Source organism: Streptococcus mitis (genome assembly GCF_000722705.1).
GTDB lineage: Bacteria > Bacillota > Bacilli > Lactobacillales > Streptococcaceae > Streptococcus > Streptococcus mitis_P.
This window is the reverse complement of the sequence record NZ_JPFW01000007.1, coordinates 57,202-114,872: the sequence shown is the minus strand read 5'-3', so window position 1 is coordinate 114,872 and position 57,671 is coordinate 57,202. Positions and strand designations below refer to the sequence as shown.

Here is a 57,671-nt window from a genome sequence, read left to right as displayed (position 1 = left end):
ATTTTGTCCAATTTCTACTCTAATTGGGTTTCCATCTTTACCTGGAATTTCCACTACTGTTCCTGGTGGATAAGTTTCTTCACCTGGTTTCTTAGGTGTTACTGTTACATCACCAGTGTTTGGATTTTGTTCCAACTCTACTGTTGGTGTCTTACGTGCTGGTGTTGTCACATTTACAGGTTGTGATGGTTTCTTATTCGGTTCTGTTACTGTTCCAGTTCCAGGTTTAGCATCTTTTGGCAAGCTATCATTTGGAACTGTTCCTGAACCATCATTTCCTATCGTTACTTCGATAGTTGTTCCATCTTCTCCAGGGATTTCAACCTTAGTTCCTGGCGGATATGTTCCTCCTGGTTTCTTAGGTGTTACAATAGCATCTCCATTTTCTTTACGAGTAATTGCAATCTCTGTTGGAGCATCTGTTTCTGGTAAAGTTGGATCAATTCGTTTTGGTGTTTCCACTTTAACATCTTCAGGATCTTTACCATTTTCTGTAATTTTACCTGTTCCTGGTGTTTTATCTTCTGGTAAATTACTGTTTGAAACTTTTCCTTTACCGCCTTCTTCTATAGTTACGACAATAGGTGTTCCATTCTTACCTGGAATTTCCACTGTTGTTCCTGGTGGATATGTTGATCCATCTGGTTTCTTAGGCGTTACAGTAACATCTCCTGTTTTTGGATCTTGTTCTAACTCAATTGTTGATGGTTTACGAGCTGGTGTTGTTACCTCTACAGGTTTAGATGGTGCTTTATTCGGTTCTGTTACTACTCCTGTTCCTGGTTTATCAGTTTTTGGAAGTTTATCGTTTGGAACTGTTCCTGAACCGTCATTTCCAATTGTAACTTCGATTGGAGTATTGTCATTTCCTGGAATTGTTACAGTTGTTCCTGGTGGATATGTTCCTCCACCTGGTTTCGTTGGTGTTACGATTGCATCACCATTTTCTTTACGAGTAATTCCTATACTTGGAGTTTGAGTCGTAGGAACTTTTGGATCTGTTCCGTTTTTCTTCTCTTCCTCATCTGGAATTCCATCGTTATCATCATCTGAATCTTCTTTATCTGGAATTCCATCGCCATCTGTGTCTCGTAGGATAGTTACTGGAACTTCGACCTTAATTTCCTCAGTTTCTTTTCCAGTTTTTCCATCTTTTTCTTTTGTAATTTTAACAGGAATGTTGATTTGACGTTCTTCTTCATCTTTGTCCCAATTATCTACTGTTGGAGTTCCTGTTAACTCACCATTTCCATTAACTGACAATCCATTTACTGGTGGATTTTCTGTTGTAATTGTAGCACCTGGTTTATTTGGTGTTACAACTGTAACTGGTGGAACTTCAGCTTTTTCTCTTACAGGGGCTGGTGGTGTCACAGTTCCTGTAAGTTTATCTGCTAGTTTTGGATTTTTATCTTGATCATCTGGAATACCATCATTATCATCATCTGAATCATCTTTATCTGGTGTTCCATCTCCATCTGTATCTCTTAATACATTGACTACAACATCTTTTTCAACTGGTGTATCACCTTCATGTGTTACAGTTACTTTTATCGTTACAGTACGATTTTCTTCGATTTCTCCCCAGTCTTTAATGTCTGGTGTTCCAGTAACTTTACCATCAGGAGTTACTGTTAATCCATTCTTAGGTGTTGGAGTAATAGTACTATTATCTTTGTTAGGTGTCACCACTTTATCACTTGTATATGCTTTATTTTCAATTACATCTACTGGTGTTCCTACTTCAACTGTTAATGGTTTTCCAGCAGTTTCTGTAGATGATTGACTTGTTAAGTCTGTTGTTTTACTTGTTACTTGCGCAGTAACTGGTGAACCATCTTTTACTTTATCCGCAGGAATAGTAACTTTACCATTTGTATCAACAGCAACTGTTGGATCAGAGCTTGTCCAAGTTCCATCTCCAGCTTTTGTTACTGTTACTGTTTGTGGCGTATTATCTTCACCTGTATATGTGATAGTTGTAGTTCCTTCTCCAGTTAATATCGGTGTAATTTCTACTGTTCCGTTTTCTTTTGGTGTAACTGTTGGAGCTTGTGGTTTCACTTTAACAATTACATCAGTTGTTTCTGTTGAACCATCTTCATAAGTAATTGTCACTGGAATTGTATGTTTAGTATCTGGAGTTACAGTTGGTAATGGTGATGTTTTTTCCACTACACTTGTAATCTTCGCAGCTGTGAAATCTTTCATTTCACTTCCATCTACTACTCCAGTAACCCCTGTTTTTCCTGATAAATCAGAATTTGTTAATGGAGAATCTACTTCTTTAATAACATCAACAGTTGTTACTTTGTGAGGTGTTGTTGTATATGTCGCATCATCAGATTCTACAGCTGAACCACCTGTACCTTTTGTTGCTTTGGCAGTCACACTAGTTCCTACTAATTTTTTAGGAATTTCTAATGAACCATTACGGAATACGACACCTTCTTTTGGTGTTTCAAGTTCCCATCCAGAATCTTTCTTCACTAGTGTTACAGTTCCATCTGTTAATGGAATCGTTACTTTATCTCCATCTGTTGGTGGCGTTACTTTAACATTTCCATTTTGCCATTGTGAAATAGTTGGAGCTGCTGGTTTTTCTTCTTTTACAACTACATGTACAGTTACTTTATTTCCTGCTTTTCCTTGGCTATCAACAGGTTGAAGCGTTACAGTATAAACTCCTGCCGTTGGATTGGCTGGAAGACCAGTAACATTAACAGTACCTGTCCCGAAAGGTTTATCCGTAGTACGATCATCTTCAGTATCAGACACCGTTACTAATTCTTTTAATAAATCTTCTGTAAGTGCTGTTCCAGCAGTATAAACTTTTGGATTTTCTTGTGTTCCTACTGCTGCATCTTTCAACGTTACTACTGGAGCATCATTGGTTACTGTAATAACTTGCCATTTTCCTGCTGGTGTTGCATTTTGTCCAGTTTCAGGTTTGTAATCTACTCGTAATCCTAATCCGCTAGTATAATTATCTGTATTATCTCCAGAAGCAACCTCTTCTTTAATAAGAAGTTTTTTATTATTATCTGTTTCTTTTAGGGTAATGCTTACTTTGTTTTCAGCTTTATTGCCTTCATTAATACTATTTGTAATTCCTTGTACAAAGTTATTTGCATTTGTAACTCCAGCTGGTGTTGCAGGATCTACTTGCCAATCCCCACCATTTTCATTACGAACAAGGACAATACTATTTGGCGTATTATCAGTATCAGTACTGTTATGGAATCGTAACTCGATTCGTTTTGCATCATGTGGCACTGTTACATCAATATGCTTGCTACCAGCAATCGTAGCAGAAGGTGAGTAATCTCCCATTGTAACTACTTTAGGATCACTCGTTTTAGAAACATCTGTATTTCCAACTTTGTTCACTACTGTAATAGCTGATGGTTGAGTTGTTTCTCCGTTTTTGTTTTCACTTTGACGAAGTTTTACATTATCTGGTAATGTTGCTGTCCAAGTATCTCCATTAATAGTTACTTGTCCATTTTTACTTGATAAAACTGTATTATCTTTATCATTTAAGCGTACTTCTACAACTCTATCATTATTATTATCTAATGTAAATCCACCTAATGTACCACTAATCGTACGTGTAGTTGATGAAACTGCATCCTGATTAAACGTTGGTTTTGGAGATGCTACATGGAATGTAACCTCTTTTTCGATGCTAGCAGGTGTATAAACTTTAGCAGTTTTTCCATCGATACTCTTTGTATAGAATCCTGCACCAGATGAGAATTTCACTAATGCTTTATAATCCGTTACTACACCTGGTTTATTAAACTCAGTAGTAGTTGTAATTTCAGCATTATTCTTACTCCATTTGAAGTTCATTCCTGCTGGGTAATATTTATCATCACCATTATTATTTTGACCGTCGACTACTTCCACATAATTATGAGAGTCTTTACCATTATTTGCATTTGCTGCATCAACTAGTTTAGTCCCTAACTCAACTGTTTCTGGACTATTTCTAACTTCAACATCTACTACTTTATATTTATATTTATAAGTACCAGTGTTTCCTGTAGCGTCAGTAACCGTTACTTCTCCAACACGTTCTCCTAAATCAGCTGTAGATGTAGATGTGTTTGTTGCTTCAGTAATCTTAACGTTTGTTCCACTTGTCCAAGGACCAGTTTTCTCAATACTTGTTCCATTTGGAAGTCCTGTTACATTAATCTTATTAATGTTGTTTCTGTCATCTCTTACATTGAATGTTGGGTTAAATGTTGAACCTCTAAACACCACAAAGTTAGCTGTAGTATTTTCATCTTTTGTTAACAACATTCCATCCATTGTTGCACTTGGTTCATTCGCATCTGCTTTTACGACAGGGATTTGAATTTCGTCTCTTGAATGGTCTGGATATTCGATAGTTGCACCAACATAGTGAGAACCATCAGGATTTTGCTTAATAGCTCCGTCTTCCTTCATAGAAATCTTCAAACCAGCAGTTGTATTATCTATTTTTATAGGGCCACGAGTTGAATTAAAGGTAATATTTGATTTCAGTGCATCAAAATCTGACTGACTAATTTTCGCACTTGTAGCATTAACATCCACATTCACTGGTTGAGCTGAAACCTGTGGTTCATATTTTGTTGCTTGAGTTAGAACTTTAAAGACTACATTTGTAGGATGTTCAGACGTATTTCTTATCTCATTTGTTGCAGCATCTCTTGCATACATACCACGAGTATATTCGTCTGTATCAGCCCACGGTGTTGTACCTGATTTGTATTCACTTACTTTTCCTGTTACTAGGATATTTCTTGGAGCATCTACTTCTACATTATCAGTACGAGGTAATCCATTATGAGTTAATCCTGGGAATCCTAATCCGCTAGATGTATTACCATTTATTTCTCTGAATATAGCTTGTACTAATTTCCCAGAATTATCTGTTACAACACCAATATTAAGATCTGTCTCTTCCGTTGGAGTTACATAGACAACTTGTCTACCATTAGCATCAACTACTTTTTCTTTTCCGTCTGGGGCAAATGTAAATACAGGTGGTTCTTTATCTCCCGCTTTAGAATTAGCAGTTGTTGTATCACTATCTACACTGTCTGTTGTCACAGATTTAGCTGTTACTTCAGCTACATCTTTAATAGCACGGTCTTTAATAGTCACAACACCAGTTTCAGGATCAATCGTTACACCGTCTCCAGGTGCACCGCTTGTTAATGACCATCTATTTCCATTTTTAGTAGCTGTCACTGTAATAGTAGAATCATTTGGATGTTTATAAGTAAAGTTTAATGTGTTAACATTTTCTTCACTTACTGGAGTTACTGTTACATCTCCATTTTCTAAAGGAGCAATTGTTGGTGCTGTTGGTTTAACACGGAATGTTTGATCTCTTTCAATTGTAGCAGGTGTGTAAACTTTAACTTCCTTACCATCAATCGTTTTTGTATAGAAACCAGCACCTGATTTAAACTCAACTAGTGGTTTGTACTCCGTTACTATACCTGGTCTAGTTAATCTAGTGTTATTAGCAACTTCAGCTGTTACTTTTTTCCACTTGAATCTCATACCATCTGGATAATATTTTTCTTCTCCATCTGGATTAGTACCATCAACTACTTTTACATAATTATGAGAATCTCCTAATTGTGTATTTAATGAGACTGTTTTTGGTGTTTCTCTAATTGCAACATCTACAACTTTATATTTGAATTTATAAGTTTTCTCATTGTTTAGTGCATCTTTTACAACAATACTTGCTTCATGATCTCCTAATTGAGCATTATTTGTTGCTGTAATAGCATCTCCTGCTACTTGAACATCTGCTCCAGTTTTAGACCAGTTTCCTGTTGCTGAGAAATTATTTCCACTTGGTAAGCCTGATACACTTACGCTTTTCACGCTATTTTTATCGTCACTTACTCTTAATGTTGGATTAAATGTAGAACCTTTAAAGACTACAAATGAATAATCTGTAGCTGTTTCTGACAATTCTTTACCATTTATTGTTACTCTTGGTGCTGTTGTATCAGATTTAGCAACTGGAATTCTAACATCTTCCGTTGAATGGTCTGGATATTCGATTCTGGCACTTACATAGTATGAACCATTTGAAGAATCTTGCTTAATTGCACCATTATCATTCATCGTGATATTTAAACCAGTAGTTCTATTGTTAGAATTATTACTAATTTTCACATCACCACGTTCTGAAGTGAAAGTAATATTTGATTTAATTGCATCAAACTCTGCTTGAGTAACCGTTGCACCTGAAGCAGTGATATCCTTATCAATTACTTGATTTCCAACGTGTGGATCGTATTTCGTTGCTTGCGTTAAAACTTTTAATTTAACACGAGTTGGATTTGAAACATTTTCAGTTTGATCTCTCATTTCCTTAAGTGCAGCATCTTTTGCCACAACAAAACGTGTTATTTCAACATTATCAGTCCAAGCTGCATTACCATTACGCTCTGGTAGCTTACCTGAAACAATGATATCTCTTGGAGCATCAACATCTCCATTATTTGTTTTAGCTACTTCATTATAGGTAATACCTGAACCTAAGCCTTGAATACCAAATACTTTATTAGCTTTATCTGCGAATTTCACCTCAGATAATTTACCAGAGTTATCTGTTACTGTACCAATCTTTAAGTTTGTATCTTCTGTCGGAGTGATATATGCTACTTGCTCTCCTCCTGTTTCAACTCTTGTTTCTTTTCCATTAGGAGTAAACTTGAATTTAGGTGGTTCATTATCTCCAACGTTTGAAGTTTTTGTTGTTGGATCACTTTCTACATTGTCATTTGTTTTAGATTTTGCAGTAACTGGATCAGAATCTTTGATAGCTCTGTCTTTAATAGTTACCTTTCCTGTAGTTTTATCAATCGTCACACCATCAGCTGGAGCATTACTTAATGTCCATCCATTTCCTGTTTTTGTTGCTGTAACAGTTTTTGGCGTGTTATTCGGATCATTATAAGTGAAATTAAATGTATTAACATTTTCTTCAACCACTGGCGTTACTGTAACATCCCCATTTGTTTCTGGCGTTACTGTTGGTGCAGTAGGTTTAATTTGAACCTCAATGTTTTTCGTTAAATAGGCTCTATTTGTAATTTCAGAAACATTATCACCTGTAACTCCAGTACGAGGAACTGTTTGAACTCCATTCGTTCCTGCATAATTTTCAGGGAAATAAGCTGCTGCTTTTACAACATGTTTACCTGGTGTATTGAAAGTAACATTATTCTTAACAGCGTTATCTGGTTGAATAAATCTAAATTTCATTCCACCTGGGAAGAAACTATCATTGTGAGTTGTCCCATCAGTTGTTCTTAAGTAACTATTGGCATCATTTAGTGAAGTACCTTTATTTCCTTTAACAACTAAAGTACCATCTTGTCTAATTTCACCTTTACCATCTTCAAACTCTAAATCAACGACTTCTGTTCTAAATTTCACCGTAGATTTATTGCCTTTATCAACATTACCGCTTTGGTCGTCTGACACTTTAAAAGTAGCCGTATGTTTTCCTAATGGTGCATCCGCAGCAACTGTCCCAGTAACACTTGTTGTTCCTGGATTTTTTTCTACTGCTCCTGTTTTTGAAAGAGTTGTTCCATTATTAAAAGTAACACCTTTTGGTAATCCACCTTCATATTTTAAGTTTACTTTTCCTTTAGGATCATTATCATACATTGATAATGGAACATTTAAAGTTGCTCCTCTATAAATACGAGTTACTGGAGATGTTGATTCATTGTCTGTTAATACAGTTGATTTGTTTCCATTTGTCGGATTAGTCATTTTAACCGTTGGAGCTTGGTTATCTGGAGCATCCGTCGGTGTAACTCCATCACTTCGTTCTGAAGTAACAACTCCATTATTATCTACAGTTGTGATGGCTGTAATCGGTGTTCCAGGTAATGCTTCTGCTACAGTAATTGTTGCTGTAGCCCCATTTGTTTTTCCTGTTCCGATAACTTTGTTACCACTATATAGAGTAACTGTAGAGCCTGTTTTAACTCCTGTACCAACATTTACTGTGATTCGTTGATTTGTTAAACCTTTTTTATGTTGCACATCACTTGCTGTGATTGTAGGTTTTTTAGGATTAACTGTAAAGTAAACTCTTCCATCTGATCCTGATTTTGCATCTTCCGAAGTTGAACCATCATGATATCTTGCGATTGCAGTATAAGTAAACTTCCCAGCATTTGCTGTACTTGGAGCAGAATTATTTTTCCAACTCCAACTCATTCCAGCAGGGAAATCTCCGCTACCCTTACGTGTAATATATTTATCTGCTACAGGATTACCTGTGTTAGGAATTGTATCTCCGACGACTTTCGTATGAGAGCTACCTTGGATAGGATACAGTTTCGCTTGTTTTTCTCTTAAGGTTGGTTGAACTGGTTGGTCTGGATAATCTGTATATATCGGTTCATTTGCATCTCGTCCTGAAATGAATGTATATGCTTGGTTAGTAGTTGCTCCATAAGTACCCGCAACTGCTAATGCAAATGCATCTCTTACCTGGTCATCAGTTACTCCAGATTTCAACTTAGCTTTCACCTGCATATGTACTGCAGCTGTTTTATCCTCTGTTTTAACCCCAAAACCATATGAATATTTGTTAAATTTGCTTTCCGTTCTTGTAACCGCATGGATTAAAAGCGGATCATTACTATTTCCTTTAAACGTATCACGCATATCTCCGTCATAACTATTGTTATGTCTAATATCTAAGCCATAGAAATACGTTAATTTTTTCCAAGCTGGACCATAATCAGATGAATCATTTAAGAAATTAACATTATATGAACCCGTTCTAGTAAATCTTTCTGGATTTTGAGAAAGAGTGCCAGAGTTCCCATTTCTTGTATAAGTTTCAAACTTCAAGTCTCTTAAAGTATTACCTTTATAGGTACCATTACTATTTAAATCTAAAATTTGAGGTGGTAATATTAAGCGATAGATTTGATATCTACTTAAGTTCGCCATTGCAGTACCATCATTGTTGAAGAAGACATCATAAGTTACATAACGTTCTCCGCCAATTGTTGTCGTTTTAGCGAACATATCTACTTTATTTTCTGTATATTCTCTTAATCCATTTCTTACAACTCTACTTCCATCACTTGCACGGTGACGTTGATAAATTAATAAGTTGTCACTTGAATCCCATGTTGAAGAAATTGAAGCTGCTCTTACATTTGTCCCCTTCTCAATCTTCTCTCCATTACGCGGATCATGAGAACCTGAAGTCAAACGAAGGGTAGAAATTTTAACAGAGTTAAACATTCTCTTCACACGCTTTGTTAGATCTTCAATATCGTTAGGAGAAATGGTTGTATTCTGAATAACCCCTTGGGCTAATCCCAAGAGTTCGTTAGCTTTTTCAAGTACTTCTTTAGTTGATTCATGTTCAGGAAGCTCAAGAACTGCTGCTTGTAATTGATCAGCAGACAATTTTAGCGATTCTTTCTTATCTGAAATAGTTTTATCAGCTTCACTTAGTTCAGAAGTGGTTTTATTATCTTTGATTTCAGTCTTATTCTCAGTTGCATTTTCTTGAACCTTGCTTGATTCTTTAGCAGCATTTGATAAAGCAGTTAAATCACTTTCTAAAAGGGGAAGTAGTTCATCTACATCCTTCTGAGTTGCAGTATCACTGCCTAGTAGGGCTTGCCCTTTTTGAACTCTGTCCTTAATCGGAGAAATAACTGAGTTGTCAAGATCTGATTTCGATGAAAGAGTAGCATTTAACTCTTCAACTACTTTTCTTAATTTCGCTTTATCAATCGCTTTGACAACGCTTTCAATATTAGTTGCCGTTTCCTTTTCTGAAGGATTCTGTGCAACTTCTACTTTGTTATCGGTAGGTTGTTGAATCTCTGCAAGTGATTTTTCCTTCTCTTTCTGGTTAACCACATCTGTGGTATTTTGTGAATTGTTTTCAATCACACTATCTGCACTCACCACGCGCGCACCTAAAAACATCAGTGCTGCAACAGCTACTGATGCCGCACCAAAGCTATATTTACGAATAGAGAAGCGTAGAACCTTTTCACGTTGGTGACGTTCTACTCTACTTAGTGAATTCGATTTGTTTCCCATTTTTCCTCCTTATGTCAAGACATAAAATCAAATTAAAAAGTAATTTTTTATAGCTAAACCCAAGTAGGAATATAACCATAAAAAATCACTATGATGAGCATTCTACACATCACAGCTATCACAGCTATCACAGCTATCACAGCTATCACAGCTATCACAGCTCAATTATACCACATTCAACATATTTAATCAAATATGTAGCGTTAGACTGCTTAAAATTCGAGAGAGATTTTATATTTAGAGATAATATTATTAATATGTTAATTGTTTGTATTTCAAAAACAAATCTATTCATAGAAAAAGTAGATGAATTTCTTTTCATTCAAGGTTTTATCCACATAAAAAAACCTATAAGCTCTATAGAGGTATAATCCACTAGAGAGTTTATAGGACCTAGAATAGTTACTATTTATTTTATTCTTCTCTTATATCAATCACAATCTCTTCTGATTCATCAAGAGTTTCAGCCTTTTCTTGCCATTGCTCCTTGAGATTATTAAATTGATTTTTTGATGCTTCTGTGGCTTGAAAAGCGTATGATTTAGCTTGAGCAAGTACACTGTCTACAGTGATTTCCCCTGACTCAACCTGTTCTTTGGTTTTCAGAACAAAATCTGTTGCCTGTTCCTTAACTTCTGTCAGTTTTTCACAGATCTGCTCCTTGGCATACTCAGGATCTTCTCTCAAATCATCCAGAAAATCTTGAGCTTGACTGCAAACTTGTTTGCCCTTATCGCTTGTTAAAAACAAGGCAAGAGCTGCACCTGAAACGGTTCCTAAAAGGATTGAGGATAGTTTACCCATAAGGATTCTCCTTTTTTATTTTTTGAAAAATTTACTTGCAAAACGAAGAGCTGACAAACTTGCACCAGTCTTAAGTGTTTTTGAACCAGCTGATGAAGCTTTCTTGCTCAAGACACGCGCATGGTCATTGAGGTCTGAAACAGATAGAGATAAATCAGCAACAGCACTAAAGAGTGGATCAATCGTTGCCACCTTAACATTGATATCATCTGCCAAGACATTGACCTTAGCCAATAATTCATTGGTATGATGCAAGGTCACATCCACATCTGAAGTCAAGGTTTTAATCGTCTTCTCTGTTTCATCGATAACACGTCCAAGCTTTTGTACAGTGATAATCAGATAGACCAAAAAGACAATCAAAGCAAGGGCTACAAGAATATATGCAACTTCTAACATTTAGTTTTCCTCCTCAGTAAAATAGTAAGGGGCCTTCTTTCGATTTTGATATAGAATGATAAAAATTCCAAGACCGATAAGAACAACTGATAGCCATTGAGACACTCGAAGTCCAAAGAACATGAGGCTATCTGTTCGCATACCTTCGATGACCATACGACCAAAACCATACCAAATCAAGTAGAAAGCAGTGATATGACCTCGTCTGAGACTCTTCCATTTTCGTCTCAATATCAGAATCAAGGCAAATCCAAGTAAATTCCATAGAGACTCATAAAGGAAGGTCGGCTGACGGTAGCTCCCTTCAATATACATCTGGTCACGGATAAAGCCAGGTAGATAATCCAGATTATCCACTGCTGCACCATAGGCTTCTTGGTTAAAGAAATTGCCCCAGCGACCTAAACTTTGGGCAATCATGACGCTAGGCGCCGCAATATCTAGAAAATCCCAAGTATTGATGAGTTTGCGATCAGCAAAGATATAGAGAACAAGAGCCCCTGTAATCAAACCGCCATAAATGGCTAAACCACCATTCCAAATAGCAAAAATTTCTCCCAAGTTCTGACTATAGTAATCAAAACGGAAAATAACATAGTAGAGCCGTGCTCCTAAAATAGCCAAAGGAAAGGCTACCAAGATAAAATCTAAAATATCGTCTGGTATGATCTTCTTTCTAGGCGCTTCTTTCATGGTTAAATAAACCGCAAGAATTAAGCCTGTCACAATACACAAGGCATACCAACGAATGGCTAGAGGGCCAAGATGAATAGCAATTGGATCAAGCATCATGCACCTCGTTTTGAGCAATAAGATTTGTCAAGCGTTCCTCGAACAAACGAGTCGCATCAAAGCCCATTTCCTTGGCACGATAATTCATGGCAGTGGCCTCAATCACAACAGAGATATTACGACCTGTTTTCACTGGAATGCGGATACGAGGAATAGATACGCCAGAAATTTCTAATTCCTCTGCATTGTTACCAAGACGATCAAAAGTCTTATGCGTATCATAATTTTCCAAGTAAACAGCCAGCTGAACTTGAGAAGAATCCTTGACGGCACTGGCACCGTAGAGGCTCATAATATCGATAATCCCAACCCCACGAATTTCAATCAAGTGTTTCAAGATTTCAGCAGGTTCTCCCCAAAGAGTTAATTCATCCTTAGAGTAAATATCTACCCGATCATCTGCTACCAAGCGGTGGCCACGTTTGACAAGCTCCAGACCTGTCTCACTCTTACCGATACCACTATCGCCTTGAATCAAGACACCCATCCCATAGATATCCATCAAGACTCCGTGAACACTAGTACGTTCCGCCAAACGAGAATCAAGGTAATTAGATAACTCTCCAGACAAACGACTAGTAGCCGTACGGCTGGTTAAAATGGCAATCTTACACTCTCTAGCTGCCTTTAACATTTCCTCTGGAACCACCAAACCACGAGCAACAATGACCGCAGGTGTCTCAGGTAAAAACATTTTTTTCAAAACTTCATAACGGCTGTTAGAAGGCATGCCAATCAAATATGACCACTCCTTCATCCCCAAGAGCTGGATCCGTTCTGGAGTATAGTAATCAAAATAGCCTGTCATTTCAAGACCAGGTCGCGTAATATCCGCTGTATTGATTTCCTTTTCAAGTAATTCTGGTTCGCCATAGACAATGTCTAGTCTAAGCTTTTCTATCACTTCTTTTACTAAAACCGACATCATTTCCTCCTTCAAGTGAGTTCTTCTCTCTATTATATCAAATTGTAGAAGGATATTTCAGATTTTTGCAGGCTTTGAGGTATTTATTTATACTCAATGAAAATCAAAGAGCAAACTAGGAAACTAGCCGCAGGTTGCTCAAAACACCGTTTTGAGGTTGTAGATGGAACTGACGAAGTCAGCTCAAAGCACTGCTTTGAGGTTGTAGATGAAACTGACGAAGTCAGTAACCATATCTACGGCAAGGCGACGTTGACACGGTTTGAATTTGATTTTCGAAGAGTATTAAAAGAAAAAGGACTAGATTTCTCTAGCCTTTCATTTCTAATTAGAATTTTTTACGTTTACGAGCTGCTTCTGATTTACGTTTACGTTTTACAGAAGGTTTTTCATAGAATTCACGTTTGCGTGTTTCTTGAAGAGTACCAGCTTTAGTAACCGCACGTTTGAAACGACGAAGTGCGTCGTCAAGAGATTCATTCTTACGTACTACTGTTTTAGACATTTTTTTTCACTCCCTTCAAGTTCAGTATCTATTATATTCTACACGTAAAAGGAATAATTGTCAAGAAAAAATGCGGTTTAATTTTGATTTTTTCTTCCATTTATACAAGAGTTGAAAGCGTTCAATGGAACACAATGAACGGTTTTTCTTTTTATTTTTCAAGTAAGCTGAGCGCTTCAGCATCTGCGATAATAGTCACATCAGGGTGATTTTGGAGGCTACTTGCTGGTAGACTCTCAGTCACTGGACCAGACACGGTTCCGGCAATGGCTTCTGCTTTTGATTCACCATAAGCAAAGAGAAGGATTGACTTGGCATCCAAGATGTTTTTAATCCCCATTGAAATGGCTTGGGTTGGGACGTCTTCAATTTTGTCAAAGAAGCGAGCATTAGCTTCAATAGTAGACTGATCAAGTTCGACTAGATGCGTTTGACTGTCAAATGGAGTACCAGGTTCATTAAATCCAATATGTCCATTGCGACCGATTCCCAAGATTTGGAGGTCAACTGGATGGTCAGCCAAAATTTGATTGTAGCGTTCTACTTCAGCTTCAGCATTGTCCTTAACTCCACGAGGTAAGAAACTTTCCTTAAATGGTTTTTGGTTGAACAAGTTTTCCTGCATGAAGTAACGATAAGACTGTGGATTATCCCCATCAAGTCCTACATACTCATCAAGGTTGACACTTGTTAGATTTGAAAAATCAAGGTCACTCTCAACAATTTCCTTGTAAAATTCAAGCGGGCTGCTTCCTGTCGCAAGTCCCAATGTTTGAGCACCATTGGCTAATTTTTCCTTCAAAATCTCAAAAGCGACTTTCCCACCTTCAACTTGGTTTTCAACTTTAATGACTTTCATCTTTTTATCCTCCATTTCTATCTATATTTATTATATGGTATAGACCAATTTTTGTCAAGTGAAAACGATTTAATTTCTAAAAAAAGAGCGTCCAAACTTGAAACATGTTATAATGGATAAGATTAGAACTTAGAAAGAATGAACAGATATATGAATACAGCTGATTTTGATTTCCACTTGCCTGAGGAATTGATTGCCCAAACACCCCTTGAAAAACGAGATGCCTCTAAACTCCTCATCGTCAATCGTGAGACGGGAGCAATGCAGGATAAACACTTCCACTCTATTATTGATATGCTGGAACCTGGTGATGCTCTTGTTATGAATGACACCCGTGTTCTCCCTGCCCGCCTCTATGGTCAAAAGGAAGAAACTGGGGGTCATGTAGAACTTCTCCTCCTCAAAAACACTGCTGGAGATGAGTGGGAAGTTCTGGCTAAACCTGCCAAACGCCTCAAGGTTGGCACTCGTGTCAGCTTTGGTGATGGTCGCCTCAGCGCTGTCGTTACGGAAGAATTGACCCACGGGGGCCGTATTGTCCGCTTTGAATACCAAGGAATTTTCCTAGAAGTTTTGGAAAGTCTGGGAGAAATGCCGCTGCCGCCTTATATCCACGAAAAATTGGATGACCGTGAACGTTATCAAACCGTCTACGCTAAAGAAAGTGGCTCTGCTGCTGCACCTACTGCTGGTCTCCACTTCACCAAAGAACTGCTAGCAGAAATCCAAGCCAAGGGGGTTCATCTAGTCTATCTGACTCTTCATGTCGGGCTCGGAACCTTTAGACCTGTCTCTGTAGACAATCTGGACGAACACGAAATGCACTCAGAATTCTATCAACTTTCTGAGGAAGCTGCTGCCACCCTTCGCTCTGTCAAGGAAAATGGTGGTCGCGTTATCGCTGTTGGAACCACTTCTATCCGCACATTGGAGACTATTGGTTCCAAGTTCGATGGACAAATTCAGGCAGATTCTGGCTGGACCAACATCTTTATCAAACCTGGATACCAATGGAAAGTTGTAGATGCCTTCTCAACCAATTTCCACCTGCCAAAATCAACTCTGGTCATGTTGGTTTCTGCCTTTGCAGGCCGTGAATTAGTCTTAGATGCCTACCACCATGCCATCCAAGAACGCTACCGCTTCTTTAGTTTTGGCGATGCCATGTTTATCTATTAATTTTCAAATTCAAAAAACGCATATTATCAGGCAAAATCCTTTGGTGCTCTAAGCTTTTCTAATGATAGGACAGGTCGCAAAAAAGTCTGAAAAGCTCTCAGAATCGTCGTTTTACTAAGATAAATATGTAATCTTTTTTTGAAAATACGTCTATTTATTTTTTATTGTTTTTTATTGTACTGCAGACCCAAGCGAATGAACATAGGTTGTAAAAAGCAAATGAAAAAACTGCGAGGATAATAGCTCCTGTATCTAAATAACCCTTTTCAAGGCCGTTTTTCAACAACAACAAGCCTATAGTTTCGATAACGATCAAATATAAAAATATATAAAAAATTTTCGCATTAAGCATATTGTTACCGCTTTCTTTTTATTTGGTTTTTCTTTTTATTTGGTTTTATTGTATAATAAAAGTTGAAAAAAATCAAAAATACAAAGGAGTTTCCGTTATGTCTAAGATGTCTAAATGCATGTGTTTGCTAGCTATGTCTGTTTTCTGTATGTCTAGCATTTCCCCGTCGCTTGTTGTTTTTGCTGATGATAGCTTATCGGCAAACTCTAAAGTTGTATCTGGTGAGACTCAGTTTAAGAATGGCTCATCAGTGCGGTTCGGAGATACGCAAGTAAATATTTTAAGTGATGAAGTTCTTGAGGTGGTCAATCCAGATGGAAGTGTAGACACTATTGAACAACGTGCTGATGGTGTCTATATCAATGGGTCATTTTATATGGATTATCAAAAGAATGAAATCGACCTAAATATAACTTTTAGATCATACGATCCTAATGTTTGGAATTACGTCAACACAATACATGGGAATAAACAAGCTAACACATTCGCTAATTTCATGGCTGATGCTGGACTAAGTTTTATAATTAGTAAGATAGGTGCTGTATTGGGAGGTCCATGGGGTGCAATAATTGGTGGAGCATTTTGGGGTATACAAGCTTATGAGAGTTACTTGGAGTCACAAAGCCCATATCCATACTACATAACAAATACTTATATCCATGTTGCTCAAAGAAAATGGAAGTTTATCACTGGATACTATAGAAACTCAGATTATACTGGGTATGAAAAAACCGAAACAACCTACGTGAATTTCTAAAATATAAACCCTGCCTAGATATAAAGGCAGGGTTTATATTTTAGTTAATTGTTCAAGTAATTTGTAAGCATAATACTTGCGAAACTCTATTTGTTCAAGCGGTTCAAAAGTTCTTGTTTTTTAACCTCAAGCTTAGCTCTCCTTTGCTCGATTTCTTCACGTTTTTGGGCGATTTCTGCTTGCGCCTCGGGAGTTTCCAAAGTGCCTTGCGACTTGTGAAATTCTACTAGCATATCAACGATTTTTGGGTCTAATTCGTTGACATAATCAGGATTTGACCATTTCGGCACGTTGCTTTCAGGTGCTTGCTTTTTGCCGCCTTTTTGGAGTCAGTACACATCAACCTTGATAGTATGCGTTTTGTAATGAATTAAAAATTCGTTAGTCTTTTCTAAAATTCAGATCTTTCAAACTCTGCACACTGGCATTGATCACCGCGCCGACAATCAAAATCTTAGCGATGAGAATAAACCAGAACATCATGACCACCACGACAACGGAACTGAAGAAACGAACGTCCACGAGGTGATTAACATAGTTGTTGACATAGACTGAAAAGATATTGAGCAGTAAGAGCAAGGTCAACAAGACAAAGGTGCTACCTGGCAATACATGTCGAATGCGTCGCACCTTAACATTGGGCAGGAAATAATAAAGCATGACCAAGATAGCAAAAATCAAGGCATAGACTAAGGGACCTGTTAGGTCTTGCAGATAATTAAAGAGAGGACTATCTGATTTCCAGTAACTTTTGATAAGGTTGAGGAGCATGCGACCAAAGACACTCAGAAAGAGAGCTAAAGCAAAGAGAATCTGCAGACCAAAACTGACAAATAAACTCATGAGCTGATGGGAAATCATTCCTCTATTTTTGGCTACTCCGTAAGCTTTATTAAAGGCTTTCTGCAGGAAGTTCATGGATTTTGAAAAGGTCCAGAGAGCTGACAAAACTGCAAAACTCAATAAGCCTGTAGAAGGTTGGGTCAGTACTTCTGTAATAATCTTTGCGACCACATCATAAACCGTATCTGGCAAAAATTCATTGACAACCTTTAAAAAATTGGAAACTGGAATCTGAAAATAGGGGAGCATATTGACCACCACCAAAAGCAGGGGGAAAATCGAAATCAACCAATAGTAGGCTACTGCGACACTGGTCAACTCACTATCGGAAGCTTGATAATAATGCAAAAAAGCTTTTACTAAAGGCTTGTCTGTCAGCTTTTGCCACCACTTCTTCATATCACACTCCTTCACTTATAAACTTGATTAATTTCTTCTTACCAATTCCACCATATCATAAGGCAGGGTATTGGCAGCTTCCTTCAGAGAATAGTTCTCTAAGTTATTGACATTTTGTCGTAACTTCTTGGCATACTTGGTCGTAATCAATCGTTTCTCTTCGTATTCGAAAATCAACTTACGCTCCAGATAATAGCCTCTCAGCATTTCATCGATATTGTTAGGCTTGACACGATTGATAACCCGTTCGACAAAGGCACCACTGGTGATGATAGCTGTTTCTCGGAGACGAGAATCCTGCATGAAACTAATCAAAGAACTCTTATAAACCCCTTTTAGGTTCTCCAAACTTTCGATAATCATCTCTGTATTTTCTAGATAGAGCTCTGCAATTTGGTCATAGTCAAGGGCTCTGAGTTTCTGTGATTCTTCATTTTTCCAACTACGGAAGGTCTTACCTAAGGTAAAGGTTTCGTGAAGGAGAAAACGTAAAATCCGTAAGGAAACAAGGAAATAATAGGTCAATCGTGAAGCAAACTTGCGATTGATACTTTGTTCCATGTTTTTCAGATAACGCTGGTAAACCCGATAAGCACGCTCACTCATCTTGTCTTCCTCGTAAGCCTGTTCCAATCCATCACTCTCAATACTGAGGATAAGAAGTTTCAAGGCCTCCCAATCCTCCTTAGCATTTTTATTTTCTTGGCTTAGGATAAGGTTTTCTATTCGTCCATGATAATTGTCAATGGCTGCATAGAGAGGGAGCTTATTCTTATGAGTTTCAAGTTCCTTTTCTAACTCCAAAGTAACCTCATTTAAAATAGCGATATGCATGAGATAATCCTTACTTTCTTCCTGTTCATCAGAAAGATGAGGCAAGACCAAGAGACCTGTTAAAAAGCTGACAAGCGTCACACCTGCAACAAGGAAAAGTAAAATTGGATATTCCTGCTCTAAATCACTTGGTATCAGAAGAATCGTAGCAATTGACACCGTTCCCTTGACACCTGAGAAGGTCAAGAGAAGCATGTCCTTCATATACTTATTTAGCTTTTTCTTAAGACGTAGAGTCCTATAGGCATAATAGCCATAAATCATGACAAAACGGATAGCAAAGAGGACAAAGGTAAGGGCTATAAGAGATACCAATAACAGTAAGGGATTATAGATTGGATTGGTCAAGATAGGTTCTGCTATCATTTCCAGCTCCATCCCTAAAATCACAAAGACAGAACCGTTGAGCATAAAGTTCACTGTGTGCCAGACCGTCTCGGTAACCGTATCCACTTGGGCTTCGAGGAGCGTAATTTTCTTAAAACGGCTTGCCTTTAAAATTCCAGCAACCACAACGGCAATAATCCCTGAAACATGGACTTCTTCTGCCAGAAAGAAAGTCACCAGAGGCAAACTCAATTCTAATAAAAGTTCACTAGCAATATCCGTTGCTCGCACACTTAGCAAGAAAGTATGTAGGAAGCGATTAGTCATGGCTGTTAAAAAGCCTATCAAAAAACCGCCTAAGATTGAAAAGATGAGCGAACTACTAGCTTGCCCAAGGGAAAATGCTCCTGTTGTCCAAGCTGTCAAAGCTACCTGAAAAGCCACCAAGCCAGAAGCATCATTCAAGAGTCCTTCACCCTTAAGGATATTGGACACGCGCTTAGGAAAGCTAAAACGCTCCGAAAGAGAGGCAAAGGCAACCAAGTCCGTAGGGCCAAGGGCTGCCCCAACAGCCAAGCAAGCTGCCAAGGGAAGGCTGAGCCAAAGAAGATGAGCCAAGCCACCCAAACTCAGGGTCGAGATGAAAATCACTGGAAATATGAGATAAACAATGATTCGCCAGTGTTTTAAAATAGCCGTAATATCTGCTTCCTCCGACTCTCGGAAAAGCAAGGGCCCGATAACTAGGGCCAAAAACAACTCTGTATTGAGGTGAAAGTCGGTATTGGGTAAAAAGAGACCAATCACGATTCCCAAAAGAATTTGCACCAAAGGGAGAGGCAAAAAGGGCAGGAGTTTATTGGTTGTACTCGAGACAATCAAAACCAGTAAAAATAGGATGAGGTAAATCAGTAATTCCACGCACTTCCTCCTTAATCTTTTTTACAACAGGATTCAAATATCTCCTTCTGCTCTTTAATCTTTTGATCAATCTTGGAACAATCTTTGTGCTCAATTTTTCGCTGGCACCGTTCCATTTCAAGAGCTACTAATTTTTTCTTGATTTTAAGCATTTTTTTGCTCATATGCGCTTGGTCTAACACACCCACTGCACGTTCGTGGATTGTTGACTCAACAAAATTCTGGCGCATGGCATCTAGCTTTTCACGTAGGTATTGTTTATCCATGTCTATATCTCTCTAATTTTTCAATCATCACTAAAAATGGTGGGTTGTTGACTTGGTTTAAAGTTCGATAAATGGCAGCTGTGTACTCTTGTTGATTCAACCAGCTAACAAAATCCAAGACAGCATCTCGCTCAATATCTCCTCCCTCATGACCATAGTAGATCATAATGGCAATCCGTCCACCATTGACAAGCAAACGACACAGCTTGTCTAAGGCTTCAATAGTTGTCTGAGGCTTGGTAATGACGGACTTATCAGCCGACGGCAGATAACCCAGATTAAAAATCCCTGCCTTGGCTTCTGTCACAAACTGGTCCAGAGTCTCATGGCCTTGCAAGATTAACTGGGCATTTGTGTAACCAGCCTGGTCCAAACGCTCTTGGGTTTTTTCCAAGGCTTGCTTCTGAATATCAAAGGCATAGACTTGCTTGGCTAGCTTGGCTAAAAAAAGGGTATCGTGGCCATTTCCCATTGTCGCATCCACAACGATATCCTCTTTTGTCACTACTTCAGCCAAAAAATCATGTGCCATCTCAAGTGGTCTTTTCATTTTCAAACTCCTGTTTTACAGCCTTACATCCTTGTACACTTCCACGACGTCGCATCTCAGTTTCAATAGCATTTAACACTTCCCATTTATTGAGGCTCCACATAGGACCAATCAGCATATCTCTAGGTGCATCTCCCGTGATTCGATGAATGACGATATGCTTGGGAATGATTTCCAGTTGGTCACAGATGACCTTAACATATTCGTCCTGACTCATCAACTGCAAGCGTCCTTCGTGGTAATCCCGTTGCATACGAGTATTGGTCATAAGGTGAAGCAAGTGCAGTTTAATTCCTTGAATATCGTTATCCGTGACACAGCGGCGGACATTTTCAATCATCATCTCATGGGTTTCACCAGGTAAACCATTGATCAAATGGGAAACAATCTCAATTTTGGGATACTTTCTCAAACGCTTAACCGTTTCCACGTACAATTCATAGGAGTGGGCGCGGTTAATCAGATCAGAGGTTGTTTCATAAGTAGTCTGCAAGCCCAATTCAACCGTCACATGCATGCGTTCCGACAACTCAGCCAAATATTCGATTGTTTCATCTGGCAAACAGTCTGGCCGTGTTCCTATATTGATTCCTACTACACCTGGCTCATTGATAGCCTGCTCATAGCGCTCTCGAATCACTTCCACCTTTTCATGGGTGTTGGTAAAATTTTGAAAATAAACCAGATACTTCTGAACATCCGGCCACTTGCGGTGCATAAAATCAATTTCCTTATAAAATTGCTCACGGATAGGCGCATCTGGTGCTACAATAGCATCTCCAGAACCTGAAACCGTACAAAAAGTACAGCCCCCATGAGCCACAGTTCCATCACGATTGGGACAGTCAAATCCCGCATCAATAGGGACTTTAAAAGTCTTTTCTCCAAAGAGTTTTCGATAATAATCATTCAAGGTATTATAAGATTTCATAACTTTCATTATAACAAAAAACACCTACAATCTCAAAAGCCTGACTTTCCTATAAATTCCTCTGTTTCTCGTTTCCATTAGCCATTTTTTATGATACAATATGGATATGATTTTAATGAAATTAGCATCTATTTTATTATTGATACTGACTTTAGTAGTCTGCATTATCATAACCAAACTTTTTAGATTAAAAAAACTAGGACGAAACTTTGCGGATTTGGCTTTTCCAGTCTTGGTATTTGAGTATTACCTGATCACAGCTAAAACCTTTACCCATAATTTTCTTCCTAGACTGGGCCTAGCCCTCTCACTTCTAGCTATTATCCTCGTTTTTTTCTTTCTTTTGAAAAAACGTAGCTTTTACTATCCTAAATTCATCAAATTCTTCTGGCGTGCAGGATTCTTATTGACTCTTGTCATGTATATCGAGATGATTGTTGAATTGATGGCTCAGAAATAAAAAAATGAAATCAAAAACACCTCAATCAAACTAAAATACAATGATTGAAGTGTTTTTCTTTATATCTTTTTTAATAATTTCTATTTACTCTCTTTATCAGGAAATAGATAACCAATCCCTACACAAGCTAGGACACCTGCTCCAATGACCAAGCCACTTGAAATTGGCAACAGATCCAAAATTGCATTCGCAATGATAAAGGCGATAATCAAACACATCAGACTAGCCTTGTAGTCTTTTTTCAAAAGATTTTCTAGGGCAAAATAGAGGAACAAGCCTACCGGAATCAATGGCCAGAGGTTGATATTCAAACTTGGCCAGCCAACAGAACCAAAATACAATACTGTCGCTGCTGCTAGTAAAAATACAATCCCCAATACTTTTTTCATTTCTTTATCTCCAATTTCTTTTTTTAGCAACTTGAGTTGTCTAATACTGTCCCCTCACGTCCCTTACAAAAATCATTATAGCAGAGGGTAGTTCCAAGAACAAGGTCTTTTGCCTATCTGGTCTATATTACGATCTAAGTGGTTAAATCGTTAAGATAAAAGAAAAGAAGCCCTAATGAGCTTCTTCACTTTGCCGATTGCAGGGATTGAACCTGTGACCTAGGCTTTACGAGTGCCTTGCTCTACCAACTGAGCTAAATCGGCGATTACACTTACAGTATAGCACTCTGAGAATAGATGTCAAGGAATTTTCATCTCTACTTGAAAAAGCCTGTCCTGAGACAAGGCTTTGAGTTTCTTCCTATTAGGATCCTGCACTTTCGTAGGAATCCAAGCCCCTGTCCCAGAGTTTAAGGGAAATGACAAAGAAAACAAGGGAAATCAACATCAAACCTCCGATGTTAAAGATCGCATCCTTATCCTGCAAGAAATAGCTAGCAGGATAGTAGGCCGTAAAAGCAAAAGGTACAATAAAACTGATCAACCAACGAAGAGCTGAATTGTAAATAGAAATCGGGTATTTGGCAAAATCATTAAACATATAGAAAATATAAATCATAGCGCCTGACTGCTTGGTCCAAAAAGCGATGCTGGCTGTCGCGATTTTCAAAGAAGTATAAATCAAGGTCGCAAAAGGAATGCAGACTAGGAAAAGTAAAAATTTTGGAAAGCTCCAGGCAATGCTGGTCACTGTTGTTCCCAATAAAATACCACCGACTAAGAGTTCACCCAAGGCATCAATCTGAAAGGTCTCGACTAGGATGTGGAAGAGGGGATTGATAGGACGAGTCAGATACTTGTCAAACTCTCCCTTTCTCACCAAGCGTTGTCCCAATGCCCAGAGATTATCAAAAAAGAGATGGTCCAAGCCCTTGGGAATCAATGAAAAACCATAGATAAAGGCGATTTCTTGAAAAGTCCAACCTTCTAGGGATGGGATGTGTTGAAAGATGACATTGAGAAACAAGAGGTTCAAGCCTTGGGTTAGAAAAACTCCCAGCACACCAACCACAAAATCCACCTTGTATTCCATGATTTGTTTGATGTATTGTCTGATAAAAATCAGATGCATGCGTTGATATTTTTTCATACTAACCTCCCTGAATTGTGATAAAGGACTGAACTCGTTTCCAAATCAACTGAGACAAGCCCACCATCACTAAGAGCCAGAAAAACTGCAAAGCGAGTGCCTGAAGAATCTGATTGGCATCGTATTTCCCAACAATAATCATGACTGGCGTGTAGATCAAAGATGAGAAAGGCAGGAAGGACAGAATATCTGCAACAACCTTTGGAAAGAAAGCCAAGGGAATCAAACTTCCAGACATAAAGGCCACTAAGGAAGTTTTGAGTAGATTGGACCCCCAAAGATTTTTAAATACAAAGGCTGAAAATCCGAAGCAGATATTAAAGAAAAAGTTAATCAGATAGGCCAGCGTTAAGCTAAAAAGATAAAGGACAGTTAATCCCAGCACTTCTACAACACCTTGCCCAGATAAGATTTTCATCAACACAATGACACTTAAAAATGGCAGTCCTACACTGATAAAAATCAACCACTTGGAACCAAGCTCGGTAAAGAGATAAGAGGCCGCAAAATGCACTGGTCGCAACAAACGCATGATAATGGAACCATCCTTGACCTCCTCCCCAATCATAAAGGAGCCATCCGATCTGGTCAACAGATTGGTCACAAAACTCATAATGATGTAGAGGGTGATATCTGCCATACTAAAGCCCTGAATCAAAGACTCCTTGGAGGAATCAAAGACAGCCTTCCAGAGATAAAAGGCCACAAAAGCACCCATGACATCGCCGATTCGATAAAGAATGAAGTTGACTCGATAGGTGATCAATTCCTGAACACCTGCATTGATAAAGGATTTATAACGTCTCCACAATTTGACCATCTTAGAGCTCCTTTCGATAGAAGCGACGGATAATATCCTCAATATCCGTATCCACCATCTTCAAATCGCGGATTTCAAAATCAGACAGGGTTTGCTTGATAATATCAGCTGACTGGTAGCGAGAACTATCAAATTCAATGTTGAGGCTATTCCCTTGTCTATCAATGCTCATATCCGAAAAGCCTTCATAGTGAGAGACAAGATGACTTTGACCTGGTAGCAGTTCAAAGGAGAGAGTCTTCATCTTGCCAAAAGTCTCCTTGAGCTGGCTAACCGTCCCATCAAAAATCTCCTGCCCCTTGTCAATCATAAAAATTCGATCACAAAGTTGCTCAATATCACTCAAGTCGTGAGTGGTCAAGAGAATGGTAGTCTCTTCCTCCTGATTGATCTGGGTAATAGCCCGACGAATGTTATCCTTGACCGAAACGTCCAAACCAATGGTCGGCTCATCTAAAAAAAGAACCTTGGGATTGTGAAGCAAGGAAGCTGCAATATCCGCCCGCATGCGCTGTCCCAGTGAAAGAGTTCGCACGGGGTCCTTGATAAAGTCCTTCAAATCCAAGACTTCATTCAAAAAATCCATGCGCTTATGAAAGAGCGAGTCTGGTACATCATAAATCTCCTTTAAAACCGTGTAGGTCTCTTGCAGTGCCAAATCCCACCATAGCTGGGTACGTTGTCCAAAAACAACCCCAATATCCTTGACATAATCTTGGCGATTATCCTGCGGAATCTTGCCATTAATCCGACAAAAACCAGATGTCGGTTTTAAAATCCCTGTCAGCATTTTGATGGTGGTTGACTTCCCAGCACCATTAGCCCCGATAAAGCCTAAAATTTGTCCTTTTGGGACCTCAAAGGTCAAATCCTTGACCGCTTCAAAGGTCTGCTTTTCAGGATGAATAAAGGAGCGCAAAGCCCCCTTCAAGCCTGGTTCCTTAACAGTCTTCACAAAATTTTTCTGAAGATGTTCCACTTCTATCATTGCCATATCTATCTCCCTATGGTAAGGAATAGCAATATTGTATTGTTGACTACAAATATTCTAAATCCTTACTTTCTAAACCCTCTACATTTTATTATTACAGAAGGCTTTATACCAACCTATTATAGTCCAATAAAAAATGGAATGCAAGCGTTTGCCTGTGGATCGTGAAATTATAGATTTCTCTCCCAAAATAATAGTTTTAATCCAAAATTCTGGTTTGATAGTCTCCTTAAAACACCAAAAAACCCACCCAATGGGCAGGTTTCATCTGTACTGTTCAGCTAGATTAAGCTTTACCTTCTGAACCGAATACGTCGATACGTTCTTCAACTGATGCTTGGATAGCTTTTACACCGTCAGCCAAGAATTTACGTGGGTCGAAGAGTTTTTTCTTGTCGTATTCTGCTTCGTTTGCTTCGTAGTCACGAGCAAATTTACGAGTAGCGTTAGCGAATGCGATTTGGCATTCAGTGTTAACGTTAACTTTGGCAACACCAAGTTTGATAGCTGCTTGGATTTGCTCATCAGGAATACCTGATCCACCGTGCAATACGATTGGGAATCCTGGAAGAGCTTCTGTCAATTTTTGCAAGTGGTCAAGGTCAAGACCTTCCCAGTTTGCTGGGTAAGGACCATGGATGTTACCGATACCAGCTGCCAAGAAGTCGATACCAGTTGCAACCATTGCTTTAGCGTCTTCGATTGGAGCCAATTCACCTTTACCGATGATTCCATCTTCTTCACCACCGATAGTACCAACTTCAGCTTCTACTGAGATACCTTTAGCGTGTGCTTTTTCAACAACTTCTTTAGCCAATTTAAGGTTTTCTTCAACTGGAAGGTGTGAACCATCAAACATGATTGAAGTGTAACCAACTTCGATACACTCAAGTGCATCTTCGTAGTGACCGTGGTCAAGGTGGATAGCTACTGGTACAGTGATACCCATTGATTCAACAAGGTTAGCGATCAAGTTGCGAGCAACTTTGTAACCACCCATGTATTTAGCAGCACCCATTGAAGTTTGGATCAAGACTGGAGCTTTTTTAGCTTCTGCTGCGCGCAAGATAGCTTGAGTCCACTCAAGGTTGTTTGTGTTAAATCCACCAACTGCATAACCGTTGTCACGAGCTGCTTGGACAAATTTTTCTGCTGAAACGATTGCCATTTTATCAGGCCTCCTGTATATTTTTATGGGTCATCCCATTTACATTGTTCATTTTATCACTTTTTGACAAAAAAATCTAGTTTTTCCCGCAGTTTCGATTGAATTTCTTCTATCTCCATCTATGTAAACCCTTTCTCTGCCTAGTCTTGGGCGACTTTTGGAAAAGTTATGAAGAAGGTTAGACGATTCTCCTCCATCTCGAAATGATAGGGTAATTTTTCATGTTCTAATAAACTTTTGACAACAAAGAGCCCCATCCCCGAACCCTTGGTCTTGCGACTAGCATTGTCAGAAAAAGACTGGGCCAGTTTTTCTTGTTCTTCAGGACTACAGCTATTTTCGATAAAGAACTCCCCTTCTCTTTCGCCAATGCGAACCAAGCCACCTGGAACAGAGTGCTTGATGGCATTGCTAATGAGGTTAGACAGGATTAACTTCATAACTGATGGATTTAGATAAACCTGCTGATGGTTCAAACTATTGTCAATCTGAAGTTTTCTCTCCTTGGCTAGCAAGGCATAATCCTTGACTAGACTTTGCGTCATCTGGAAGAGGTCAATTGTTTCCCTATCATCTCGCAATTCCTGCACAGACGAGAGAGAAAGTATCTGGAGAACGTGGTGATTGAGTTCATCCACAATCCCCAAGGCAACTCCCAGATAGTGGTCTCTATCCTTATAGCGGCCGATATTTTCTTTCATGTTTTCGATCAGGATTTTCAAACTAGCCAGCGGTGTTTTCAATTCATGGGAAGCACCACGTAGGAACTCAACCTTCATCTTCTCAAGCTGGAGAATGGCTTCATTCTTGTCATGCAAGTCCGCAATAACAGTCAAAAGGTGCTGGTAGAGGCTATTGATTTGTTCCTTGAGATCACCAATCTCATCCTTAGAATCCACGCACAATCGCACTTGGACATCCAGTTCCATCATCTGACGGGTCACGCGCTTGATTTCCAAAATCGGAGCAACAATGGTCCGAGCATAGATGTAGGCCACCAAGAGGGAAATCAGAAAGGAGGCCAGCAATGTATAGGGAAGAAACTGGAGACTGATTTGCTCTGCTTCCTTTTGCAGGTCCATGGATGCTAGAAACTGGAGAGTCATGGTGCTACCGTCTTGTGTTTTCACCTCACGCTCCTCGATAAAGAGGGAGGTGGTCTGGCGGTCCGTGTCTAGAGGAAGACTCTCTTTAACTTCTAACTTGTCCTCGGTCATCTCTCCCTTGACTGCTCCCTTGATCTCACTGGTCTGGGAGTACAAGTCTAATACTTGCTCAATATTCTGCCTATCTTTCCCTTCTAGGGACTGGGCAATAGCTGTCGCTTTCTGACCAATTGTTTCCTGACGATGGCTCAGATAAGTTGAAGGAAAGAGAAAATAAATGGCTAAATGAAGGCAAATAACCAGAACACTAAAAATCGAGAAGGTATAGATAAATATCTTTGTAAACAAACCTGTTCGTTTCATTTTCGCTCCAATTTATAACCAACATTGCGCACAGTGAGGATGCAGTCCAAGTCCAGCTTTTTCCGCAATTCCTTGATATAGACATCAATGACACGGTCAAAGGGAACCTCATCTGTCGCCTTCCAGACCGCATCGATAATCTGAGAACGAGTCAAGGCCCGTCCTTCATTTTTTACCAAATAATCCAAAATTTCCAACTCTTTGGCATTAATGGCCACTTCTTGACCTGCGAGGCTTGCACTGTAGCTCTCAAAGTCCACCTTAGCATCCTTATAGGAGAAGATTCGTCCCATATCATAATAGCGCTTGAAAATCGCATCTACTCTTACTTTTAAGAGGGACAGAGAAAAAGGTTTTTCCAGATAGCCATCTGCGAGCGAAGCAAAGGCACTCATCTTGTATTCCTCATCCTGAAAGGCAGTCAACATCAAGACAGGAACCTGACTGGTTTTACGAATCTCAGCTAGAACTTCTAGGCCATTGAGCTTAGACATCTGAATATCCAGTAAAACCAAGGCTACTTCATAGCTGGAAAATTGCTCCAAGGCTTCCTGACCGTCCGCCGCCTCAATAGTTTCATAGCCACAATCCGTCAAATAGTCACTGATCCCCTCACGGATCATATCTTCATCTTCTACAATTAAAATTTTCATACTTTGACTGCTCTCTATTTTTTATTTTTCTTATACTCAATGAAAATCAAAAAGCAAACTAGGAAGCTAGCCGCAAGCTGTACTTGAGTACGGTAAGGCGACGCTGACGTGGTTTGAATTTGATTTTCGAAGAGTATTAGAATAAATACCTACTCTATTTTCTATTATAGCCTCTTACTGACCTTTTGTCTCTAAGAAACCCACCACTAGATAAAACAAAGAGAGCCTATCGCTCTCTCTGCTAACATTTCACTCTCTATGGACTGAAAATTATTTAGTTGATTTTGAAAATGTTACAACGTAATTATAATCTTTCCCATTAGCTTGATATACATAGTCCTCTTTGAAAGTATAGCCACGTTTGCTCAACTCTTCTTTCTTAGCTTCAACTTGGTTCTTAACTGCTACTTTTACCTCTTCATTTGATAAACCTTCCGCAATTTCAAGAGAAGTTCCATTGATATCTCCTAGGAAACCTGCAATATCCTTCATTTGATCAAAGTTATAAAAAACATTTACTTTAACCTTTTGAAGAGCTGGTTGTTCTAGATTTCTACGATTTCTGCTAGCACGTGGTTGAACTGCTGGAGCCATTCTGAAACCTGAAGTTCCTGTAACCTCCCTAGTGAATGTAACGACATAGTTATAATTTTTCACAGTAGTATCTTGTTCAAAAATAATGTCATTTTTCACATGATACCCTCTAGCAGCTAAGTCTTTTATCTTGGCTTGAATTTTTTCTTTTACTAGCTCTTTTGCCTGTGCTTCACTCGTTCCTGCAGGAATTGTGACAGTGTTATTTTCTCCCGGGTCAGATAGGAAACCATGAATATCTGGCATTTCAGCGAAGTTATAGCTAATATTGACAGTTCCATCTGGTTCTGATGTTGAACGTGCCACTCTTCTTGCTCTTGCTTGAACTGATGGGGCATTTCTAAAACTTGAAGTTCCCGTTGTAGTTTCTGTTGAAGCTGGTTGTGTTGAACTTCCTTCTGGAGATACTGTTGAAGTTGATCTTTCTTCAGTAACAGGCTGTGTTGGACTTGTTGCTGTAGCTTCACCAGATCCATGACCTATTATCGTACTTCCATTGTCAATGGTAGTACCTTCATTACGTCCATTTGTTAAATTATCTTTGTTATAGTTTGGTGCTGGTAATTCTTCACCTGGAACATCAATTTCATCAATTTTACTTTGATACTCAGCTGTAGCATCTACAGCAGCATCGTGATCTTTAGCATTATTTATCGCTTCTAATCCTGCTTCTTTTAATTCTTTTAATTTAGCTTCTAACTTAACTTTTTCTGCTTCATCTTTAACTTTTTCAATTTCACTAAGTTTTGAAGCTGCAATTTTTTCAATAATATCTTTTCCATCTTTTTTTGCTTCCTCAAGTTTTTCATCTTTAGGTGCAACTTCTTCAGATGGAGTATCTGCTTTTGGTGCTGGAGATTCTGAACTTGAATTTGAAGAAACAGGTTGATTTGTAGTTCCTGCATTTGAAGGGGAATTGTCTGTTACTGGAGTTGAAGCTCCTGAATCACCCTCATTTGTTACATCTGGTGATGGATTTGAAACTTCGGATTTGTCTGCTTCTCCAGCTGGCTGTTCAGTGGAATTGGGCTCGCCTGAAGCGACCGGTATTTCTTCACTTGGAGTTACCGGTGCTGGAGTCGCTGGCTCGTCCGCTTTCGGCGTTGCTGCTGGTTCTTCAGAACTTGGGGTTGAAACTACAGGTTGTTCTGTAGTCCCTGTGTTTGAAGGGGCGTTGTCTGTTACTGGACTTGATTCTGCTGCATTCCCTGATTCATTTGTAGCCTCCGCAGATGGAGTATGGGAAGGTTCTGACGGTGTTTCAGATTTACCTGATTCTCCAGCTGGCTGTTCAGTGGAATCGGGCTCGCCTGAAGCGACCGGTGTTTCTTCACTTGGAGTTACCGGTGCTGGAGTCGCTGGCTTGTCCGCTTTTGGTGCTGGCGCCGCTGGCTCTTCTGCTTTTGGCGTTGTAGCCGCTGCTGGTTCTTCTGCTTTCGGCGTTGTTCCTGCTACTGGTTCTTCTGCTTTTGGTGTTGTTCCTGCTGCTGGCTCTTCTGCTTTCGGCGTTGTTCCTGCTGGTTCCTCTGCTTTCGGTGCTGATACTGATGGCACTGGAACTTCAGAACTTGGATTTGAAGCTACAGGTTGATTTGTAGTCCCTGTATTTGAAGGGGCATTGTCTGTTACTGGACTTGATTCACCTGAATCAGCACTAGTTGTAGCGCCCAGTGATGGAGTATTTGAAACTTCTTCCCTTGTTTCTGCTTTTGGCGCAACTGTGACTGGTGTTTCTGATTTCGCTGCTGACACCGCTGGGGTTTCCACAACTACTGGTGTCGTTTGTTTAACAGTAGTCGTCTGCTCTCCAGTTACAGTATCAGTCTTGGTTTCAACTTCATAACTTTGACAGCTACCAGAATTAACAATCGACACTTGCTGTCTTTTGACTTCTGTATTTCCATCTTTTAGAAAAGCCTCTTCGCTAAAATACAATTTACTATTAGCAAAAATCAAATCTCTATTTGCAATATGATTTATCTCAACCAAACTATCAACAGATAACCCCGTTGCTCCACTAATAGCACTCAGCGTATCTCCCCACTTAATAGTGTAGTGTGATAAATTGTCTATATTTTGAATATCAGCTTTTACTTCTGCAACTGTTCTAGCTACCCAAACACCATCTTGTTCGTTAGCGGAAACAGTTGGAGCTAAAAAGCCCAGCCCCAATAAAATCACACCTGTTGCAACAATTGCACCAGTTCTTAATTTTCTAAAGCCACGTAGGGATAATGTCCCTCTAACAGTTGTTTGTCTCATTGTTTTCCTCACTATTTTATATTTTTAAAAGGTAAACTCAGCCACAGCAGGCTCGTTTACCTTTTCAGTCTGGATAGGTATCTACAAGTTTTCTATTTATTTAAAAAACAAATCATGGATAAATTTTTATGCACAATTCCATATATAAATTGTGAAATTCCTTTCTAATAAATTCCATAGCTTTAGTATATCATGTTTAAACACTAAAGTACAAAGAAAGCAACTGAAAGCAATCATTTTCACCACTGCTTTCGGCTCTATTTTAAATTGTTAAATAGCCATTCTCTATCCACCATTCTTGAATAGAAAAACAAGAGGCAGTCTCTATTTTAGACTAATTTTTTCAAACTTATTCACCATCTAGTAAGAGCTCTTTTGGTTGTTTTCTAAGGAGATTGCTTGAAGCAAGCGCCATAACGAGAACCACTAGAATCAAAGCAAGGACAAAGACGATGATAAAGTCTGATGTCTGAATGGAAATGTCTAGGCTCGACAAGGTCTTGCTAAAGCCATCTACTTCTGCACCACCACCAAGGTTAGAGGCTTGAGCAGCCTTGCTGGCTTGCTTGGCAACACCTGAAGTCACATTGGCAAGAACAGTATTTCCGATTGCACGAGCTGTATAGCTGGCTAGGAAGTAAGCAGAAACTAGAGCAGGGATGGCAATCAAGATAGATTCAGTGATGAATTGCCCCAAGATACTTGCCTGCTTAAGACCGATAGAGAGGAGAATCCCCACTTCCTTGCGACGGGCATTGATCCAAAGACTAAGCAAGAGCGCAAGGAGAAGAACTGAGAAGCTCAAACTACCCCAAAAGAGGAGGTTGGCCATCTTGTACATACCAGAGATGGATTGCTCAAGAGCTGGGTAGTTAGAGGAGCTCTTAACGAGTGTGTAGCTCTTCCAGTTGATGCCGCTGATACCATTCAACTCTTTCATGACATCATCCAAGTTCTTGTCCGCTGTTACAAAGAAGGTTGCGTCCCCATAAATAGCTGTGTCTTCTGTGTATCCATAAAGTTTTGCAGCAGTTTGAATGTCTGTGATAGCTGTATTTTCATAGAGTTCTTGCGAGTAGGTTACTGCTGACTTATTGTGACCATCAAAGAGTCCCTTAATTGTCACTTCAACTGTTTCCTTGGCTCCTTTTTCATTGTCTGCATCATAGACATTAGAGTCCAATTTGACCTTATCCCCAACTTTCCAGCCGTGTTTGGCTGCCAAGTCCTTGTGCAGGAGGATCTTGTCCTTGTCGTCGTTTGTTAAGTGCTCTCCTTCAACCAGTTTATAAGAACCAGAGACAAACTTGTCTTCTTTAGAAGAGTCATTGACACCTGTAATCATTAAGCTACTTCCAAAATGTTTGGCACGGTCAGGTGTCAGATTTTTCTTGGTATCTGGCGTTTCGATGAGTTCATAGCCAGTCAAATCTCCGATAGCGTTGATGCGTTTCACATAAGACTCAATGGCCTTGTTTTCGGTGATTTTTTTGATATCTTCACCCTTGATATTCCCAGCACCACGTGGCGTACCTTGATTGACGCGACGATTGATTTGCATGGAGAAGCTGTTGGTGATATTTTTAAAGGTCTCCTGAGAAGCCTTGGCAGTAGCTCCCTTGATCGACAAGCCAACCAAACTCAAGCTCGCCATGAGGAGAATAATCAGGAAGATGACAATCGATTTGAAAAACTTCCTTGTAACATAGGCAAATGCGTTGTGTAACATAGATTCCCTTTCTAGATTTTATTCTATTTTATAGTTCTAATACTCAATGAAAATCAAAAAGTAAACTAGGAAGCTAGCCGTAGGTTGTTCAAAGCACTGCTTTGAGGTTGTAGATAAGACTGACGAAGTCAGCTCAAAACACTGTTTTGAGGTTGTGGATAGAACTGACGAAGTCAGTAACCATACCTACGGTAAGGCGACGATGACGTGGTTTGAAGAGATTTTCGAAGAGTATAACTGAAAAAGCTCATATTATTTCGTAGTATTGCGAGTTTCAGTCAGTTTCTTATCTTTCAACTCAAGTGTAACATCTGACGCTTGTGCCACTTCTTTGCTGTGGGTAACGACGATGACACATTTACCTGTTTTCTGGGCAAGTGATTTGAGCAGTTCGATAATATCTCCAGCAGTTTTAGGGTCTAGATTTCCTGTTGGCTCATCCGCTAGAATAACTGGAGCTTCCGATACCAAACTGCGAGCAATAGCCACACGTTGTTGTTGACCACCTGATAACTGGAGAACATTCCGCTTGATCTGACTTTCATCCAAACCAAGCTCAAGAAGAGTCTCCTTGCTGGCCTTTTTGTTGACCAAGCGGATATTTTCCAGTGGAGAAAGATAATCTATCAAGTTATAATTTTGAAAGACCAGGGAAATATGATGCATACGATGATAAGAATAGCCCTTCTTACGAATGTCCTCTCCTTGGAAAAGGATAGAACCTTCAACAGGACTATCTAGACCAGCAAGGAGGGACAAGAGTGTGGATTTTCCTGCTCCTGACTCACCAATAATACTGTAAAATTTCCCGGGTTCAAAATGATAATTGATCTGATATAGGATTGCTTCAGCAGTGTTCTTATAACGATAGGTAACATCTTGTAATTGTAATAAAGTCATGATTTCTCCTTCTTAACTAATAGATGATAAAATTTCTTTCGGTGATTTTCTAAATAAGAATAGGAAACAAAGGGCTACAGATAAGCAACTAAGCAGAACTAGAAAGACATAGGATTCTGCAAAAGATAGGATGTTGGTTGATAAACTGCTTGCTTTAGCTAGCGTGTCTTGTAGGGCCACCTGGTCTCCACTTGCTAGTAGAGTTTGGAGTAGGTAAGATGTGATTGCGTTTCCTGCAACAAATGCTGGAAGCAAAGCTCCGATAGATACCAAAACTACCTCTAAACAGAATTGTAGGAAAATCGAGCTCTTGCCTTTTCCAAGTGCAAGTAAAATTCCCACTTCGTAGACCCTTTCTCTCAACCAGAGAGACAAAACAAGAATTAAGGCCCCTGCTCCTGCTATCAACATCCCATAAAGGAAAATGGTCAGAAAGGTTTGGAAGGTTGCAACTGAATCTTTGATTTGTTCAAAAGCCTTGTTTTCCTTCTCGACTTGGTAGCCTTGACTTTCCAAAGCCAAGTTTTCCACCTGCTTCATGAGTCCGTCCATTTCCTTAGGATTTTCTACATAGAATCGTGCTGCACTGACTTGAGGTTCACTATTCTCCAAAAGGGTCTGGCTACTGTCATAGTCTGTAAAGACCTGGTTTTCACTGAAGTCAGAAGACAAGCCTGTAAATTTCTCTTGTTTTTTACCAGAGAAGATGCCGACAATTTCAAACTCAACTGTCTGTCCTTTGCCAGATTCGGACTGTCCAGCATCCAAGCCAATCTTGTCATGAAGCGAAAGACCATTCTTCTTAGCCAACTCTTCGTGAATCAGGATTTTCTTTGAATCCCCTTTTTGAAGGTGTCGACCTTCTTTTAAATTGAAAGCTGAACTGGTAAAGGTAACATCCTTGGATGAATGCTCAAGAGCCATTAAGCTAACCAAATTCTTATCCGCAGCTGACAAATCATCACGCTCCACGCTCTGCTCGCCACTCACCGCTTCCTTGTCTTTTAATTTTGCGATTATCTCGAGTTCAGGAGAGACATTTTCCAGTCCCTTAATCTTGCTTACAGATACTAGGTCCGACAGCTTGAAGGTCTGTCCATTTTCTATCTTCTTAATAGAAAAAGATGTGTTGAGTGATTTGTAAAGATTTGTTTCAACTGTTTTGTTGGACTTCATCAGAGTCAGACAGGCTGAAATTTCGGCCAATAGGATCAATAAAATCAGAAATAGAATAAAACTTCTCAGTCGTTTTCTGCTGACATAAGCCCAAGCTCTTTGGATTGGATTCATTTGTCACCTCCATATTTGTAAGACTATTATAAAATTCAAATATGAAATGTTTATGAAATACGAAAAAAGAACTAGAATTTTCACAAATGAGTGATTTTTTCTAGTTCTTTTTGATTTACAAAGACTTTATGTAGGGAAAACTACTAAGGATCAGATGAGATCATCTATTTAAGCTTCCTCTTCATCGTCTTTTTTCTTTTTGGCAAATAGTAAGCCAAATGCTCCAAGAAGAGAGAGAGCTCCTAATGCACCTGTAACACGATTTGCTTTCGTACCAGTATTTGGCAATACTGCTTGCGGTTGAGAAACTGATGGATTCGTTTCTGACACTTCATTCGGCAATTGAGTAGGCACTTCAACTGTTTGACTTGGTTGTTCAGTAGGCTGAGTAGCTGGCACCTCAGCAGGGGTAGCAGTATCTGGTCTACGATTTGTATCATCAGATGGCGTAGCTGGTCTTTGTTGACCGTCACCTGTTGGTCTAGCTGGACTCACTTTTCTGAAGATATGAGTTACAACATCACCTTTAGTTTCTGTTCTTACAAATACATAACCTTCAATTTCACCATGTTCAAATGCTTCATTCGCTTCACCTGGTACTGATGGAGCTTTAGCATCGGGTTGCTTCAAGTCATTGCCATTTTCATCAGCCCATTTAGTGATGATAAGTGATGGAAGGTCTAGTTTTGTTGAATCTCCTTTTCCAGTAACCATGACCAAATCTTTATTTGGTATTTCATGAGAAATTTTCGTCCGTGGATCCTTAACGGTTGCATTCCCTTTAGAATCGACTGTTACATCTTTTCCTGGATTTGCTTTTTCTACCGTTTTCTTAACTTTATCTTGTTCTTCTTTTGTTAAGTTACTTGGATCTTTGACTGGGACCTTCTCGGTTGGTTTCACTGGGTCGAAGTCTTGGTTCACTAGGTCTGTTCCTGGAATGGTATGACTGATTCCTGTTGTCGGATCTGTCACTGTTGCTGTGCCGTCGTCTCCTACTGTTACGTCCTTACCTGGGTTTTTATCTTTGACTTTGTCTGCCACTTGTTTTTTCTCTTCTGGAGTTAAGTGGGCTTTGTCTTTGACTGGAACTTTTTCGGTTGGTTTCACTGGGTCGAAGTCTTGGTTCACTAAGTCTGTTGCCGGAATTGTATGACTGATGCCTGTTGTTGGGTCTGTCACTGTCGCTGTGCCATCGGCTCCTACTGTTACTTCCTTACCTGGGTTCTTAGCTTTGACTTTATCTGCCACTTGTTTTTTCTCTTCTGAAGTTAAGTGGGATTTGTCTTTGACTGGAACTTTTTCGTCTGGTTTCACTGGTTCGAAGTCTTGGTTCACTAAGTCTGTTCCTGGAATTGTATGACTAATTCCTGTTGTCAGATCTGTCACTGTTGCTGTGCCGTCGTCTCCTACTGTTACTTCCTTACCCGGGTTCTTATCTTTGACTTTATCTGCCACTTGTTTTTTCTCTTCTGGAGTTAAGTGGGCTTTGTCTTTGACTGGAACTTTTTCGTCTGGTTTCACTGGGTCGAAGTCTTTAACAGTTAAATCTTTTGCTGAGATTAGTACTGATTCACCAGTTGTCTTATCAGTTACAGTAACATTACCCTTATCATCCGCTGTAACAATCGTATTTGGATTAGATTCTTTGACTTTATTCACCAATTTTTCTATTTCTTGTGGTGTTAAATGTTCTGGATCTGGAACTACAATCGGTAGTGGAATTTCTACTTCGAACTCTCTTGCTGGTTCACCTTTCAAAATATAAACTTTCACTGGATCATTTGCTGTTCCTTCGTTACTTGCGTCACTGTTGCCTTTCGTTGCTACTGCTTTGACTGCTGTTCCATCTTTAGCTACTGTGTGGTCTAATGTCACTAATCCTGTTGTTGGATTTACTGTTACTCCTGGGGTATTTGATTTATCTTTCCATACTCCATCCTCTTTCGCAATTTCAATGGTTTTCTCAGTTGTTCCATCTGTTGGTGTGAACGTTACTTTGACTTTATCCACTTCTCCTGTCGGTGTTACACTTACGCTTGCGTTCGCTGGATCTGCTTCCACTACTGGTGCTTGTGGCGTTGCTGCTTTCGTTGGATCCGTTGCGCTTCCTTCTGCACTATAGTCACTATTGCCGTTCTTAACTTTCGCTTTTACTTCGCTTCCATCTTTCGCTACTGTATGGTCGAATGTTACTTCTCCATTCGCTCCTATAGTGATTCCATTTCCGCTTGGTCCGCTCCAGCCTGTTTCTGTTTTCTTAATGACTATTTCTTTTGATGTTTCACTTCCACTTGGAATGTACGTGATTCTCATCTCATCAACGCCTGTTGGTGGCGTTACTTTCAACGTTGCGTCTGTTTGATTTGCTGTTACCGTTGGTGCTTGTGGCGTTGCTGCTTTCGTTGGATCCGTTGCGCTTCCTTCTGCACTATAGTCACTATTGCCGTTCTTAACTTTCGCTTTTACTTCGCTTCCATCTTTCGCTACTGTATGGTCGAATGTTACTTCTCCATTCGCTCCTATAGTGATTCCATTTCCGCTTGGTCCGCTCCAGCCTGTTTCTGTTTTCTTAATGACTATTTCTTTTGATGTTTCACTTCCACTTGGAATGTACGTGATTCTCATCTCATCAACGCCTGTTGGTGGCGTTACTTTCAACGTTGCGTCTGTTTGATTTGCTGTTACCGTTGGTGCTTGTGGCGTTGCTGCTTTAACTCCCACATACACCGTCAACGTATTACTTTTTCTTCCTTGACTATCAGTAGCCTTTAGAGTAACTGTATAATTCCCCGGTGGTGTTGCTTGTCCTGGTGTTTCTGTTAAACCAGATACGATTTCAAGAGTTGTTGAGCCGTATGGTTTATTATTCGCATCTGCAGCATTATCTTCTGGATCTGTCACTGTTACTAACTCTGCTAGCATTTCTTTAGTGATGGTAGTTCCTGAGTCATAGACTTTACGATTTGTTTCGCTACTTGCATCTGTTCCTTTATGTGATAGAACAGGTGCCGTATTCGTCACACCAACTACTTTCCACTTACCTGTCGCACTTGGCTCTTGACCTGCTTCTGGTTGGTTATATACACGAAGTCCTAATCCACTACCATATGATTCAGTATTATCTCCGCTTGCATTTTCTTCTTTAATATGAAGTTTTGTCGTTCCGCTTTGTTCATTTAGAGCAATACGAATATTATTTTCTGCTGGATTAGTAGTACTTACAGTTGAATTAATTCTTCCAACGTACCCATTCGCATTAGTAACTGCTGTATTATCTGCTCTTGTTGCATCTGTATGCCATGTACCATCTGTCCCACGAACTAGAACAATACTATTCGTTTTATTTCCTGATTCTTCACTGTTGTGGAATCGTAATTCTAATCGTTTCGCATCATGTGGTACTGTAACATCAACATGTTTGCTACCCGCAATTGTTGTATTAACTGAGTAGTCTCCCATTTCAACTGCTTTATTATCACTTCTAGTTGAAACCGTTCCCTCTGTGACTGTATTCTCCACTGTAATCGCTGGTGGTGTTGTAGTTTCACCATTTTTAGCGACTGATTGACGAAGTTTTACAGTAGCAGGAAGCGTAGCTGTCCATATATTACCGTTGATAGTTACTCCGCCATTATTTTCACTAGATAGAGTGGTATTATTCTCATCATTCAAATGAACTTTGACCACTCTATTAGTTGCATCAAATCCGCCTAAAGTACCACTCAATGTACGGCTAGTTGAAGTCACTGTTGTTGTATCAAAGGTTGGTTTTTGAGGAGTAACTTGGATGCCATTACTATTTGCAGATGATAAGTTATAGGCTGTAGTTCCAGTACCACCGGCAACTCTAACCACCGCATGAACTTTTTCACTATAAGTTAGATTATTGCTATAATCATTATTATTAAATTCAACTGAACTTATTCCGCCGTTTACTGTCTTAGAAGCAACTTTCTTATTCCCTTGGAATAATTCAACCGTAACTGATGCTCCAGTTTCTAGTTGACTGTTCGTTGGAAGATTTCCTACCGTTACATTCGGTTTAGTCGCACCTTTACCATACAGGGCATCTTCAGCAATTATCGGCGCTTGTGGTTTGACTGTTAAATTCACAGTAATATTTTGATCATTGTAGTTAGCCGTACCATCTCCACGAGCATTTCGTACAGCTTCCCCAAAGTAAACATTGACGTTTTCATTACGTTTACCGATTTTATTTTCAGGAGTATAGTTTTGATTGTTTTTCCACCAACCAATGATTATTCTACCTGGATTTAGCAACTTCGGATCGCTTAACTTGATAGTTCCTGCTGCAGTAATCTTACTAAATTCTGTTCCAACTGTTGTTTCTATCGTATCCTTTCCAGTCTCATACTTCGCTTCATTTCCATAAGTCTTGAACGTTACATTTTTTTCAATTCTTCCTGCTCCATTCGGATAAGTTACAACTATCGTTTTAGTAGTTATACCTGCTGTTGTACTTGGACTAGCTGGATTTCCATCTTTAAATGTAATAGTTGTACCCTCTGGTTTATTTCCACCTTCAAATTCTACATAGAAATCAGCTGTAACAGTTCTCGTACGTCCACCTGTTCTCCATACACTTGATGTTAATGGTTGTCCAACAATCTCATGGTATTCTGTCACTTCATTGCCGCCTACCTTACGATAAGTTACTTTTGGATATATCGTTACTGGAATATCCACATTTATCGCTGCATAGCCGTTTGCACTGACCGTTACAGTTTTATTCGTATTCCCCACTTCAGTTGTTGTAGGTATAGAATTGTCTTTCCAAGAGGCGCTTAAACCAGCAGGCATTTCCACAAAGTTACTTGGAGTATCTACATTGTCGATTGTTTCATCTTTAATCGCATAAATCGGCTTAGCTTTCACAGCAGCTATAGAGATTATTTTCTTAGCTTTATTTCCATTTTTATCTAGGACTCTTACTGTAATGTCTTTTTTAGCAACTGTACTTATTGTTCCTTTGATTGATTTTGTTGTTGCATCGTAAGTTAGACCTGTTTCCCCATTTGGTAACGAAACTTTAATGTTTGTATCGTCTACACCTACTCCTGCTCCATCCGATAAACCAAGAGGAAGACTGAACTCTTTTCCAACTTCTACAAGCGTATTATTCAATCCAATTGTTGGAATTTCGCGATCACCATCTTTAGAATTATTACTGTCATTTTCATCACTTGAAACTTCTTGGGCAACTACTTTTGCTTGAATTTTTGTTTGATCTTTAACTACTTGATCTTTCAAAGTGATTTCACCAGTAGTTGAATTAACACTAATTCCTTCTTTCTCACCACTTGTAATACGCCATTGATTATCAGTTCCCTTAGTAGCGATAACCGTTGTTCTTTCTTGAGGAGTTTTCGTCACATTCCCATTATCTTCTAATCGATTAGTGTCCGTTGGAGTGTATGTCACTTCCACTTTATTGACATTTGTTTCATTTGTATTATAACCAATTCTTACATCACCGTTGTTGTCAGGAGTTACTGTTGGTTTTGTTGGTTTAATTTTCACTTTAACTTTTACAGTTTTAGTCTTTGTTTGTGTTGCAGCAAAAGGTCCGTTTGCTGGACCACTAGCCGGTAACGTCACTCTTACTTCACGATCGACTTCGTCTCCACCGCGTCCTGTTACAGTAAGCCCTGACACCCATGCATAAGTAGTTCCTTCTGGTAATTCTTTCGATCCATTAATTAGCATTACTGCTGCTCTTGCTTGGTCGCTTGTTAATGAATCCCCACTATTTACTGTAACTTTATTAGTATCATTAGCACCTACATCAAATACCGTATGAACAATTTCACCTTCACGTCTTAATTTCGATAATTCATCTGTAGCCCTTGCAACGTATCTACCTGTTGGATAAGTTGCTCCTAGAAGATATTTATACTCTCCAGCTCCTGCATCGATGGATTTATTAATTTCTCTAGGCATAACATGCTCTCCAGAATTAGCTTTCGGCGGTACATCTTTGAATACTTTTCGCCCATTCTCTTCTGTTTCTTTTTTTATAAACCAATTCATGCCTCCTGTTAATCCTTCGTTTTTATAATAATCAGGATCATAGAACCAGTTAGGTTTAAGAGGAACTTTTGCAAAATCATACAACTTATTAACAAGTGGGAATGATCGATACACTCTATACGGTATTTCTTTAGTCGTTGTAGCACCATTTGCAAATGTAATAGTCGCTGTAGCTCGTCTATCTTGGTAATCAAGATTTAAATTTTCTGTATCAAATGTAACATCAACTGTAGCACCGTTAGGTAACTCTTCTAATTGTCCACCTTCATTTACTCGTACTAATGTTCTCTTATCATCATCCGTTAATTTTTCATATTGGATAAAGTTAATTACTGGACGTACATTTAAGTTATACCCAACTTTGAAGAATCCTAGACTTTGTTTTTCAGTTTCATTTCCTGAAGTATCTGCTGTTTTAGCGATTAACTCATAAGATGCTGGATCAACAGTCTTAATAAGACTACCTAATACTGTTTCACCATTAGGATTAGTTAGCTCTTGACCATTTCTAACGACTTGAGTTTCAACACCATCTTTTTTCACCCAAACATTTAACTTATTACGAACACTATTAGTGTTTGAATCCGTTACATCATCTTTATCATAGTTATCTGTTACTTTTACAAGTGAAGATGCTGTGATAGAAGTATCTGTTAATCTTGGAGCATCATCTGCTGAAGTTCCCAAGTTGTTAGAGTCTGAACGTTCTACTACTGGTTTCGTTGAATCGATTGGTACGAAGTATAAGTTTACAACATTTGTTGTTGTGTTTTGGTTTTCATTATTACGTTCTGCTAATGATTGTCCATTCACGTATTTTGGACGTAAGTAAACTTGCGCTTTATGAATAGCTCGTTCACCATTCACAACATTATTTAATGTAAATCCTGGTAATCCATTTACTTCTCCAATTGTTACATTTTGAAGAGTTGTACCTGTTCCGTTAGCTTTACCATTCTCAACCAATTTATTCGCAGAGTTACTTACAGGTTGTCCTCCTCTTAATCTATCTTTGTCTACTAAGTCAAGAACATTGATATAGTCTCCATCTTTAAGGAAGGCTGTACCAGACATGCCGAAGCCATCTTCGCGTCTTTCAGCTTTACCTTTATTAACCCCTTGCGTTGCAACAAATGATGGATTTTCTGTATGGTTAACCGACCAACCTTCGCGAAGGTTTAACACTTTTAACACGTCATTAAAGTTAAACGACTGACCTTTCGTTGCATCATAGTAATAAATCAAACTACGGTTACTATTCACTCGATTATCAGATGGGTCATTTGACCATGCAAATCCTTTATCTGTATCACGCCCCGGAACTTTTAATCCTTCGATATTTTCGAATTTATAATCATTTCTGATATTTGCAAAACGAGTAACGAATCCTGCTCCGTTATCCTTATTCGGTGCTGTTTGAAGCCAAGCACGTTTTTTATCTTTGGTAATTACGATTTCTCCAGTATCAGAGATTTTAATATCATCATCACTTAGATTTAATCGAGGATTAGCATTTCGTAACGCAATACGAATACCTGTTTTTTCAGCATCATTTAACGTTTGATCATTAGCTTGAATAATACGGTTTGAAGAGTTTTCAGTGATTTCCAATCTTCCTGTAACAAGTTCTGAAGCGCTCGCACCTGAAAGTGTTGATATGCCATGTTTTACTCTCGTAACTGCATAAAGTTCTTCCCCTTCTTCTAAACCATTTGGACGTTTAGCTCCATAATCACTAGGTTCAAAAATCACGCTCGTACTATTACCAGCAACTTCTTTTTCTGCTAAGAATGTATTCGGATCTTTACTACTATATAATCTTACAAATCGAGTTGAATCTCTGTTAACATTTCCTGCTCCATCTCCTTTAGGAACAACATTAGAAACTTCGATTCTAGGTTTATTTCCTGCTTGACCATATAGAAGTTCTCCAGCAGTTGTTCTTTCTGCTGTACCATCTACAGCTTTTTTCAATGTAGGTGCGGATGGAGTGATAGCATAATAAACTGGCTTTTCAATAGTTGCAGGCGCAAATACCGTTCTAGTCTTACTATTATTATCGTTAATATCAGATGCTGTCGTAAAATTCACCTTAATCTTACCGGTATAATGCCCCATACGAACAGTGGCACCTTTTGATGCATCCGCGGGATTAGAAGATATCCCACGTGAACCTCCTGGTCTTTCCAATTCATAAGTTATTCCTTCTGGTAAGTAGGCTTTCCCTCTATCTTCTTTAGTTTCTGTGTCCACTACTTTCCAATAATCTACCGCAGAAATATTGTTTGTTCCACCTGTAACTTCAATCGATTGGTTATTGCTTAATCCAATAATTGGCTTATCAGCATCCTCGGTTCTATACGTATTTTTTAATTCTAAGTCGATGACACGATACTTGAACTTAAAGGTACTAACATCTGTCGAACCACTTCCTGTAACACGAATCGTTGCTTCGTGTTCTCCTAACGTTTGTGTATCCGATACTGTTCCACTTGCTAGGCGTTCGCTGTATGCATTTGCTTCACTATTTCTATTAGTTTGACGACCACCTGCATAGTTCGTTCCAGCCATTCCACGTGGTAAGTTTTGAATATTGATATCTTGGATAATTCCAGAATCATCCCATACTTTTAATTCTGGATTAAACGTTGCACCTCGTATAACCGTGAAAATAGGAGTTGTCGAAGTTGTTCCTAATGATATACCATTGATTGTTGCTTGTGGTTTCGCTGAGTCTTTGACGTTGAAGGTAACCGTTTTACGAATTTCTGCCGGTGCGTAGATAGTCATCCCATTAGCTGTCGTTGTCCCATTTTGTGCATTAGTTGGGAATAAAACTTTCGCTTCTTTTTGCACCGTTCCAACTGTCGTTAATGGAGTATTTTCACCCCCATTTACCCATTGGAATTGCATATGAGCCGGGAAGTATAAGTCGTTGTCCACAGTTGTTCCATTTACTGTGGTTGCTAAGAAATTGTGTGGGTCTCCTTGAGGTGTATTTGGTACAACTGTTTTTGGAGAATTTTTCAACACAACATCCGCAATAGTATATTGGAATTTATAGTTTTTCGTATTTCCATTCGCATCACTAACTGATACCGTTGCTTCTTGGATTCCTAAATTTGCGGTTGTTGCAACCACATTATCTTTAGTCAATTGATAAGTCGTTCCGCTCGGAAGATTCGTTTTGGCATTATCACGATTTCCTTCTTTATTGAACCAAACACCCTCTGGAACGCCAGATATCTTAAAGGTTGACACAGTACCTGAATTATCAGCTACTTTGAATGTAGGATTAAATGTAGCCCCACGGAAGATTACGAAACGATTATCACTAGCACGTTCCGTCAATGCTCTTCCATTCATCATAACAGTAGGTGCATCTCTATCAGGGTTTTTCGCTGTATCTTGATTAGTGTCACTTGTGTCACTGTTTAAGAATGTAGCTGTTGCTGTTACGTTTGATAGGTCTTTTACGGTTGGTTCTGTAATCGTAATTTTACCGGTACTACTGTCTACTGTAATTCCATTTGGACGTGTCCCTTGAATCCCCCATGAATTTCCATCTTTTTTAGCAATAATCGTTTTAGGATTAGTTTCATTTGTAGGAACGTATTGGAATGTTACTTTATCTGTATCTCCTTGTGGCGTAATGCTAACTGTACCATCTTGAGGTCCAACTACTAAAGGTTTTGTAGGTTTTGTCCCTTTCATTGGATCGATAGTCGTCATTTGTCCATCTGGATAAATAACTTTAATTTGGTTTGTACGACCTACAGTTGTGTCATATTCAAACTTCACACCATTATTTACTAAGTCTGGGTTTAGTTCTTTTACTTTTCTTAAGACTTCGTCTTTAACACTTTGCTTAACAGCACCATTTTGAACATCATTTCCTGTAAGCATACGAACAGGTGGTTCATTTGGCACTGCTGATAATACTTTAACTGTTAGTGTTTTAGATGGATTGGCAGTATTTGTCCAGTTACCAGCTTTATCTTTTGCATTTAGCGTAACAGTTAAACCACCAGTAGGAATTTTATATTTTCCACCATCTTGGTTTAATTGAATTTTCAAGTCACCTTTAATAGTGTCTCTTTTACCGTTAGCTCCTGTTACTCCACCGTCAGCTGTATAAGTTGTAGCTCTGGAGTTATAAGTTCCATTAATGGCATAGTTAGCATTTGTTCCTTTGGCGAATGCATCCATTCCATCCCCTAAGTTATCATCTTGCATTTGTACTTTTAATGAAACTTTACCATCTGTGCTTGGTGTTACGAATAATGTTACTTGGTTATTCGCTGGAGTTGTTGCCAATGTTTTTCCATTTTCACCTACTTGGATTGTAGGAGCCATACCGTCTCCAACTACTGTAGTACTAGCTGACATATCAGACCTTACATCTGTATGTTTTACATTTTTATAGTCTAAGTACGCTGAAGTTGGAATAATAGATTGGGCGTAGTATTTACCACTTTTAATTTGAACGCCATTAAAGACCGCATTCCCACTACTATTTGCGTTTACTGTAGCAACTTTTTCTGTCTTTTTAACTCCATTTTCTACATATTCACGGAATAATGTAATTGGATAACCATTCGTACCGTTTGATACCGTTAGGTTTTTCGTTTGACCACGAGAGTTTGTTAGATTTTCTGTGAATACCGGAGTTTTTGGTTTAATCGCAAACTTGATATTCAAGAAGTCCGCAGAGCCATCATTAAACTTACGTTTAACTTTATATTCTACTAAACCTGGCTTATCAGCACCGTGCATCCCGATTTGAGAAGCAGATAATTTATTCCCTTCTTTATCGTAGAATTCAAATGTTTGACCAGCCGCATTCGCTCTATAACTTGCTGAAGGTTGGTCACTTCCAGGTCTTGCAGTATATTGGTGCATGTCAAAGTTACTGTTATATCTACCTGAGTCATCAAATCCTAAGATACCATCAGCCTTAAAAGGTGCATAGTCAAAGTCATGTCCACCAAATCCATATGCTCCTTGAGGATATGCTGTATTATAATGTTTTCCTTGATTAATTAAGAATGTACCATTCCCAACTACGTGTAATGGATAGTTATCTGTATCAGATCTATCATATTTATGACGTCCGTGCCATTGTTGCGCTAAGATACGGCGACCCCATTGTTGAACACGATATCCAGCTGCATAGTACAGTTTATCCATTTGCGTATTGTTCGTGTTAGTTGTTTTAAACGAAATAGTATATTTATCACGTCCATGTAGTTGGAAACGATAAACAGCCGCTGTATTGTCAGCAATTTTTTCGAACATATCATCAGATTTTGCTGTTTCTCCAGCATCACCTTCTAAGCGACGGTTATAGTAACCGGGATTTCCATTTGTTCTTGCTAATCCTTCTAAACTATTTTCATTTGCGCCATCTCTTCTAATTCCAATTTGTGTACCATGGAATAAATTATTTCGAACTCTAGAGCCTAAATCTCCTGTACCTGCTACTTCTTCTGCAACTCCAACTTGAGGAGTTCTTTCAATCGTAATACTGCTATTGTCTACTACTTGTCCTTTTGGAATAGAGAAGAAGGCATACCCATCGTGTTGATCTTCGTGGGCAGCATTAAAGGTAATTGTCCATAAATATCCGCCCTTAACTTCGTTTACTTCTTCATATACTAAACGTTTAACATCTCTTACTGGAGAGTGAGTTCTGTTATTGGCTACTAAACTTTCTGTAAACGTGTGGAATAAATAAGTGTATTTATCATATGGAGATGAACCTTTTTGACCATCTTCATAGTAGAATTCTTTAGCAGTAGCGTAAGGCGTTGTATATGCATTAGGGAATCTAGAATCTCTAACACGATCATCTGCTGCACGTTCATGACGATTTGCAGGTAGTACTGCTTCAAGTTGAAGACTAGGTTGATTGTTAAGGAACCCTTCAGTAAAGTCACGAGCTTGTTTAAGATTAGCTAATGCTTTATTGAAATCTTCTTCAGACAACACTCCATTTTCATCAACAAGTCCAAGTTTTTCATTTAACTTATCGTAGTTACCTTTGATGGCAGCTACTTTAGCAGCGTCTGCTCCATTGTCTTGTAAGTACTTAACAATTTTACGCATTTCTTCTGCTAATGCATAATTGTCCGTACCGTTTGTGTAGGTTGGTAATTCTTTAGATTCAGTTACTTTATTAGAAGTCGCTGCTCCTACTGTTGGAGTTGCGTTTCCGCTATCTACTGGTTGAACTTCTGTAGTTCTTCCTTTTCTCCCACGAGCACTTCTAACAGGTATTGCTGTTTCACTATTCGAAGCATCTACCTCAGCACTACGATCTTTTTCTGATTTTTTAGTTTCTTCTTCAGAAACTTTACTTTCTTGTTTTTTTAATAACTCTTCTACAGAAGAAATGGTTCCCTTTACAAGTGTTAATTGTTGATTCACTTGTTCTTGCGTAGCTTCTTTATCTCCGAGCAGTTTTTTAGCTTCTACAACTACTGTATTAAACTTCCCTTTTTCTTCATCGTCTTTTACATTTGTTAATTTACTTTCTAACTCTGTTAAAGCTGTTTGTAAATCAGCGATGTTTACTGAAGAAGTATTGATGACTTTATTTACCAAAGTATCTTGAACTTTTACATCACTTAACGGAGTTGAGTTTCTAGTCTCTTTCTCAACTTGCCGATCAGAAATAACAGAAGCTTGCGTAGACACTTCAGCTGGCTTGTTTATTTCCTTAGTATTTTCTGGCCTTCCACTAGTTCCAGATGAATCCCCTCCACCATTCATTGTAGTTTCTAACTGATGAGCATTAGGATTAGCAGTTGCTGGAGTTACAACTTCTGCAGCAGCTACACCTCCTCCATTAGCAAAAAACATTAATGCTGCTACAGCAACACTTGCAGCACCAAAATGGTACTTACGAATAGAATAACGGTATAGTTTTTCACCATTATCATTAGACTTTTTACCAAACATAAAAATGTCCTTTCTATTGTTTCAGTAGAATAAGTTTAAAATCTTTGAAAGATAATATCCCAACAATATATTAATGCTTTTCAAATAAAAAATCAAGCATTTACATAAACATCATCTAAAAATGTAAGCGCTGTAACATTGATATTTAAAGGTATTCATGTTATATATATATATATATGCAAAACTTATTACACAGCTGTTTTCTGCTATATAGTATAAAAATTTAATATAAATAAAAAAACAGATCTTACCTTTTGCTTCGGAAAAATCTGTCATTATTTTATTTTAAATGGTAGACTGCCTATCCTTACATTTTATAGACAGCAGATTGATGAAAGCTTATTATTGGGTAAAGAGCTTATCCCGAAAAACTCCAACCATGGCTTACGAACCTCGTCTTTGCTGGTTTCTCTGTATTTTCTAGTTCTTATTTATGATGCTCTTTCAATAGTTCTTCAAACTCTGCGACAGTCATACCTAATTGATCACTTGCAAATTCGGAAGTTAAAACATGTTGGCGTACCATATCCAGAAATGCAAAAAGTTTCCCTTCTTCTCTTCCTTCAACTTTCCCACGCTCCAGTCCCTGTTCAATACCACGTTCTAATCCTCTTTCTTCAGCTTGTTCCAAGGCATAGTCCTGTGCTAACAAGGCTTGTTCTTCTCGCATACGTAGTTGACTAAACATTTTCCTGTCCTCCTCGGACCAGCTCTTGTAGTCTAGCAGTTGATCTGCCTGGCTGATGGCTCGCTCGGGTGCTTGGGTAAAGGGTTTATTCCCAAAAAACTCCAACAACGGCTTACGAACCTCGTCTTTGCTGGTTTCTCTGTATTTTTTAAGTTCCTATTTGTGATGTTCTTTCAATAGTTCTTCAAACTCAGAGACAGTCATACCCAACTGCTGACTGGCAACCTCAGAAGTCAGAAGACCTTGACGAACGAGATTTACTAGACCTACTTTTAATCCCTCTTCAATGCCTTCCGCTCGTCCTTGTTCAAGACCACGCTCTAAACCTTTTTCAAGACCTTTTTCAAGACCCTCTGCTCGCCCACGTTCAAGGCCTCGTTCTAATCCTCTTTCTTCAGCTTGTTCCAAGGCATAGTCCTGTGCTAACAAGGCTTGTTCTTCGCGCATACGTAGTTGACTAAACATCTTCCTGTCCTCCTCGGACCAGCTCTTATAGTCTAGCAGTTGGTCTGCCTGGCTAATGGCTCGCTCGGGTTCTTGAGTAAAGGGTTTGTTACCGAAAAACTCCAACCACGGTTTGCGAACCTCGTCTTTGCTGGTTTCTCTGTATTTTTTTAATTCCAAGAACGCCATCTTGACTAGATGGTTTTCTTGACCGTTATTTGTGATGGTTAAGACCTCACCTGTCGTGTCCTCTCGCATGCTAAAGCTATGAAAGGCCAAGTCATCTTGGAAGTAATTACTAGCCACAATTGCGATAGCGTAAACAGGTGCAATATGTTTGTAACTCTGATGAGTATTACCCTCTTGCTGGCGAATTTTCTCTAGGTTTTGATTGACCTGGCTACATAAGTAAGCCCACAAACGATTGATGAAAAAATTCTGATGATGAACTTGGATTTCGATAATAACCTGCGTGCCATTGTCCAACTCCGCCAAGACATCTATGCTAGTGTAGAAATCCTGCGCCGAGTACGGCATGGAAGGTAGTACATGAATATTGCTCCCCTCCAAAATGGTTACATTTTTTGCTGGTAAGTCCAACATATCGCGGATAAATTGACAAGTGATTTCTGGATTGCTAAAAATCTTCTTAGCAACCAAATCGTTGGTCGGGCTGATACCCGGATGTCTTAAAGTCATCCATTTCCTCCTCTTATTATACCACAGTTTTAAATCTAATTTTGCTAGATTCGATGGTTCTATCTATTTATTCGGAAAAAGTAGAAAGAGTAGAGAGAATTAGGAGAAATTTCAAACGATATTATTTATCTGAAAACGATGGACGTCCACCATAGATATTATAAACCTTATAAAACAAAAGAGCTAGCCTAAGCTAACTCTTACCCTATGCGGAGAGAGGGACTTGAACCCTCACGACCTAAAGCGGTCACAGGATCCTTAGTCCTGCGCGTCTGCCAATTCCGCCATCCCCGCGTCGATTACTTTACCAGTATATCAACTTTTGGGATACTTGTCAACACTTTTTTCAGATTTTTTTCATTTTTACTAAGCAAGTTAGTCTGAAAGTTCATTTAGATTTTCATCTACTAACTTAGCCCCAAGTGTATTTTTGAAATGACCTAGGGCAAATTGATGATTTTCAGGCCAGATGGAAGCAACGGCTGGTTTTACAATCTCGATATCATATCCTAGATTATAGGCATCTATAGCTGTATGTAGGACACAGATATCCGTCAAGACACCTGATAAAATAACTGTAGACACGCGACGCTCTCTCAAACGGATATCCAGGTCAGTCCCTGAAAAAGCTGAGTAATGGCGTTTATCCATCCAAAAGACACGACTGTTTGAACCATGCTCTTGATAAAAGGTACCCAAATCTCCGTATAAATTCCGTCCACTAGTGCCAATCAAATTATGAGGAGGAAATAGCTTGCTTTCTGGATGGAAACAATCGTTTTCCTCGTGAGCATCAATGGTAAAGAAGATATAATCTCCGCGTTCAAAAGCTAACCGAGTCACCTTGCTAATGGCTTCCGAAATTGCCTGAGCTGGGGCGCCTGCTGTCAACTTTCCACTATCAGCAACAAAATCTTCTGTATAGTCAATCGAAATCAAAGCCTTAGTCATTAGTAATCTCTTTTCTTCACTTCTTCAAAAATATCTGAAATCAAGACCTTAAGGTAGGTTCCCTTCATTCCAAGCGAGCGACTTTCAATAATCCCCGCAGACTCAAGTTTACGAAGGGCATTGACAATCACAGAGCGGGTAATTCCGATACGGTCTGCAATCACTGACGCAGTCAACTGACCTTCATTTCCGTTTAATTCCCCTAAAATAGCTGAAACAGCACGGAGTTCTGAGTAAGAGAGAGTATTGACTGCCATGGTGACAGCAGTACGGCGACGAATATTTTTCTCATCTTCTTCACGTTGGAAGTTGAGGAGCTGAATCCCAACAACGGTACTGGCAATCTCAACAAGAATCAAATCCTCATCTTCGAATTTCTTATCATTGCGCCAAATAATCAAAGAGCCCAAGCGAATTCCTGATACATGAATCGGTGCAATAGTCGTCAAACCATCTGGAAAATCAGAACGACTTTCCACAGGGAAAATACTCATATCATGCTCAACAGGCAAATTTGCTTCTGTTTCGTAAATCATATTAGCCCCTTGAACGTAGTCATCTGGGAAAATCTTAGTTTGGAAAAATTGCTCTACGCGATCTGTATTGGTTTTATAGCGCATAAAATAACCAAGGAGACGTCCCTTACTATTGATAATACAGGCATTGCAATGAATAATATCCGCCAATTGACGCGTAATAGCGTTGTAGGGAAGTTCGTCCTGCAACTGCTCCTCTGAGCGCTTCAGGATAGAAGTAATTTTTCTAGTTTTTTCTAATAAATGTGCCATTTTTCACCTCGAATTTAATCGCTATCATTATAACATAAACAGCTTGAATTTTCAATTATTATCTGAAAATTGCTTATTTAATTGCAATTTGAAAAAACAAGAATATTTTTAATTAAATTGCTTCTTTTCTATTGACAATCCTCCTATTTTTGTGTATTATAATATCACAAGAAGATAATATAGCTATTTTATCTATCTTTCTTTTTCCATTCGGTCTCCTTATATAAAAAAGCGATTCATTTTGAACCGCTTTTTCTTATTTATCGCCCTTGTTACGAATAACAAAGCCTGTTTTCTTTTCGCTTGAAGTAGTGCGTGGTTTTTTATTATCCTTACGGTAACGTTTTTCCTTATCAAAACGATTATCTCCACGACTGCCTCTCTTGAAATCATCACGGCGACCACCACGACGGTTGTCTCCTCGGCGATTATCACGACGGTCATCTCCACGACGACCTCCCTTAGCTTTACCACCGAAGCCATTAGCTGATGGTTTGAAAGGTAGTGGTTTTTCACGTGCGATTTCCACTTCTGGAAGGCTATCCGGATCTTGAACAGTCAGGCTCAAGATATACATGGCCAATTCTTCTGGAGTAAATTCGGCAGCTAGTTTACGAGCATCCTTGCCAAATTTTTCAAAATTGCCACGGATTGTCTCATCTGCAAAATCACGTTCGATTTTCTTGAGAGCTACTTGTTTTTTAGCTTGGAAGGCTTCTTCAGCACTTGCAGGTTTAAGACCTTTCATGCGTTTCTTGGTCAAGTTTTCAATAATTTGAAGGTAGCCCATTTCGTTTGGAGCAACAAAGGTAATCGATTGACCTGACTTACCAGCACGACCTGTACGACCGATACGGTGAACATAACTTTCAGGATCTTGTGGAATATCGTAGTTGTAGACATGAGTCACACCTGAAATATCCAAACCACGTGCTGCCACGTCTGTTGCAACCAAAACATCAAGGTTACCGTTTTTGAAGTCACGAAGGACACGAAGACGTTTGTTTTGGTCTAGGTCGCCATGAATTCCTTCTGCACGGAAGCCACGGATTTTAAGTCCACGAGTCAATTCATCTACACGGCGTTTTGTACGACCAAATACGATAGCAAGTTCTGGTTGCTCCACATCCATGAGACGGGTCATGGTATCAAATTTTTCTTGTTCTTTAACACGGATATAGTACTGGTCAACTAATTCTGTTGTCAATTCCTTGGCAGCAATCTTGACATGCTCAGGCTCTTTCATAAACTGAACACCGATACGTTTGATAGCATCTGGCATAGTTGCTGAGAAGAGCAAGGTTTGTCGATTTTCAGGGACACGCGAGATAATGGCTTCGATGTCTTCAAGGAAGCCCATATTGAGCATTTCATCCGCTTCGTCAAGGATAAGCGTTTCAATATCTTGTAATTTCAAGGCCTTGCGTTTAATCAAGTCCAAGAGGCGACCAGGTGTTCCCACCACGATATGGGCACCAGATTTAAGAGCTTTGATTTGTTTTTCAATGCTGGAACCACCGTAAACTGAGCGAACTTTGACTCCCTTGCTACGGCCAAAGCGGAAGAGTTCCTCTTGACTTTGGACAGCGAGTTCACGAGTTGGAGCGATAACCAAGGCTTGGATGGTCGCTTCTTCTGTACGGATTTTTTCAAGGGTTGGCAAGCCAAAGGCTGCAGTTTTTCCTGTACCAGTCTGAGCTTGACCGATAACGTCTTTTCCTTCGAGGGCCAAGGGAATGGTTTGTTCTTGGATGGGACTGGCTTCTACAAAACCAGCTTTTTCAATCTCTGCTAGCAAATCAGCAGACAAGTTTAATTCATTAAATTTCACGTTATTCTTCTTTCTAAAGGTGGTGCGAAGCCACCCTATAGGGCTTAGTTTATACTTTTCTTTTTATGACGTATTTTCATATACTGGATACAAAATCGTGTTGCTTCTTTTCCACAAAAGAAAAGTACTGTTTTCTTTGCAACCTATCTAGTATAACACAAGACCAGAGCAAAAGATAGTTAAATCCGTCGATAAAATCATGTAAACGATTTTTCTAAGAAAACAAGGGCAAAATTTCCACTTTTTCATAAACTTTTTTAAAGCGTAGCAGAATTGTGCAAAAGTTTTTTTCTTGTGCTAGAATGAAAATCGAATAGGAGGAAGATAAATGTTAACTTATGATTTAATCGTTATCGGATTTGGTAAAGCTGGTAAAACACTAGCTGGTAAATTGGCTTCAGCAGGCAAAAAAGTTGCCCTCGTTGAACGTAGTAAAGCTATGTACGGTGGAACTTGTATCAACATTGGTTGTATCCCAACTAAAACTTTGCTAGTTGCTGCTGAGAAAGACTTGTCTTTTGAAGAAGTCATTGCTACTAAAAACACGATCACTAGTCGCCTCAACGGTAAAAACTATGCTACTGTTGCTGGTACAGGCGTGGATATCTTTGATGCGGAAGCTCACTTCCTTTCAAACAAAGTCATCGAAATCCAAGCTGGTGATGAAAAGAAAGAACTGACTGCTGAAACAATCGTCATCAACACTGGTGCTGTTTCAAACGTCTTGCCTATCCCTGGACTTGCTACAAGCAAAAATGTCTTTGATTCAACAGGTATCCAAAACTTGGACAAATTGCCTGAAAAACTTGGAGTCCTTGGTGGCGGAAATATCGGTCTTGAATTTGCTGGCCTTTACAATAAACTAGGAAGCAAGGTTACAGTCCTAGATGCCTTGGATACTTTCCTACCTCGTGCAGAACCTTCCATTGCAGCACTTGCTAAACAATACATGGAAGAAGACGGCATTGAATTGCTTCAAAACATCCGTACTACTGAAATCAAAAATGACGGTGACCAAGTCCTTGTCGTAACTGAAAACGAAACTTACCGTTTCGATGCCCTTCTCTACGCAACTGGACGTAAACCAAACGTAGAACCACTTCAACTGGAAAATACTGATATTGAACTTACTGAACGTGGTGCTATTAAAGTAGACAAACATTGTCAAACAAACGTTCCTGGTGTCTTTGCAGTTGGGGATGTCAACGGTGGACTTCAATTTACTTACATTTCACTTGATGACTTCCGTGTTGTTTACAGCTACCTTGCTGGAGATGGCAGCTACACACTTGAAGACCGTCTCAATGTACCAAACACTATGTTCATCACACCTGCCCTTTCACAAGTTGGTTTGACTGAAAGCCAAGCGGCTGATTTGAAACTTCCATACGCAGTGAAAGAAATCCCTGTTGCAGCAATGCCTCGTGGTCACGTAAATGGAGATCTTCGCGGAGCCTTCAAAGCTGTTGTCAATACTGAAACAAAAGAAATTCTTGGAGCAAGCATCTTCTCAGAAGGTTCTCAAGAAATCATCAACATCATCACTGTTGCTATGGACAACAAGATTCCTTACACTTACTTCACAAAACAAATCTTCACTCACCCAACCTTGGCTGAGAACTTGAATGACTTGTTTGCGATTTAAGTTGAGATTTCATCTTATCTAACAGCCCTATTTGGGCTGTTTTTATTTCTGCGAAATCTCAAATCTGTCTTTTCCCTCTTTTGTGATATAATAGAAACATGAAATTAAAAACTACTTTGGGCCTTCTTGCTGGGCGTTCTTCCCACTTCGTTTTAAGCCGTCTTGGCCGCGGAAGTACGCTCCCAGGAAAACTTGCCCTTCAATTTGATAAAGATATTTTACAAAACCTTGCTAAGAACTACGAGATTGTCGTGGTCACTGGAACCAATGGAAAAACCTTGACAACTGCCCTGACTGTCGGTATTTTAAAAGAGGTCTATGGTCAAGTTCTGACCAATCCAAGCGGTGCCAACATGATTACAGGGATTGCAACAACCTTCCTAACAGCCAAATCTTCTAAAACTGGGAAAAATATTGCCGTCCTCGAAATCGACGAAGCCAGTCTTTCTCGTATCTGTGACTATATCCAACCAAGCTTATTTGTTATCACCAATATCTTCCGTGACCAGATGGACCGCTATGGTGAGATTTACACAACTTATAAGATGATTTTGGATGCTATTCGTAAGGTACCTACGGCTACTGTTCTCCTCAATGGTGACAGTCCGCTTTTCTACAAGCCAGCTATTCCAAATCCTGTAGAGTATTTTGGTTTTGACTTGGAGAAAGGTCCAGCCCAGTTGGCTCACTATAATACCGAAGGAATCCTCTGCCCTGACTGTCAAAGCATCCTCAAATATGAGCATAATACCTATGCAAACTTGGGTGCCTATATCTGTGAAGGTTGCGAATGTAAACGTCCTGAATTAGACTATCGCTTGACAGAATTGGTTGAGTTGACCAACAATCGTTCTCGCTTTGTCATCGACGGCCAAGAATACGGTATCCAAATCGGTGGTCTCTATAATATCTACAACGCCCTAGCTGCTGTTGCTATTGCTCGTTTCCTCGGTGCAGATTCACAACTCATCAAGCAAGGATTTGACAAGAGCCGTGCTGTCTTTGGACGTCAGGAAACCTTCCATATCGGTGATAAAGAATGTACCCTTGTCTTGATTAAAAATCCAGTCGGTGCTACCCAAGCTATCGAGATGATTAAACTAGCACCTTACCCATTTAGCCTATCTGTTCTCCTTAATGCCAACTATGCAGACGGTATCGATACCAGCTGGATCTGGGATGCGGACTTTGAACAAATCACTGACATGGACATTCCTGAAATCAACGCTGGCGGTGTTCGCCATTCTGAAATCGCACGCCGCCTTCGAGTAACAGGATATCCAGCTGAAAAAATCACTGAAACAAGTAATCTGGAACAAGTTCTCAAAATCATTGAGAAGCAAGACTGCAAGCATGCCTACATCTTGGCTACCTATACTGCTATGCTTGAATTCCGCGAACTGCTGGCTAGTCGTCAGATTGTTAGAAAGGAGATGAACTAATGGTTTATACTTCACTTTCCTCAAAAGCTGGCAATTACCCCTATCAGCTCAACATTGCCCACCTCTACGGAAATCTTATGAATACCTACGGGGACAATGGAAACATCCTCATGCTCAAGTATGTGGCTGAAAAACTGGGAGCCCATGTGACGGTTGACATCGTTTCACTGCATGATGACTTTGATGAAAACCACTATGATATCGCCTTTTTCGGTGGCGGTCAAGACTTTGAACAAAGTATTATTGCAGACGACCTACCTGCTAAAAAAGAGAGCATTGACAACTACATCCAAAATGACGGTGTAGTTCTAGCCATCTGTGGTGGTTTCCAACTATTGGGCCAATATTATGTTGAAGCTTCAGGTAAACGTATCGAAGGGCTAGGGGTCATGGGCCACTACACCCTCAACCAAACCAATAATCGTTTTATCGGGGACATCAAGATTCACAATGAAGATTTCAATGAAACCTACTATGGTTTTGAAAATCATCAAGGCCGTACCTTCCTTTCTGATGACCAAAAACC

36 protein-coding genes, 2 tRNA genes and 1 pseudogene (2 of these 39 only partly in view) are annotated in these 57,671 nt (G+C 39.3%); 6 read left to right on the top strand and 33 right to left on the bottom strand.

Features of this window, described 5'->3' with window-relative positions; translation table 11 throughout:
- From SK642_RS03265 to SK642_RS03230, 7 genes are all read right to left on the bottom strand, one after another.
- A protein-coding gene (locus tag SK642_RS03265) for a YSIRK signal domain/LPXTG anchor domain surface protein (protein ID WP_033683356.1) crosses the window boundary here: on the bottom strand, positions 1-10,122 show its 5' portion. 3,195 nt of this gene lie to the left of the window's left edge; 10,122 of the gene's 13,317 nt are visible here — the first part of the coding sequence; the start codon lies at positions 10,120-10,122; its stop codon lies off the left edge, out of view.
- Between the two features lie 414 nt (positions 10,123-10,536).
- Complete coding sequence (locus SK642_RS03260; protein ID WP_033683355.1) at positions 10,537-10,926, bottom strand: YtxH domain-containing protein; 390 nt, start codon at positions 10,924-10,926, stop codon at positions 10,537-10,539.
- 15 nt (positions 10,927-10,941) lie between these two features.
- On the bottom strand, positions 10,942-11,325 hold the full coding sequence (locus tag SK642_RS03255) for a DUF948 domain-containing protein (protein WP_033683354.1): 384 nt from the start codon (positions 11,323-11,325) through the stop codon (positions 10,942-10,944).
- Positions 11,326-12,114: a prolipoprotein diacylglyceryl transferase gene (gene lgt, locus SK642_RS03250; RefSeq protein WP_033683353.1), complete on the bottom strand. Its 789-nt coding sequence runs from the start codon at positions 12,112-12,114 to the stop codon at positions 11,326-11,328.
- The gene (hprK, locus tag SK642_RS03245; protein ID WP_033683352.1) at positions 12,107-13,042 is read right to left on the bottom strand and encodes an HPr(Ser) kinase/phosphatase; all 936 of its coding nucleotides are present in this window, start codon (positions 13,040-13,042) and stop codon (positions 12,107-12,109) included. Before hprK ends, lgt begins: the two co-directional genes overlap by 8 nt.
- Before the next feature lie 328 nt (positions 13,043-13,370).
- A complete protein-coding gene (gene rpsU / locus SK642_RS03235; protein WP_000048054.1) occupies positions 13,371-13,547 on the bottom strand; it encodes a 30S ribosomal protein S21 in 177 nt (58 codons plus the stop codon).
- Positions 13,548-13,698: 151 nt separating this feature from the next.
- Complete coding sequence (locus SK642_RS03230; protein ID WP_033683351.1) at positions 13,699-14,406, bottom strand: glucosamine-6-phosphate deaminase; 708 nt, start codon at positions 14,404-14,406, stop codon at positions 13,699-13,701.
- Between the two features lie 150 nt (positions 14,407-14,556).
- On the opposite strand from SK642_RS03230, the gene queA reads away from it, so the two are divergent.
- The gene (gene queA / locus SK642_RS03225; protein ID WP_033683350.1) at positions 14,557-15,585 is read left to right on the top strand and encodes a tRNA preQ1(34) S-adenosylmethionine ribosyltransferase-isomerase QueA; all 1,029 of its coding nucleotides are present in this window, start codon (positions 14,557-14,559) and stop codon (positions 15,583-15,585) included.
- Positions 15,586-15,739: 154 nt separating this feature from the next.
- On the opposite strand, the gene SK642_RS03220 is transcribed toward queA, so the two are convergent.
- Complete coding sequence (locus SK642_RS03220; protein ID WP_033683349.1) at positions 15,740-15,937, bottom strand: hypothetical protein; 198 nt, start codon at positions 15,935-15,937, stop codon at positions 15,740-15,742.
- Between the two features lie 148 nt (positions 15,938-16,085).
- Here SK642_RS03220 and SK642_RS03215 point away from each other — a divergent pair, with 148 nt between their 5' ends.
- Positions 16,086-16,694, top strand: coding sequence for a hypothetical protein (locus tag SK642_RS03215; RefSeq protein ID WP_051734068.1), 609 nt, complete (start codon positions 16,086-16,088; stop codon positions 16,692-16,694).
- 86 nt (positions 16,695-16,780) lie between these two features.
- Here the strand turns inward: SK642_RS03215 and SK642_RS10715 are convergent, their stop codons facing one another.
- The 6 genes from SK642_RS10715 to SK642_RS03185 all read right to left on the bottom strand — a co-directional run bounded on the left by SK642_RS10715 (position 16,781) and on the right by SK642_RS03185 (position 21,774).
- Positions 16,781-16,984: a hypothetical protein gene (locus SK642_RS10715; RefSeq protein WP_033683346.1), complete on the bottom strand. Its 204-nt coding sequence runs from the start codon at positions 16,982-16,984 to the stop codon at positions 16,781-16,783.
- A 91-nt stretch (positions 16,985-17,075) separates the two neighbouring features.
- On the bottom strand, positions 17,076-17,936 hold the full coding sequence (locus SK642_RS03205) for a YihY/virulence factor BrkB family protein (RefSeq protein WP_033683345.1): 861 nt from the start codon (positions 17,934-17,936) through the stop codon (positions 17,076-17,078).
- Between the two features lie 27 nt (positions 17,937-17,963).
- Positions 17,964-20,018 carry a cation:proton antiporter gene (locus SK642_RS03200; protein WP_033683344.1) on the bottom strand — a complete coding sequence of 685 codons (2,055 nt, stop codon included), beginning with the start codon at positions 20,016-20,018 and terminating at the stop codon, positions 17,964-17,966.
- Between the two features lie 11 nt (positions 20,019-20,029).
- Positions 20,030-20,284, bottom strand: coding sequence for a hypothetical protein (locus SK642_RS03195; protein ID WP_033683343.1), 255 nt, complete (start codon positions 20,282-20,284; stop codon positions 20,030-20,032).
- The gene (locus SK642_RS03190; protein WP_033683342.1) at positions 20,277-20,834 is read right to left on the bottom strand and encodes a tRNA (mnm(5)s(2)U34)-methyltransferase; all 558 of its coding nucleotides are present in this window, start codon (positions 20,832-20,834) and stop codon (positions 20,277-20,279) included. The genes SK642_RS03195 and SK642_RS03190 overlap by 8 nt, the downstream gene beginning before the upstream one ends.
- A complete protein-coding gene (locus SK642_RS03185; protein WP_025169866.1) occupies positions 20,818-21,774 on the bottom strand; it encodes a TIGR01212 family radical SAM protein in 957 nt (318 codons plus the stop codon). Before SK642_RS03185 ends, SK642_RS03190 begins: the two co-directional genes overlap by 17 nt.
- 91 nt (positions 21,775-21,865) lie before the next feature.
- Between SK642_RS03185 and SK642_RS03180 the strand changes: the two genes are divergently transcribed.
- A complete protein-coding gene (locus tag SK642_RS03180; RefSeq protein WP_012972478.1) occupies positions 21,866-22,225 on the top strand; it encodes a DUF3397 family protein in 360 nt (119 codons plus the stop codon).
- Between the two features lie 80 nt (positions 22,226-22,305).
- On the opposite strand, the gene SK642_RS03175 is transcribed toward SK642_RS03180, so the two are convergent.
- The 19 genes and pseudogenes from SK642_RS03175 to SK642_RS03080 all read right to left on the bottom strand — a co-directional run bounded on the left by SK642_RS03175 (position 22,306) and on the right by SK642_RS03080 (position 54,058).
- Positions 22,306-22,614 carry a hypothetical protein gene (locus SK642_RS03175; protein ID WP_033683341.1) on the bottom strand — a complete coding sequence of 103 codons (309 nt, stop codon included), beginning with the start codon at positions 22,612-22,614 and terminating at the stop codon, positions 22,306-22,308.
- 191 nt (positions 22,615-22,805) lie between these two features.
- A tRNA-Thr gene (locus SK642_RS03170) sits at positions 22,806-22,878 on the bottom strand.
- Between the two features lie 100 nt (positions 22,879-22,978).
- Positions 22,979-23,764, bottom strand: a complete 786-nt coding sequence (locus SK642_RS03165) for an ABC transporter permease (RefSeq protein ID WP_033683340.1) — start codon at positions 23,762-23,764, stop codon at positions 22,979-22,981.
- A 1-nt stretch (position 23,765) separates the two neighbouring features.
- A complete protein-coding gene (locus tag SK642_RS03160; protein ID WP_033683339.1) occupies positions 23,766-24,584 on the bottom strand; it encodes an ABC transporter permease in 819 nt (272 codons plus the stop codon).
- 1 nt (position 24,585) lies between these two features.
- Positions 24,586-25,578, bottom strand: a complete 993-nt coding sequence (locus tag SK642_RS03155) for an ABC transporter ATP-binding protein (RefSeq protein WP_033683338.1) — start codon at positions 25,576-25,578, stop codon at positions 24,586-24,588.
- Positions 25,579-25,861: 283 nt separating this feature from the next.
- Positions 25,862-26,743 (bottom strand): class II fructose-bisphosphate aldolase, encoded by an 882-nt coding sequence (locus SK642_RS03150; protein ID WP_001018999.1) that lies wholly within the window; start codon positions 26,741-26,743, stop codon positions 25,862-25,864.
- 140 nt (positions 26,744-26,883) lie between these two features.
- On the bottom strand, positions 26,884-28,212 hold the full coding sequence (vncS, locus tag SK642_RS03145) for a sensor histidine kinase VncS (RefSeq protein ID WP_033683337.1): 1,329 nt from the start codon (positions 28,210-28,212) through the stop codon (positions 26,884-26,886).
- Positions 28,209-28,865 carry a response regulator transcription factor VncR gene (gene vncR, locus SK642_RS03140; RefSeq protein ID WP_033683336.1) on the bottom strand — a complete coding sequence of 219 codons (657 nt, stop codon included), beginning with the start codon at positions 28,863-28,865 and terminating at the stop codon, positions 28,209-28,211. Before vncR ends, vncS begins: the two co-directional genes overlap by 4 nt.
- A 270-nt stretch (positions 28,866-29,135) precedes the next feature.
- Positions 29,136-31,721: a LysM peptidoglycan-binding domain-containing protein gene (locus SK642_RS03135; protein WP_033683335.1), complete on the bottom strand. Its 2,586-nt coding sequence runs from the start codon at positions 31,719-31,721 to the stop codon at positions 29,136-29,138.
- A 349-nt stretch (positions 31,722-32,070) separates the two neighbouring features.
- Positions 32,071-33,450 carry an ABC transporter permease subunit Vex3 gene (gene vex3, locus SK642_RS03130; protein ID WP_033683334.1) on the bottom strand — a complete coding sequence of 460 codons (1,380 nt, stop codon included), beginning with the start codon at positions 33,448-33,450 and terminating at the stop codon, positions 32,071-32,073.
- Between the two features lie 252 nt (positions 33,451-33,702).
- The gene (gene vex2, locus SK642_RS03120; RefSeq protein WP_033683333.1) at positions 33,703-34,350 is read right to left on the bottom strand and encodes an ABC transporter ATP-binding subunit Vex2; all 648 of its coding nucleotides are present in this window, start codon (positions 34,348-34,350) and stop codon (positions 33,703-33,705) included.
- Between the two features lie 12 nt (positions 34,351-34,362).
- Positions 34,363-35,640, bottom strand: a complete 1,278-nt coding sequence (locus tag SK642_RS03115; RefSeq protein WP_033683332.1) for an ABC transporter permease — start codon at positions 35,638-35,640, stop codon at positions 34,363-34,365.
- A gap of 168 nt (positions 35,641-35,808) precedes the next feature.
- Positions 35,809-48,657 carry a YSIRK signal domain/LPXTG anchor domain surface protein gene (locus SK642_RS03110; RefSeq protein WP_033683331.1) on the bottom strand — a complete coding sequence of 4,283 codons (12,849 nt, stop codon included), beginning with the start codon at positions 48,655-48,657 and terminating at the stop codon, positions 35,809-35,811.
- A gap of 427 nt (positions 48,658-49,084) precedes the next feature.
- A pseudogene (locus SK642_RS03105) lies at positions 49,085-49,501 on the bottom strand (hypothetical protein); the annotation flags it as partial.
- The gene (locus tag SK642_RS03100) at positions 49,502-50,488 is read right to left on the bottom strand and encodes an Rpn family recombination-promoting nuclease/putative transposase (RefSeq protein ID WP_033683329.1); all 987 of its coding nucleotides are present in this window, start codon (positions 50,486-50,488) and stop codon (positions 49,502-49,504) included.
- A 208-nt stretch (positions 50,489-50,696) separates the two neighbouring features.
- Positions 50,697-50,782 (bottom strand) — tRNA-Leu (locus SK642_RS03095).
- Between the two features lie 81 nt (positions 50,783-50,863).
- On the bottom strand, positions 50,864-51,439 hold the full coding sequence (locus tag SK642_RS03090; protein ID WP_033683328.1) for a cysteine hydrolase family protein: 576 nt from the start codon (positions 51,437-51,439) through the stop codon (positions 50,864-50,866).
- Positions 51,439-52,227: a GTP-sensing pleiotropic transcriptional regulator CodY gene (gene codY, locus SK642_RS03085; RefSeq protein ID WP_033683327.1), complete on the bottom strand. Its 789-nt coding sequence runs from the start codon at positions 52,225-52,227 to the stop codon at positions 51,439-51,441. The genes SK642_RS03090 and codY overlap by 1 nt, the downstream gene beginning before the upstream one ends.
- Before the next feature lie 256 nt (positions 52,228-52,483).
- Entirely contained in the window at positions 52,484-54,058 is a 1,575-nt protein-coding gene (locus SK642_RS03080; RefSeq protein WP_033683326.1) for a DEAD/DEAH box helicase, read from the bottom strand.
- Positions 54,059-54,386: 328 nt separating this feature from the next.
- On the opposite strand from SK642_RS03080, the gene SK642_RS03075 reads away from it, so the two are divergent.
- From SK642_RS03075 to gatD, 3 genes are all read left to right on the top strand, one after another.
- Entirely contained in the window at positions 54,387-55,703 is a 1,317-nt protein-coding gene (locus tag SK642_RS03075) for an FAD-containing oxidoreductase (RefSeq protein WP_033683325.1), read from the top strand.
- A gap of 98 nt (positions 55,704-55,801) precedes the next feature.
- Positions 55,802-57,145 (top strand): lipid II isoglutaminyl synthase subunit MurT, encoded by a 1,344-nt coding sequence (gene murT / locus SK642_RS03070; protein ID WP_033683324.1) that lies wholly within the window; start codon positions 55,802-55,804, stop codon positions 57,143-57,145.
- On the top strand, positions 57,145-57,671 hold the 5' portion of the coding sequence (gene gatD / locus SK642_RS03065) for a lipid II isoglutaminyl synthase subunit GatD (protein ID WP_033683323.1). Its footprint extends 256 nt past the window's final position; the window shows 527 of its 783 coding nt (coding positions 1-527); its start codon is at positions 57,145-57,147; the stop codon falls past the right edge of the window. The genes murT and gatD overlap by 1 nt, the downstream gene beginning before the upstream one ends.

Excerpts from the sequence above, each read along its gene's own strand:
- murT (WP_033683324.1), top strand. The coding sequence starts at position 55,802 with ATGAAATTAAAAACTACTTTGGGCCTTCTTGCTGGGCGTTCTTCCCAC.
- SK642_RS03090 (WP_033683328.1), bottom strand. The coding sequence starts at position 51,439 with ATGACTAAGGCTTTGATTTCGATTGACTATACAGAAGATTTTGTTGCT.
- SK642_RS03190 (WP_033683342.1), bottom strand. The coding sequence starts at position 20,834 with ATGAAAAGACCACTTGAGATGGCACATGATTTTTTGGCTGAAGTAGTG.
- vex2 (WP_033683333.1), bottom strand. The coding sequence starts at position 34,350 with ATGACTTTATTACAATTACAAGATGTTACCTATCGTTATAAGAACACT.
- SK642_RS03155 (WP_033683338.1), bottom strand. The coding sequence starts at position 25,578 with ATGGCAATGATAGAAGTGGAACATCTTCAGAAAAATTTTGTGAAGACT.
- vex3 (WP_033683334.1), bottom strand. The coding sequence starts at position 33,450 with ATGTTACACAACGCATTTGCCTATGTTACAAGGAAGTTTTTCAAATCG.
- SK642_RS03110 (WP_033683331.1), bottom strand. The coding sequence starts at position 48,657 with ATGTTTGGTAAAAAGTCTAATGATAATGGTGAAAAACTATACCGTTAT.
- rpsU (WP_000048054.1), bottom strand. The coding sequence starts at position 13,547 with ATGTCTAAAACAGTAGTACGTAAGAATGAATCTCTTGACGACGCACTT.
- codY (WP_033683327.1), bottom strand. The coding sequence starts at position 52,227 with ATGGCACATTTATTAGAAAAAACTAGAAAAATTACTTCTATCCTGAAG.
- SK642_RS03115 (WP_033683332.1), bottom strand. The coding sequence starts at position 35,640 with ATGAATCCAATCCAAAGAGCTTGGGCTTATGTCAGCAGAAAACGACTG.
- SK642_RS03180 (WP_012972478.1), top strand. The coding sequence starts at position 21,866 with ATGGATATGATTTTAATGAAATTAGCATCTATTTTATTATTGATACTG.
- SK642_RS03175 (WP_033683341.1), bottom strand. The coding sequence starts at position 22,614 with ATGAAAAAAGTATTGGGGATTGTATTTTTACTAGCAGCAGCGACAGTA.
- vncR (WP_033683336.1), bottom strand. The coding sequence starts at position 28,865 with ATGAAAATTTTAATTGTAGAAGATGAAGATATGATCCGTGAGGGGATC.
- SK642_RS03260 (WP_033683355.1), bottom strand. The coding sequence starts at position 10,926 with ATGGGTAAACTATCCTCAATCCTTTTAGGAACCGTTTCAGGTGCAGCT.
- SK642_RS03230 (WP_033683351.1), bottom strand. The coding sequence starts at position 14,406 with ATGAAAGTCATTAAAGTTGAAAACCAAGTTGAAGGTGGGAAAGTCGCT.
- SK642_RS03185 (WP_025169866.1), bottom strand. The coding sequence starts at position 21,774 with ATGAAAGTTATGAAATCTTATAATACCTTGAATGATTATTATCGAAAA.
- SK642_RS03160 (WP_033683339.1), bottom strand. The coding sequence starts at position 24,584 with ATGGTCAAATTGTGGAGACGTTATAAATCCTTTATCAATGCAGGTGTT.
- SK642_RS03220 (WP_033683349.1), bottom strand. The coding sequence starts at position 15,937 with ATGCTTAATGCGAAAATTTTTTATATATTTTTATATTTGATCGTTATC.
- SK642_RS03165 (WP_033683340.1), bottom strand. The coding sequence starts at position 23,764 with ATGAAAAAATATCAACGCATGCATCTGATTTTTATCAGACAATACATC.
- vncS (WP_033683337.1), bottom strand. The coding sequence starts at position 28,212 with ATGAAACGAACAGGTTTGTTTACAAAGATATTTATCTATACCTTCTCG.
- SK642_RS03135 (WP_033683335.1), bottom strand. The coding sequence starts at position 31,721 with ATGAGACAAACAACTGTTAGAGGGACATTATCCCTACGTGGCTTTAGA.
- SK642_RS03215 (WP_051734068.1), top strand. The coding sequence starts at position 16,086 with ATGTCTAGCATTTCCCCGTCGCTTGTTGTTTTTGCTGATGATAGCTTA.
- SK642_RS03150 (WP_001018999.1), bottom strand. The coding sequence starts at position 26,743 with ATGGCAATCGTTTCAGCAGAAAAATTTGTCCAAGCAGCTCGTGACAAC.
- queA (WP_033683350.1), top strand. The coding sequence starts at position 14,557 with ATGAATACAGCTGATTTTGATTTCCACTTGCCTGAGGAATTGATTGCC.
- lgt (WP_033683353.1), bottom strand. The coding sequence starts at position 12,114 with ATGCTTGATCCAATTGCTATTCATCTTGGCCCTCTAGCCATTCGTTGG.
- SK642_RS03255 (WP_033683354.1), bottom strand. The coding sequence starts at position 11,325 with ATGTTAGAAGTTGCATATATTCTTGTAGCCCTTGCTTTGATTGTCTTT.
- hprK (WP_033683352.1), bottom strand. The coding sequence starts at position 13,042 with ATGTCGGTTTTAGTAAAAGAAGTGATAGAAAAGCTTAGACTAGACATT.
- SK642_RS03195 (WP_033683343.1), bottom strand. The coding sequence starts at position 20,284 with ATGGATAAACAATACCTACGTGAAAAGCTAGATGCCATGCGCCAGAAT.
- SK642_RS03205 (WP_033683345.1), bottom strand. The coding sequence starts at position 17,936 with ATGAAGAAGTGGTGGCAAAAGCTGACAGACAAGCCTTTAGTAAAAGCT.
- SK642_RS03075 (WP_033683325.1), top strand. The coding sequence starts at position 54,387 with ATGTTAACTTATGATTTAATCGTTATCGGATTTGGTAAAGCTGGTAAA.
- SK642_RS03100 (WP_033683329.1), bottom strand. The coding sequence starts at position 50,488 with ATGACTTTAAGACATCCGGGTATCAGCCCGACCAACGATTTGGTTGCT.